The organism is Acinetobacter sp. WCHA39, from assembly GCF_002165385.1.
In the GTDB taxonomy this organism is placed as follows: Bacteria; Pseudomonadota; Gammaproteobacteria; order Pseudomonadales; family Moraxellaceae; genus Acinetobacter.
In genome coordinates this window covers 1-57,671 of sequence record NZ_NHRP01000015.1, presented here as the reverse complement: position 1 = coordinate 57,671, position 57,671 = coordinate 1, and the positions used below count along the sequence as shown (strand labels likewise).

The window sequence follows — 57,671 nt, the reverse complement described above, 5'->3', positions numbered from 1 at the left end:
GGCGAGCGCTGTAAGATTTCTTGAGCGATCACGTTTGCTTTGGCTAATGGATCTTGATCTAAATGTGTCACTAGACCAATTTCTTTAGCGTATTCTGCGTCAAAGATACGCGCAGTCAGCGTTAGTTCTTTGGCTAGATCAACGCCGATCAGCCCTTTTAATGAGCGGGTTAAACCCATGTCAGGTACTAGGCCCCAACGGCTTTCCATAATCGACATTTTAGTAGTGGGAGTCGCAATACGAATATCCGCTGCGAGTGCAAGCTGCATTCCCGCACCAAAGCAAAAACCTTCGATCGCTGCAATAACAGGAATAGGCAAATTTTGCCAAATTAAAAAAGCTTTTTGAAATAAGCTTTGTCCTGGTTTGATCAGTTCCCATGCTGCAAATGCTGTATTTTTTGGATTATTTAGATCTGATAAGTCGATACCAGCACTAAATACCTGTGCTTCACCCGTGAGGATGACACAACGAATTGAACGATCTTTCTCAATTTTTTTAGCTGTTGCAACCAATTCTTTTAATAATGCAAAACTCATTGCATTGCGTTTATCTGGTCGATTTAAGGAAACAGTTGCAATCCCATTGTTCTTTTCAACGCGTAAAAGTGCCATTTACCATACTCTTATTGTGTTTGATTGGGGCAGCATAGCATGAGTCTTCAACCTGAAACATGACACCGCAGTCACATTAAATGTCATGAGCGTGTAAAATGAGATTTGCGGCTTGTCGCACCTGTTCAATGGCTGTATTTAATTCATTAAAGCGATAATTTGTTTCCCGAATAAAGCCGTCGTCTGCTTTACGTCGTTCTTTACGCAGGGTTGAAATGAATTGTTCAAACTCGCCCGAAACCTGTTGCAAATTCGGTGTTCCTACGTATCGAGTAGCACCATATAGACGGTGCAATACATGTTCCAGTTGAGGGAAGTCTTCCATTTCAATCAATTGTTGCATTTCAGCAAGTTCAGTATCGAAACTGTCTACCAACATATTCAATAGATCTTGTGCTAGATCTTCTTTGTTCGCTGCTAATTGAACACTTTGTTGCCAATTCAAAATTTGAGGATCAATCGTTTCAATCGAACGTTTTTGTTCCGTATTTGCTGGTTGGGAAGAGAAATTGTTTTTCGTCCAGTGCGTTAAGATTTGAATGATTTGTTCCATTTGAATCGGTTTGGTTACGTAATCATTCATACCCACTTTGAGTAATTTTTGCTTTTCGTCTGCTAGAGCATGTGCCGTGAGTGCAATAATCGGAAGTTGCATGCCTGTATCTAAAGTTGACTCTAAGGAACGAATTGCTCGTGTTGTATCAATTCCAGACATCACTGGCATTTGGATGTCCATAAAGACTAAGTCAAATGGCGGTAATTTTTGTTGTATACGTGCTTGAATGATATCAATCGCTTTCTGCCCACTGAGCGCTTTTGTAGTGGTGACGTTCAATTCACCAAGTAATGCTTCCAATACAATCAAGTTAGGTAAATGATCGTCTACAGCAAGTATATGTAATCCTTGACCATTAAAGTTTTCTGGTTCTGGCTCAAAGATAGGTTGATTTCCCAATAACTGAACTAGTTCACGACGACTCAACGGTTGGTAGAGCGGCCGCGCACGATATTCATTCAGCATGTTTGGCTCAAGGCTCATTTGATAACCGTAAACGGCTAAATTTCCTTGGTAACGCTGACGAATTTCTTTGAGTAGTGCTTCTGTATCACCACTATGGTCAACGATGAGCCATGTATTTTCTTGCTGATTTAAATGATTCAGACGACTAAATAAATCCAAAATTGATTGTGTTTCGATATGTGAGACACGGTAGTTTTCTAAATATGAACGAAGCACACTCGCTGTGGCAGGATGGGCAAGGTAAGAGACTACTTTTAAATGATCGAAATGTGGATGCTCAACAAATTCATCTTGTTCATCTACTTTAAATGAAGCCGTAAACCAAAAAGTTGAACCTTTTTCTGTCGGGGCACGTTCTTGGTTGTCTTCAAAGCCAATTTGACCATGCATCAAATGAACAAGTTGTTTGGAAATCGCTAAGCCTAATCCTGTACCTCCAAATTGACGAGTAACGGAAGCATCACCTTGAGAAAATGATTCAAATAATTTTTTACGGTCGGTACCACTGAGACCAATACCACTATCTTGAACGCTGAAATGTAATAGGCATTGTCCAATATCATTATCTTCCATACGTACACGAACAATGATTTCACCATCTGGAGTGAACTTAATGGCATTGGAAATGAGGTTGGTCAGAATTTGTTTAAAACGTAAGGCATCGCCAACCACATGCTGTGGAATATTCTCAGCGTAGTAAAATGCCATATTGATATGTTTTTGCGCTGCAAGCGGAGAAAGCATATCCATCACATCAAAAATAGCTTCTTCCAAATCAAATGGTGCAGTTTCGAGTTCTAATTTACCTGCGTCAATTTTAGAGAAATCAAGTACATCATTAATCAGTGCCAATAGGTGAGCAGATGATTTACGAATAGTCTGTAGGTATAGGTTTTGTTCATTGCTGAGGTTCTGCTGACGAAGCAATAAATGAATAAAGCCATCAATACTGTTGAGAGGTGTTCTTAGCTCATGGCTGATATTGGCTAAAAAGACTGATTTAGATTGATTTGATGAAATCGCTTGGTCACGTGCTTGACGATAGGTAATGTTCTGAACTTCGAGTGTGTCTAAGGTACGACGTAAGTCTTCTTCGGTTTGTTCTGTATGTTCTTTCAGTTCCAGAAAACTAAAATGCAGACGTTTCACCATATTGGAAATGTCTCGCTGGAGCAGGCGTAACTCGCCTGTACTGTTCACCACAATATGCTGATCCAGCGTATCGGCATTCAGGCGCTGCATCTGCATACGAATTTCATAGAGTGGCGCCAGCCAGCGCCGTGAAAAAACATTCAGGCAAAATAGTAAAATCATCAGGGTAATTAGCCCTGTCGCTACCAGTGAAAGCAGGATTTTATAACGGGTTAGTTCCAGTGGCTGATTGTCCAGTTCAATCATTAACCAGACTGAATCGGGCTTGCTGCTATCCAGTTTGGCACCATAAATACTGTTGTGGTTGTGTGGAATCGGACCAAAAAAATTACTGTTATTTGGAAAAGTTGGCCAAAAACGATTATTTTGATAACCAATACTGAGATGGGTTTGCCCTTGATTATCAATAATGACAGCGCGTTGTAAGTTTTTCTCATCAAACATTTTTTGCATAATGTTTTGAGCGCGATCATATTGATCGGGGTGTTGTTGTACCAGTTGCAGTAATTTTTCTGCGGTTTGATGATAACGAGCTAAGATCGCTGAAGCATCGGAGTGCTGTTGTTGTTTGGCTGCACTGGTGGTTTCAGATAAAACCCATAAAATTCCAACACCTGTCAGTACGGCGATCGGCACTAAAATAAGTGCAATCAATTGTCCATAAGCATGATTGAGCCGTAAGCGTTTTGACAGGATTTTATTGAAATTTGACATAGTGCGGTCAGATTTATCATTCTGTGCAACATCTTAGCATGCTTTGTGGCAAACAGAGGTACGGGCTAGCCAATAAAAAGCATAGTGAAAAGGTGCAGTATTTCTTATTTTTTCATACAATAGTCGCCACCTTAATATCGGTGTCGATCATGACGAATACGCAAACTGATTTTTTAGCAGATGAATTTTTACTAGATTATTATGTCGGTAAAAGCCCTTTAGTGCGTTTGCAACGTTTAGCAAGTCATACTCAAGCTAACGTATTAGCGAAATTAGAAGGTAATAATCCTGCTGGTTCAGTCAAGGATCGTCCTGCTTATAACATGATTGTTCAAGCAGAGAAACGTGGACAAATTCAACCTGGTGATACTTTAATTGAAGCCACTAGCGGTAACACTGGCATTGCTTTAGCCATGGTTGCAGCCATGCGTGGTTATAAAATGAAGTTGATCATGCCGAATAACATGAGCCAAGAACGTAAAGATGCAATGTTGGCTTATGGTGCTGAGTTAATCGAAGTGACTAAACAGCAAGGTATGGAAGGTGCACGCGATTTAGCTTTACAAATGCAGGCTGATGGCAAGGGGTTTGTGCTGAACCAGTTTGGTAATCCAGACAATGTAGAGGCGCATTACCTCACAACTGGACCTGAGATCTGGAAGCAAACGGGCGGAAAAATTACCCACTTTGTCAGCTCGATGGGGACGACAGGAACCATTATGGGGGTCTCTAAGTATTTAAAAGAACAGAACCCTGATATTCAAATTGTGGGCTTACAACCCTCTGATGGTTCGAGCATTGCAGGGATTCGTCGTTGGCCAGAAGAATATCTTCCAACTATTTTTGATCGTCGTCGTGTGGATCGAATTATTGATATTCCACAAATCGAAGCAGAAAAAACCATGCGTAAGTTAGCACGTACTGAAGGTATTAGTGCAGGTACTTCTTCTGGTGGTGCAGTTTGGGCATCAATTAAAATTGCTGAAGAACATCCAGATGCTGTGATTGTCTGCATTATCTGTGACCGAGGTGATCGTTATTTATCAACAGGGCTGTTTTCAGTTCAAGATTAAAATCTCCCCCTAATCCCTCTCTGTTAAAAAGAGGGAGAACACCTTCCTTTATAAAAGGTGGGTTGGGAGGGATTTCAAGAGATTTCAAGATGAATTTACGTTTTCCAATTTTAGTTTTTGATATTGAGACACTCACCGATTTAAAGGCGGGTGCTCATCTTTATCATCTTGATTTACCTGAAGCCGATGTTGAACAGGCATTAACGAAGATTCGCCGTCAAGAATCTGGTATGGATTTTCAACGCCTACCTTTGCATGAAATTGTGTGTATTTCAGGTTTGTGGATTGATGAAAAAGGGATTCGACTTTTTTCATTTAGTCAGGAGCAAAATACAGAAGCTGAAATTTTGACTAAATTTTTATCTATTTTTGATAAGAAGCAACCGACACTAATCAGTTGGAATGGCTCGCAATTTGATCTGCCTGTGATTTTATTCCGCGCCATGTATCATGGTTTGTCTGCGTCAAGTTTATTTGATCAGGGTGAAATTGATAACCAAAAGCGTTTCAATAACTATCAAAACCGTTATCACCATCGTCATGTCGATTTGATGGATGTGATGGCAATGTTTAATGGTCGAAATTTTCAAAAACTTGATGATGTTGCTTGCCTTTTAGGATTCCCTGGGAAACGTGGTGAGACTGGTTATCATGTGCCAGAGTATGTGAGTACTGAACAATGGTTAAAACTGACCAGTTATTGTGAAGGTGATGTTTTAAATACATGGTTGATCTATTTACGTTGGTTGTTGCTCAAAGGGCAGCTTAATCAACATGATCATCAGCATTGGCTTCAAACCACGATCGATTATTTACAAACTCAAACGCAACAAACAGAATTCTTACAGGTATGGCAACAAACATCGCAATATACTGTATTTACCGCAAATACGTTTGCGCCAAAAAATTAGGTTGATCTTTTGAAACATAAAGCGAAACAGCGCCCAGCTCAATATCCAACATATACCTTTCAAATCGAAGCTTTTTCTCATGAGGGGCGAGGGATTGCGCATTATGGAACGCATCCTGATCATCCAAAAGAAAAGCATGGCAAGAAGGTTTTCATTCGTTATGCGCTCGTGGGTGAAACAGTACAAGCCAAGATTAGCAATCAAACTTCTCGTTTAGAAGAAGCGGATATGGTTAAGCTAGAAAGTGATGCGGCTGTGGGACGAGTCGATCCGATTTGTCCGCATTTTGGGGTGTGTGGTGGCTGTAGCTTGCAACATATTCATCCAGATGAACAGATTTTATTAAAACAGAATGTATTAAAGTCACATTTACAACATTTTGCTGGTTTACAACCAGAGCAATGGTTAGATCCAATCCGCTCTGAAAAAATAGATTATCGTCGTCGTGCTCGAATCGGCGTTCGCTATATTGCGAAACAAAATCGTTTGGTGATGGGCTTTCGTGAGCATCACAGTAATCATTTAACACCGATTCAGCAGTGTCATGTTCTTGATCAGCGTTTGTCCGAAAGTTTAGTAGAGTTGAGAAAACTACTCGAAAGTCTAACAGGCAAAGCCCACATTGGTCATATAGAATTAGCAATGGGTGATACCGAGACAGCCTTATTGATTCGCCACTTGGATGAATTAAATGTGTCGGATGTCAACCAATTACGTCAATTTGCGTTACTAAAGGATTGGCAGTTGTATTTACAACCTAAAGGTGCAGATAGTTTACATCGTGTTGATGATGCTCAAGCACCGATGCGTTTGCACTATAGTCTGGATGAGTTTGCGGTTAAATTTGCATTTTCACCTTTAGACTTTACTCAGGTGAATAGTGGTGTAAATGCAAAGATGATTCACTTGGCATGTGAATTGCTAGATTTACAGAAAGGGGAGAGAGTGCTCGACCTATTTTGTGGACTAGGTAATTTTTCCTTACCTTTAGCACGTTGTGTTGGTGAGACAGGTCAGGTCGTTGGTGTTGAAGCAAGTGATGAGATGGTACAACGGGCAACTGAAAATGCGAAAGCAAATCAATTGTCTCAGGCACTGTTCTTTTCACAAGATTTAACAAAAGACTTTTCGCATCATTCTTGGGCAAAACAGGGATTTGATGCATTATTAATTGATCCTCCTCGATCAGGTGCATTTGAGGTTATGCAATATGTACCTAATTTTGGAGCAAAAAGAATCGTTTATGTTTCATGTAATCCATCAACGCTGGCAAGGGATGCGGGTGTACTGGCACAATATGGTTATCAACTTAAAAAAGCAGCAGTCATGGACATGTTTACCCATACTGAGCATGTTGAATCAATTGCCTTATTTGAAAAAATTGAGCAATTTGAAAAGACCCAAGAGATAAACGATTAGAGAATGAGTTACATATCCAGAGGAGAATGGTATGGTCACAGTACGTGAGCAGTTACCTGGGCGACTCCATGAGTTGTCAGAGGAAACGACTGTAGAACATGCCGCTGAAGCGCAAAGTGGTCTGGTCTCTTGGCTAGATCGAGTGCGTGATATTTTGGATGGGGCGGAGCTAAAGCAACTTCAAAAAGTTGCAGAGCTGACCTTGGCAAAAGAATTAGAAACCACGGTTCATCATCGTAACAATACCTTTAGTACAGGTATTGGCATGGCTGATATTTTGGCGCATTTACATGTTGATGAAGACACATTGTCAGCGGCAGTGTTGTATCGAAGTGTGCGCGAAGGTTTAATTACTTTAGAGGATATTCAACAACAATTCGGCGAACAGGTGCTTGGTCTTGTACAAGGCACGCTTGCGATGGGTAAGCTCTCTGAATTGATTGAAAAAAATAAACGTTTAGAAGATCATTTTAATAACAATCAGCGTGAGCATTTAAACGGCATTTATAAAATGCTGATTTCAGTGACAGAAGATGTACGCGTTGTTTTGATCAAATTGGCTGAACGTACTTATGCTTTACGTGAATTAGCCACTGCAAGTAAAGAACGCCAAGAACGCGTTGCACGTGAGATTTTAACGATCTATTCACCACTTGCACATCGATTAGGTATTGCACAACTAAAATGGGAATTAGAAGATCTCGCTTTCCGTTATTTGGCGCCTGAGCGTTATAAAGAAATTGCATCGTTGCTGAATGAAAAACGTTTAGAGCGAGAGCAATATATTCAGTTTGTGATTGATAAGCTAAAGACTGAACTGGGTATGCATCATATTCAGGCGGAAATCACTGGACGAGTGAAGCACATTTATTCGATTTATCGAAAAATGAAAAGTAAAAATCTGAGTTTTGATCAGCTTTATGATATTCGTGCAGTGCGTGTATTGGTCAAAAGTGTACCAGACTGTTATCACGCTTTAGGTATTGTGCATCAGCTGTGGCGTCATATCCCGAACCAATTTGATGACTATGTCACCAATCCAAAAGCCAATGGTTATCGCTCATTACACACGGCAGTGATTGCTGAAAATAAATCTTTAGAAGTACAAATTCGTACCTTCGAAATGCACAACGAAGCCGAACTGGGCGTTTGTTCGCATTTTAATTATAAAGAAGGTGCAAAAAATACTGATCATTCATTTAATCATCGTCTACATTCTTTACGTGCGGTATTGGAACATTATCAAGAGCGTACCGAAACCACACCCCATGGCGAGGATGAAGAGTCAAATGGTATAGATCAAATTCAAGATTTTGAAAATTTTGAAAAAATCTATGTGTTTAGTCGTGATGGTGATATTAAGGAATTGCCACGAGGTTCGACGGTTTTAGATTTTGCTTACCATGTACATACTGAGGTAGGTAATAAGTGTTATGCAGCACGTGTCAATCAACGTTATGTGCCATTAACTTATACGCTGAAAACGGGTGAACAGGTTGAGATTTTAACCAAAAAAGATCGTGAACCGAACCGTGATTGGTTGGTGAACTCTTTAGGTTATATCAAAACTGCTCGTGCGCGTGACAAGTTGCGCCATTGGTTTAGACAGCAAGATCGGAGTAAGAATGTTGAGGTGGGGCGTGAGTTACTCAATAAAGAGTTAGCACGCTTAGCAATTCACCCGAAAAGTATCGATCTTAAAGACTATTCATCTCACTTTAATCTGAAATCAGGCGATGACATTTTAGTTGCTTTAGTCAGTGGCGATATCAGTTTGCATGCTTTGATGAATCAAGTGAATCGTCAGATGCACTTGGATCAAGATGAGCCTGAACTGGTCTTAAAGCCTGCCTTAAATCCACGTGCCAGCCATACGCTCTCAGCACACGGGATTTTGATCGATGGTTTGGACAATGTGGAATTGCATATTGCACAGTGTTGTCAACCTGTACATGGTGAGTCGATTGGGGGTTATATCACTTTAAATCGTGGTGTCAGTATCCATAAGGTTGCTTGTCCAGATTATTTGCGTATGACGACTCAAGAGCCTGAACGTGCTGTTGAAGCGGATTGGGAAATGCAGCCAACCCGTGGTCAGAGTGTGCAAATCGTGGTTGAGGCTTATGATCGCCGTGGTCTACTTAAAGACCTCACGCAAGTGATTTTCTCAGACCAAATCAATATTCGTCAGGTCAATACGATTTCTGAGGCAGATGGGATTGCCAATATGAAGTTACTGATTGAAGTGAAAGGTTTGGCACAACTGTCTCGTTTATTGGCTCGTTTAGAGCAGCAACCAGGCATTATTAGTGCAAGACGTTTGGTTCAGGGTAGTTGATTGACATTATATTTATAAAAAAGAACACTTTAAATGAATTTAAAGTGTTCTTTTTTTGCATCAACAAAAAATCATAAATTGAATATACACAGATTATTCGATCACCAACGAATCGGTTTTTCACTCGAACCTGGTGTGAGTTCAGCATCCGAGAGTGGTTCTGAACTCTCTACTTGTGTCGAGTTTTGTCGAGAGTAACTGATCGGCATTAAAGACAAGCCATTTAAGACATCATTACTTATTTGTTGTGCGAGTAAGTCTGATGAGGTTGTAGATTGTGAATTATGAATAAGCTCTCCTAGAGATTGGCGTTGCTGTTGATTTACAGTTCCTGCAGCAGCAACTTTTCCTGTATTCACTTCAATCACTCGCCAATTTAGACGGATTGCTTGTTGCCCAGCTGGAACAGCGCCATAAAATGAACGTCCTTGAGTCGTTTTTGCTTCATTGATACGTCCAACTAAAATATAGTCAGCACCCACTTTTTGCCCAAGTCTTGCCATTTCTGCTGGTGCACCATCCCAACGAAGAAAGGCATTTTCACTTGCCATTTCCTCAATATAGTCACGACTCACCAAACTTAACTGACGTGAGTTTGCCAGTTGAGTGCCGACCAAATCAGCAACTTCTGTCACAAAGTCATCAGCATCACTGCCATCTGTGATTTGAGTTTTTGAATAGTTATATTGAAATGGCATAACCGCAATACGGCGTAAGTGTTGATCCGCTACACTTGATTGAAACTTGCTGACATAAGCACGCACTTTGGCGCGGTAGTTCTTGCCCGAACCCGAAACACTTAACACCTGAAAACGATTAATCGCATTAGTGCCCTGTGTTTCAACACTGAACACAGGTGAGGTTTTTCCTTGGTAGCTCCAATGGTTGTTGCTGACCACCATGTTCACTTCTTCCGCTAAGTCAGTGCGTGAGCTGACACTGGTGCCATTTACAGACTGGGCTGCAATCAGCAAGGCTTCTGCAATAGCCTGTTGTTGGGTTGGGCCGCTACCTGTGGCTTCTTTCATGACTTCTTGTAGGGCGGCGTTAGCTGAGTGAATTGTTGTTAAGCAGAACAGGGCTGCACAAAGTAAGGATTTCATCATTTTCTATCATTCTATATGACCCGATGTTCAGCAGGTGCTGAGCATCGGGTTTATTGTTGTTGTGAATGGTTTATAGACCAAAAGTAGCACGTTTAGCCGATTTACGAATTTCTTTTTCGCCTGTCCATTCAACAATACCTGTTTTCAGGTTTTGTAATTTGAAAGTGAACTTGTAGTACACATCACTCTTACCGCCTGAATTTTTGACGATGCTGGATAAATTACCATTCAGCATGTATTCAGCGGCAATTTGAGATCCTGTTTTCACTGCTGTACGTTTGTCTACCATGCCACTTTGCTGTTGATAAGCTAACTGGTCTGCCATTGCGCCCACAGAAGTCATGTCAACGAAACGGAATTTTCCAGAATTAATCAGTTTGTTCTGGATGGTGTCAGTGATGGATTCAGTATCAATATGCTCTTGGGTCTTGTTTTTGATACGGTCAACAAACAGTACTGGACGGCGAGCCTGAGTCATTTCAATCACGGGTGGAAACGCCAGCATGTCATCAACCATCTTGGCTGCGATTTGTTGAAGGTCGGTTGAACCAAAATCTTTGGTTAAGGTTTCAGTTGCCTGTGCATCGCCATAAGATACAGCCTGGGAGGCACAGCCACTGAACAATGCCATGCTGCCAATTGTGGTTGCTAAAGCCAAAGTACGGAATTTCATGTTTTACCCCTTATAAATAAGCTGTTGATTAGTCTTTCTTCATGTAAATAAGTACATCAACACCACTTGGATTGGGTGCGACAGACTGAACGGTTTTTACTTCACGCCCTTGTAATGTGATTGGTTTCCAAGTTGCACCTTCTGGATTGATTTCTGTTCCATTGGTATCAAACCAAACAACTTTGTATTCAAAAGATTGTTCGTAGAACCAACCATTTTTTAAGGCGAGTGATGCTTTTTTAATATCTCCAAGACTGACCATATTGATTCGATTGACACCAATACGGGTTGCGAGAATAGGATTACCTGTCATGGTTCTGACATTGCTTGCACCAGTATTTGGGTCTGTTTGTGTACGCATCGCATTTGGTGCTGTACATGCAGTTAAGCCAAGGCTAAAGCTACACAGAATTATGGGTAAAAGGCGTTGTTTCATTATGTTTTACTCAAGTTATTATTTAGCGATACTGAAGCTATCAGCGACAATTTGTTGGTTGGTTTCGATACCATGAATGAAGGTCGTCTGATTAGCTTTCACTTCAATATTGATCGATTGATTTGCATAGTTGTTTTTAAGTTGGATGGTATGACTACCAACAGGGAGTAAAAGGCGAGTGACTTGTGCATTGCTTGGGAGGGTATTCCATGCACGAACATCTGCTTTTTCTGTGGCAGTGTTATAGATATTGCCTGCAAGTTGTCCAAATACGCCTAAACGATTGCCCAGTTCTTTTTGTACAGCGTATTTCGCTGTAGAACGTGCAATTTGAGTTGTGAGATTAGCGGCAATCTTTTCTTTTAGTGTTTTTACAGCCAACGCACCAATATCAGTAAGTAATGCTGTATTTGCAACGGTTTTCCCATTCACTGCGATATCAACCTGACTTGGTGCAACATAGGTTGAAGGGTCATAGCTTGCAAATGAGATATTCACTAATCCATTTAGTGTTGGAATTGCTAAGGTCGAAGAAATTTTTTGAGGAACTAATCCTTGCTCCAGAAAAATAACAACTGGATATTGACCATTTGCTTTCTTTGCGGCGTTATCGAGTCGTTTTACATCATTTTTAATAAAATCATTTGGCTGTAGTTCATATGCTTTTTTATAATCAACTAAAGCATCATTTTTTTCACCCAAGGCTTCCCATAATGTTGCCGCCATATAAAATGCATACGCATTTTGATAGGTATTTTTTACTTTACCCGCAATTGTATTTAGTCCAGCTAAAGCTTCATCGTATTCAGCTGGAGCAGAATTAACATTTTGACCTTTAGCTGCTGCTTTTTCTGCTTCTTTGCTATGAGCTAATTCAATTTCGCGTTGAATACGTTGCGCTACACGCATTTCAACAGCCGCGCCCTCAGTATTATTTAAAGCTAGATAGTTTATCGATTGGTAAACATGTGCTAATACCTGTTCATATTCAGGAATCTTATAAGGTGCTACACTATCATTACTCACGAGGGAAAGTGCCTTAAAACCTAATTTAGAGGCGCTAATTGTTGCTTTATTATTTTGAGCATCTAATAGTTCAAATGCTTTTTCAAAAGTTTGCTTACTGGCTTCATATTGTTTGTTTGCTTGTTCTAAACGCGCCTTTTCTAATAGATACAATGCTGCATCATTACTTTTAGCTTTTTTTTCAAATAATTCTTGCGTTGGTGCCGATATCGGTTGAGTCAATGATGAACGAAAATTCTGAGCCGTATCCGTATAGTTATCAAATAAACCAGCATGTGCTTGAGTTGTTAAACCAGAAATCGATAAACTTATGCAACTGATGAATAAGAGTGAAAGCTTTGGTTTTAATAATAAAGATGACATATAAACCCCTGTAAAAATACAAAATGTATCAAAAATTATGCAAATATACAAAAAGTTATAAATAATTAACAGGGATTTAAGGAGATATTTAATAAATATTTTTATTTTATAAAGTAAAAGATTTTTTTATTAGTATAAGTTTTTGAAACATAATATTTATTTTGATTCATTCAAATATTATTTGAATGAATCTTTTAATTTATCTTTTTGATAAAAAAATATTGGTCAATCGATTTAAAAACTGTGGACTAATGCTTGAGAGTTGATACATCAGCTTAGTTTTGATACCTACAGGGGTATGGGTTGGAATGAGGGCATGATCTTTTTGTTGAACCAAATGTAAGACTTGTTTTGCTACATCGGCAGGAGTTAAATCCACGCCAATATGTTGAATACTGCCCGCATCCATATTCTTCACCATATTGGTTTGTACAAATAAAGGCATTACATCGAGTACACGGATATTATATTTTTGCCATTCTACATCCAGTGCCTCGGTTAAACCACGAACCGCAAACTTACTGGCGGAGTAGGAGGCTAAATCAGCCTGACCATATATTGCCGAGGCTGAGGAGAGATTAATCACTCGGGCAAAACTGGATTTCTGTAGATGGTTTAATGCAGCATGACAGCCATTTAAAACCCCTTTGACATTAATGTCGATGGTATTGTGATGGGATTGAATTGATGTCTCTTCAAATGCGCCAGAGTATAAGATTCCAGCGTTGTTAATTAAAATATTCAGTTCGCCTGCCCAATTTTTAAAATCTTGTAGTGCTATTTTCCACTGACGAAAGTTACTGACATCTAAATAACCCGCTTTAGCATTTTCACCAAGTTCGTTGGCTAAACGAAGCGCTTGCTCATCATTAATATCATAAATACCGACTTTGTAACCATGACGATGAAAGATGCGTGCAATCTCAGCACCAATTCCTTGTGCTGCCCCGCTAATAAATACGCTATGTTGCATTGCTTTTCCTTGCTTTATCATATTTCTTTAATCGGCGTATATTACGCATAAGCAGGTTCAAGCTGCAACAATTTGGTGTATTTGGAGGAATTCATGGAAAAGTTATTAGAAATCATGCACGAATTAAGACAAAAGTGTCCATGGGATCAACAACAAACACCAAATAGTTTGACGCGTTATGCGATCGAAGAAGCTTATGAGGTGGAAGCTGCGATTCGAGAGGGCGATCTAAATGAAATTCGTAATGAGTTAGGCGATTTGTTATTGCAGGTCGTGTTCCAATCTCAGATGTATAGTGAACAAGGCGCATTTAACTTTCATGATGTGGTAGATGCAATTAGTGAAAAATTAATTCGTCGTCATCCACATGTATTTCAAGCTGAAAAATATCAAAATTTAGATCCAGAACAAGTTAGTGAACTATGGAAACAAATTAAGCAACAAGAAAAACAAGGTAAGGCTCAATCTCGACTAGATGACGTGAAACATGCGCCAGCATTGGTACAGGCACATGAGATTCAAAAAAAAGCAGCGCAGCTAGGTTTTGATTTTGAAACAGTTGAAGATGCTTATGGAAAGTTAAATGAGGAATTAGAGGAATTACAACAGGCAATAAAAACTCAAAAAACTGATGAAATACAAGAAGAATTTGGAGATTGCCTATTTTCTTTAATTAACATAGGACGTAAAATTGGCGTGTCGAGTGAGACTGCATTATTGGCAACGATTCATAAATTTAGAAGCCGATTTGCATATATTGAACAACAAGCACAAAGACAAAATAAAGACTTGCAAGAAATGAGTTTGGCAGAAATGGATGAACTCTGGGAGCAAGCAAAACGACACTTAAAACTTCAGGGGAAATCCAATGAATTTGCCGCAACCACGCAGCAAATATAACTTTATTCTGTTTATTTTTATATTTTTAAGCTGCTTTGTTTGTGCGAGTGCACAGCCATTTGATCAATCCTATGAAAAATGGAAAGCTCAACAACAAGCACGTGATCAGCAATTAGCGAAGCAGCCTAACAATAATTATTATTTATCAAGACCTACGCCACAGAAAAGCTCCCAGCAAGTTTCATCCTCTACCAATATTCAGGGCGATAAGATTAGTTTGAACCAAGCAAATTTACAGCAGTTACAGACTTTAAATGGCGTTGGTGAAAAAAAGGCTCAGGCAATTGTTGAATATCGCCAAAAGAATGGTGGTTTTAAAACGGTAGATGAGTTGGTCAATGTCAAAGGAATTGGTCCAAAATTACTTGAAAAAAATAAAGCACGCTTAGCATTATAGGATAAAAATAAAGATGATATTGCAATTAAAACATACTGATCTGTTGAAACTTCAACAGAATAAATTGCCCTTTGAGTGTGTTAGAGCTATGATTAGCGACAAATTGTTATTTACGTCCTGACGTAGGAGACAGTGTCTTTTGCAAACTTTGCGTGCGTCAAAATGTGGTTTGTCCACAGCCCAACTCCCTTCTTCAATATTAGATGTAATCGATAGCCTAACGAAAGCGGGCTATGAGGCATATATTGTGGGCGGCGGTGTTCGCGATATGATGTTAGGTCTTAATCCTAAGGATTTTGATGCTGTCACCAATGCAACACCAGCACAAGTGAAAGAAGTTTTTGGTCGACGTTGCCGAATTATTGGTCGACGTTTCGAATTAGCACATGTTTATTCTGGTCGCGAACTGATTGAAGTCGCAACTTTCCGCGCTCCTCCCAAAAAAGCAGTCACCAGTGCTTCTGGTATGATCCTGCGAGATAATAATTGGGGAACCATTGAGCAGGATTTTGCACGTCGAGATTTCTCAATTAATACTTTGTATTATCAACCGCGCCAAGCGATCGTGCTAGATTTTTGTCATGCAGTTGATGATATTAAAACGCGTACTTTGCGTTTTCTAGGTGAGCCTGCACAGCGATTTGAAGAAGATCCCGTTCGGATGTTACGTGCTTTACGTTTTGCTGCGAAACTTAACTTCCAAATTGATCAATCGATTATTGATGTTTTTGATGTTGAGATGACGCAGTTGTTGCGTGACGTTTCACCTCATCGATTATACGATGAGTCTCAAAAATTATTTACGATGGGACATCTTGCACGCGTTTTGCCGATGCTGATTGAGTTTGGTGTTTGGAAGCAATTATTTGCTGAAATTCCTCCAAATCTAACAGCTTTCATTGAACGTGCAGCTAAAAATACTGATCAACGAATTCAAATTGGTAAGACCATTAATCCCGCATTTTTTTATGCAGTATTGTTGTGGAAGCCTTTCTTAGAGCGTTGTGATTTTTATTTAAATAAAGGTGTTGTTCCTGCTGAAGCGCGTGCCCAAGCTGGTTTAGATGTATTGAAACGTCAAGCCACACGTACCATTATTCCTCGTTTTGCTGAAACTTTTATTCGTGAAGTATGGGAAATGCAAACCCGTTTGCTCAATCCAAAACCACAGCAAATTGAAGCTTTAGCTGGACATGCACGTTTCCGTGCAGGCTTTGACTTCTTGTTGTTACGTGAGAAATCAGGTGATAGCAGTACTGAAGGCATGGGTATTTGGTGGGAAGCTTACCAAGAAATGTCAATCGATCAAAAAGAAGTCGCAATTCGTCAATACAACCGTCAACGTAGTAAAACACGCCGTAAGACAGTTGAAGTTGATGAGCCAAAGACCACTGAGATTGAGCCTTTGGTCAATGCCCCTGAGCCTAGAAGCCGCCGTGCCAAGAAAGAACGTGTTAGAGCAGATGAATCATCTAGCCGTTTCATTGAAAAAGCGACTGCCGTTTCAGGACAAATCAATGCAGATCATCCGATCCTTAAGCGTAAGCGTGTACAACGTGATCTCAGCCAAGTGGTTTTTGGACCGACGCAATGACTATTCGTACCTATATCGGTTTAGGCAGTAACTTAGGCGATTCACAACAGATTCTTAGCGAAGCTGTTGTGAAGTTGGCTAGTTTAGGTTCGGTAAAAGTTTCAAGGCTTTATCAAAGTCCGCCGATGGGTCCTCAGGACCAGCCAAATTATCTAAATGCCGTTGTTCAATTGGACACGACACTTGAAGCACTTGCCTTATTAGACCAATTACAACAATTTGAGCAAGAAGCAGGTCGTATTCGTTTAAGGCGATGGGGAGAGCGCACGCTTGATTTGGATCTATTGATTTATGGTCAAGAGCAGATTCAAAATGAACGTTTGACCGTACCACATATTGGTATTTTAGAGCGTGATTTTGTGATCCTTCCCTTATTAGATTTAGATGCTCATTTACAGTTAAATGGGCACTCATTAAAAGATTTAGAACTAGTGCAGCAAGCAAACTTAACTGTAATCGCAGATCAATCTTGGGCAACTGCTTAAGATTGTTTCGTTCTGGAAATGCCTGCAGAGGATATCATCATGATTAGTCTAAGTGACTTAAGAAAATTTAAAGCTGATGGACGTAAGTTCTCATGTCTTACTTGTTACGATGCAAGTATGGCTAAAGCGATGGAATTGGCTGAAATTGATACAATTTTAATTGGTGATTCTCTAGGAATGGCGATTCAAGGAAGAGATTCCACACTTCCTGTAACAGTTGAAGATATGGCTTATCATACAGCAGCTGTACGTCGTGGTAATTCGCACGCCTTAATTATGACTGATCTACCATTTATGAGTTATGCAACGCTTGAAGATGGTCTAAAAAATGCCAAAGCCGTGATGCAAGTTGGCGCACAAATGGTCAAGATTGAAGGCGGTGCTTGGCTAAGTGAATTAGTCCAAGTTTTGACACGTAATGGTATTCCTGTCTGCGTGCATTTGGGTTTAACGCCACAATCAGTACACGTATTCGGCGGCTATAAACTTCAAGCACGAACCCGTGAAGCAGCAGATCAATTAATTGCGGATTGCCAAGCTGTGGTTGATGCAGGTGCTGCGGTATTATTATTAGAGTGTGTTCCAGCTCAGTTAGGCAAGGAAATTGCTGAACTATTTCCTAATACGCCAGTGATTGGTATTGGTGCAGGCAATGAAACCGATGGACAAGTCTTGGTGGTACAAGACATGCTTGGTTTAACTTTTGGTCGCGTTGCGCGTTTTGTGCGTAATTTTATGAAAGAACAAGCGGGGGAAACAGCAATTATAGATGCGTTTAAATCGTATCATGCTGCTGTTCAAAATCAATCATTTCCAGCGAAAGAACACACTTTTCAAGTTGAGCTCTAACTCATGAAAACAGAAACAACAATACAAGGCTTAACCGCATCATTAGCACCGGCAAGAACAACAAAAAAATTAATTGGTTTTGTGCCAACTATGGGGAATTTGCATGAAGGTCATTTGACTTTGGTGCGCGCTGCAAAAAAAATCTGTGATGTCGTGGTGGTGAGTATTTTTGTTAACCCAATCCAGTTTGGTGCGGGTGAAGATTTTGATAGCTATCCACGTACCTTAGAACAAGATAGTCGTTTGTTGGCAGATGTAGGGTGTGACATTATTTTTGCCCCTTCTGTCGATCAAATGTATGGCAAGCAGCCTCGTTTAACCAATATTAGTGTTAGTCAAATTACCGATGACCTGTGTGGCAAATCACGTCCAGGTCATTTTGATGGCGTGGCGGTTGTTGTCACTAAACTATTCAATATTGTACAACCTGATTATGCTTTTTTTGGACAAAAAGATTACCAACAATTGGCTGTAATTCGTCAGTTGGTGCAGGATTTAAATATTCCATTAGAAGTCATCGGTGTACCAATTGTACGAGCAGCGGATGGTTTGGCTTTAAGTTCACGCAATGGTTATTTGTCTGAAGAGCAACGAAGTATTGCGCCAAAAATTTATCAGTTGTTAAAACAAGCTGAGGTTGGCTTGGGAGAGGGGCAATCACTTTCGCAAGTGTTAGCAAATATCTCAACGGAATTGACACAAGCTGGATTTGTTGTGGATTATGTAGAGGCTCGTCAACCTAATTTGCAACCAATTGAAGAGTTTGATCGTGATTTAGTTTTATTTATTGCGGCTAAATTGGGTTCAACACGTTTGATTGATAATTTACACATTAATTTCAAAACATAAAATAAATTAAAGGGCGATATGCGATGAAGCGTATTCTTATCGTTACAGGACAGTCAGGTTCAGGAAAATCATCTGCATTACAGGTGCTTGAAGATTTGGGCTATTATTGTATAGATAATTTACCTTTGGCATTATTGCCTGAAATTGTAGCTAAACTGGATCATGAGAATAATCTTGAGCAGTTAGCGCTGGGCGTTGATATCCGTAGCACCCGTGCCGATATGCAGGAGTTTGACCATGTTTTTGAGCAATTAAAAAAGCATGGTACGGTTGATATCATTTACCTGACCACTCAGGATCAGGATCTGGTTTCCCGTTTTAGTGCCTCACGCAGGCCGCACCCTTTAGCAAATCGTTTTAATAGTCTGTTGCAGTGCATACAGGAAGAAAAACAGTTGCTGATACCGATACAATTCCGCTCTACAGTGCATATTGATACGACGGGTAAAAGTGTCCATGATCTCAAACATATCTTGCTGTCTCGATTGGGGCAGTCTGATAAGTTGATTGTGATTCTACAATCCTTTGGCTATAAACATGGCATTCCGCTTGATGCCGATTATGTATTTGATGTGCGTCATTTACCTAATCCGCATTGGGATTTAGAGTTGCGTCGTCTTTCTGGGTTGGATGATCCCGTCTGCCGTTTTTTAGAAAGCAATCAGCAAACCAATGAAATGTTTACCGATATTTATAACTTCTTGGAAAAATGGTTGCCAGCTTTTGCGGAAGGGCATCGACATTACATGACCATTTCAGTGGGGTGTACAGGTGGGCAACATCGTTCAGTTTATATCGTGGATAGACTCAAACAGGCTCTTAAGGCAAAATGGACTGTCCAAATCTTACATAGAGAAATGAAGCACTGGTCATGATAGACACAACAATTGATGTAATTAATAAACTCGGCTTACATGCGCGTGCATCTGGTAAACTGATTGAAGTCACAACCAAATTTAGCTCTTCGATACAAATCGGCAAGGGTGATAAATTGGTTGATGCAAAAAATATTATGTCATTGTTGATGTTGGGTGCTGGTAAAGGCACAACATTAAGATTGGTGATTGATGGTGCTGATGAAGAAAAAGCACGGGAAGAAATTCAAACGCTGTTCGCAGCAAAATTTTATGAGGCAGAGTAATCGTGGCACGTGGTACCCAACAACGTTATACAGATGAAGATTTTGAGTCATTAGAAGGACGTGCGAGTAGAACCGAGCAAAAAAAAGCTGTGCAACGTATGGCTGCTTTAGGTGAGCAATTGGCTCAACTCAATCCAAAACAAATTCAAAAGCTTCCTGTCGATGAGCGTTTGATTGATGCATTACTTGAAGTGCAGAAGATCAGTTCATTTGAAGCACGCCGTCGTCAGTTTCAACGTGTTGGTAAGTTATTGCGTAATGAAAATGAAACCACGATTTTATCTTATTTGACACCGCAACAAGGTGCTAAAAAACAAATGCAATTGATGCGTTGGGTCGATCGAATGATTGATCAAGGTGATCCAATCATTAATGAGTTTAGTAAAGTGTTTAATGCTTCTGAACGCCATACTTTGCGTCAGCATGTTTTACGCATTCATCGAGATATCAAACAGCAGGTGAGTGAAGAAGAACTTGCCGCATCCAAGCTCAAATTTGTGAACTATGTACAGCAAGTCGCCTTGTTATCTGATCAAGGTTAAAGCCAAAAAGAAGTTTCAGTTGAAACTTCTTTTTTGTTTTTAGGGGTTAATTCTCAAACGAAACACTTGCTCGTTCTTTTGCCCATTCTCTTAAAATAAATTTCTGTAATTTCCCTGTCGATGTTTTTGGAATCTCAGTAATTACCACATCTTTAGGAACTTTAAAGCGAGCCAGTTCTTTTTGGCAATGTGCAATAATTTCTTCTGCGGAAGCAGATGCACCTTGCTTCAACTCAATAAATGCACAAGGCACTTCTTGCCAACGTTCATCAGGTTTTGCGACCACTGCGGCGGTGAGTACAGCAGGGTGGCGGTAAAGTACATCTTCGACTTCGAGCGATGAAATATTTTCGCCACCTGAAATGATAATATCTTTAGAGCGATCAGTAATTTTGGCATAACCATCAGGATGGCAAACGGCTAGATCTCCTGTATGAAACCAACCACCTTTAAAAGCTTCTTCAGTCGCTTGTGGATTTTTGAGATAACCTTTCATCACGATATTACCACGGAACATAATTTCGCCCATGGTTTGCCCATCATTCGGTACGGGTTGCATCGTTTCAGGATCAAGTACTCGCATACTGTCTTGGAGTGGATAAGGAACACCTTGACGAGAATGAAGTTGAGCCTGTTCTTGAATAGATAAGTCACTCCATCCAGCTTGCGAAGCACATAATGCCGATGGGCCATAGGTTTCTGTCAAACCATAGACATGATTAACATTAATTCCAATATGGCGCATACCTTCAATAATCGCAACGGGCGGGGCAGCTCCAGCAACCATGACTTCAACATGGTGGTTGAAAGCTGTTTTTTGTTCTGCTGGAGTATTGATGAGCATGGATAAGACAATTGGCGCACCGCAGAAATAATCGACTTTGTGTTCAGCGATATATTTAAAAATTAAAACTGGATCAACTCGACGTAAGCAAATATTGGTACCGCCACTGGCTGCAATTGACCATGCAAAACACCAACCATTACAGTGAAATAGTGGTAGTGTCCATAGATAAACCGCACGAGGTTTCATACCACACGCCAAAATATTACTGGCTGCATTGAGATAAGCACCACGATGGTGATAAACCACACCTTTTGGATTGCCTGTGGTGCCTGAAGTATAATTCAGACTAATCGCATCCCATTCATCTTGTGGAAGTAGCCATTCAAATTCAGGATTGCCTTCAGCTAACCACGATTCATATTCATATTGCCCAAGTGCAATTTGCTGACCTTCGTATTCCTGATCAAATACATCAATCACAATAATATCTTGAGTGATCAGCTTTAAGGCTTCTTCAGCAAGTGATCTGAATTCTGGATCGACCAAAAGAACTTTGGACTCGGCATGAGCCAGCATAAAAGCAATGGTTTTGGCATCGAGACGAGTATTCAGTGTATTGAGTACTGCACCTGCCATTGGTACAGCGAAATGTGCTTCAATCATTGCAGGTACATTCGGCAAGAGTACCGAAACGGTATCATTCTTTTGAATTCCTAACTGAGTGAGCTGATGTGCAAACTGGCGACAACGTTGATAGCTTTGTTGCCATGTGATTTGACGTTCCCCATGAATAATTGCGGCTTGGTGTGGATAAATATAAGCAGCACGTTCTAAATAACGTAAAGGTGATAAGGCAACGAAATTTGCAGGGGTTCTCGGTAATTCATCATATGCACTAACCATGTGTTTGCTCCATTTGTGTTTTTTTCATTTATATCTATATCAACATAGTGTGTCATTCAGTCTAAATCATTTAGGCTTTAGTCGGAGATGAAGCCTAATCAATCTAGGTTTTTATGATTCAAAGGTTTCATCCTCAACTAAACCTGTGTAAAATCTTGAATACTTTTTTATCCGCCGTTTTTTATCTTTTGAGGTTCGCCTCAATACATAATCTCGCGGTGATATGCTCCTTCGTATAGGGCATCACTCCTTAAGGATTTTATTATGCCAATTATTACTTTGCCAAATGGCGATCAAAAACAGTTTGATCAAGCCGTATCTGTGATGGACGTTGCATTAAGCATTGGTCCGGGTCTTGCGAAAAATACCGTAGCAGGTCGTGTCAATGATCGTTTAGTCGATGCTTCAGACTTGATTACCGAAGATGCAACTGTGCAAATTATCACGCCTAAAGATGAAGAAGGCGTAGAAATTATTCGTCACTCTTGCGCACATCTCGTTGGTCACGCTGTTAAGCAGCTGTTTCCAGAAGCAAAAATGGTAATTGGTCCAGTCATTGAAGAAGGTTTCTACTATGACATTTGGATGCCACGTCCTTTTACTTTAGATGATATGGCAGCGATTGAAGAGCGTATGAAAAAGCTCATCGATCAAGATTATGATGTCATCAAAAAAATGACACCACGTGATGAGGTGATTGCAGAATTCACAGCACGTGGCGAAGAATACAAATTGCGCTTGATCGCAGACATGCCGAATGAAACACAAATGGGCTTGTACTACCATCAAGATTATTTGGATATGTGCCGTGGTCCGCACGTACCAAACACTAAATTCTTAAAATCATTCAAGCTCACAAAAATCTCTGGTGCTTACTGGCGTGGTGATGCGAAGAATGAACAGCTTCAACGTATTTATGGTACGGCTTGGGCTGATAAAAAACAGTTAGCTGCATATATCAAACGTATTGAAGAAGCGGAAAAGCGTGACCATCGTAAAATCGGTAAAGCTTTAGATTTATTCCATATGCAAGAAGAAGCACCAGGTATGGTGTTCTGGCATCCAAATGGTTGGACAATCTATCAAGTGCTTGAGCAATACATGCGTAAAGTTCAGCAAGACAATGGCTACCTAGAGATTAAAACGCCGCAAATCGTCGATTTTACGCTTTGGGAAAAATCTGGTCATGCAGCCAACTACGCAGATAATATGTTTACAACTCATTCAGAGAGTCGTAACTATGCTGTTAAGCCAATGAACTGTCCTTGTCACGTACAAGTGTTTAACCAAGGTTTGAAATCTTACCGTGATTTACCAATTCGCTTAGCGGAGTTTGGTTCATGTCACCGTAATGAACCATCAGGTTCTTTACACGGGATTATGCGTGTTCGTGGATTTACCCAAGATGATGCACATATTTTCTGTACCAAAGAACAAATTGGTCAAGAAGTTGCTGACTTTATTAAGCTGACTTTAGATGTTTATAAAGACTTCGGCTTTGAAGAAGTACAAATGAAATTGTCTACACGTCCTGAAAAACGTGTCGGTGATGATGCACTTTGGGATTTAGCGGAAAAATCTTTGGCGGATGCTTTAGATAACGCAGGCTTAGCTTGGGATTTGCAACCTGGTGAAGGTGCATTCTATGGTCCGAAAATTGAATTTTCATTGAAAGATTGCTTAGGCCGTGTATGGCAGTGCGGTACGATTCAATGTGACTTCAACTTACCAATTCGCTTAGATGCGTCTTATGTCACTGAAGACAATGATCGTGATCAACCAGTCATGCTTCATCGTGCAATTCTTGGTAGTTTTGAGCGTTTTATTGGTATACTAATTGAACACTATGCGGGCTTTATGCCGCCGTGGTTAACACCAATTCAAGCGTGTGTTATGAATATTACTGATTCACAAGCAGAAGCATGTGAACAAGTGGTTGCAAAACTCAAAGAAAATGGTCTTCGTGCTATTTCTGACTTGAGAAATGAAAAAATCGGATTTAAGATTCGTGAGCGTACCCTAGAGCGTATTCCTTACCTTCTAGTTCTTGGTGATCGAGAAGTTGAAGAAGGTACTGTTAATGTGCGTACTCGCTCAGGAAAAAATTTAGGTACTATGTCAGTAGATGCATTTATTGACCTAGTGAAATCTGCCGTTGCCGAACGCGGCCGGTATATTGTGGAGTAATAAAGATTAAACAGCCTGACCGTAACCAGCAACAAGGTGCTAAAAGTAACCGTCCTGCAATTAACGAAGAGATCCGTGCGAAAGAAGTACGCCTCGTCGCTGCAGATGGAGAACAAAAAGGTGTTGTTTCATTAACTGAAGCATTACGTGCTGCTGAAGAAGCTAATCTTGACCTTGTTGAGATTGTTGCTAATGCAGAACCGCCTGTTTGTAAAATCATGGACTACAACAAGCACTTATTTGACTTAAAGCAAAAGCAAAAAGATGCGAAGAAAAAACAGCATCAAGTGCAAGTGAAAGAAATCAAGTTACGTCCTGCAACGGACGTAGGTGATTACCAAGTAAAATTGCGTGCAATTTTACGTTTCCTTGAAGAAGGAAATAAGGTGAAAATTACCTTGCGTTTCCGTGGTCGTGAGATGGCACATCAACAGCTTGGTTTGGCTCAATTACAAAAAATTGAAGCTGACGTTGCTGAGTTTGGCGTAGTTGAACAAGCGCCGAAGATGGAAGGTCGTCAGATGGGTATGTTACTTGGTCCGAAAAAGAAAAAGTAATCATCCAATCATCAAAAAAGCCCTGCTCGAATAGCAGGGCTTTTTTGATTTAAAGCATAATTACTCAGTACTTACAGTTTTTTCTGTAGAATCAGGCTGATCAAGTAAAAGTTTTTTCTTACCAATTGGGATTTCGCGTGGAAGTTTCTCTTCTGGTATGATTCGTTCCAACTCAATGACCAATAAACCATTCTCATAATCAGCTTGTTGAACTTCAATATGTTCATCTAAGCGTAAAGACAATTTAAAGGCACGACGCGCGATTCCTTTATGCAGATATTCAGTTGTTTCTTTCTGAACAACCTCAGGTTTACCTGAAATGGTAAGAAGCTGATTTTCTAGACTCAGTCCTAATTCCTCTAGGCTAAAACCTGCGGTAGCCACCACAATGCGATAACGGTTTTCACCAGATTTCTCTATGTTATATGGAGGGTAATTGGGTGTATCACTTTGCATGGCGTAGTCAATAAAATCATTTAAACGGTCAAATCCAATGCTACGACGAAATAAAGGATGAAGATTTAGATTACTCATGATTAGAACCTCCTGAGGTCAGCAAAGTTTTAAAAATAAGAATATAAAACTTAAACCTGCCATGTATAAACATCGACAGAATGTTAAAAATCGTCATTTCTAACACAATAATTAATATATGTTTGGGTTTAAAAAATTCAAGTTAAAGATCTATTTTTTTAAATAAATTTTATATATAATTGATAATTATAAAAAATTATTTTTAATTTGCAGAACTTGTTGTTTCTTTTTAAATCTATTAAGGTGTGTAAAGAGCCACCATCTACGGTGTATGGAGAATAATTTTAAAATGATTGATCTTTATTATTGGGGAACACCCAATGGACATAAAATAACCATTGCACTTGAGGAAATGGGCTTGGATTATCAAATTTTTCCAATTAATATTTTGGAAAATGATCAGTTCCAACCAGACTTCTTAAGAATCTCTCCTAATAATAAAATTCCAGCGATTGTTGATCAAAATGGACCGCGAGGTGAACCGATTTCTGTATTTGAATCAGGTGCGATCCTACAATATTTAGGTCGAAAAACAGGTCTATTTTATCCGACTGATGAGCAAGAACGGGTTGAGGTGGAACAATGGTTAATGTGGCAAATGGGTGGGTTTGGTCCAATGCTAGGGCAAAATCATCATTTTAATAAATTTGCACCTGAACGTATTCCTTATGCAATTGATCGTTATATCAACGAGACTAAGCGGCTTTACACTGTTTTAAATAAGCAATTGATTGGTCAAAAGTTTGTGGCGGGTGAGTATTCAATTGCCGATATGGCAATCTTGCCTTGGGCATTGCGTTATGAATGGCAAGGCATTCAGCTTGAAGATTATCCATATGTGCAAGACTATATTGAACGCTTAACAGCGCGTTCTGCGATACAAAAAGCTTTATCGATCCAAGTCTAATATTTTACCGTGTTTAAGTTTGCCTCATGAGTTATTGGTTGTTGTTTATATCTGCTTTTGGGGCTGCGACGTTATTACCTTTACAGTCGGAAGCAGTATTAATAACCTTATTGATACAAGGGCTTTCCAACCCTTTTTATCTGATCTTGGTTGCAACCATTGGAAATGTCTTGGGTTCATGTGTGAACTGGTGGTTAGGACTGAAAATTGAACATTTTAAAGATAAAAAATGGTTTCCTATTTCAGAACAGCGCTTAGCACAAGCACAACAGATTTATCATAAATATGGTTTTTATTCGCTGCTACTGAGTTGGACACCTGTGATTGGTGATCCGATCACCTTGATTGCAGGATTGATGAAAGAAAATTTTTGGCGATTTTTATTGATTGTCACCATCGCCAAAGGTGGGCGTTATTTAACGTTGTATGTGTTATATGTTGGAGTTTTTTGAAAAAAGGGGAAAGTTTGACTTTCCCTAAAACCTTTAATGATCAGTACCTTTAGTAATATCGACGTTAAATAAATCGCTGGTTTTCAACCAACAGTAAGTTACAACTGCAAGCGTCATACAACCACCAAATATGGTCGCGGTGATTGTTCCGAGATACTTGGCTGCTAGACCTGATTCAAAAGCCCCGAGTTCATTACTCGATGAAACGAACATTCCATTTACCGCAGCCACTCGACCTCGCATATTTTCAGGTGGGAAAATTTGTAGCACAGTTTGACGAACTACGACAGAAACACTGTCACAAGCACCAGTCATGGCTAAGGCAAATAGTGATAGCCATATATTGTTTGAAAAGGCGAACAGAATGGTAAAAATACCAAAGCCAGCGACAGCCAATAACATATTCCGCCAAGCGTGGTGCATTGGTGGGAATTTGGTCAGGACAATCATAGTAATTAGTGCGCCGATCGAAGGGGCGGCGCGTAGATAACCTAAACCTTCAGGGCCGACCTTTAAGATTTCTTCGGCAAAAATGGGCAATAATGCAATCACACCGCCAAAGAGTACCGATACCAAGTCTAGTGAGATTGCCCATAAAACAATTTTGGTTTTCCAAATAAAGCGGAAACCATCGGTCAGGCTTTGTAAGACATTCTCAGTTTCCATTTTGGGGAATGTTCGTTTCTGTAAGCAATTAATCAAAATAAAGCAGATTGCCAATAATGTTGATACTGCAAAAAGGCTCGTTTCGCGTCCCAGAAATGCCAACATAAAACCACCCAACATTGGCCCAATAATGACACCACTTTGCCAGCCGATCGTGGTCCATGTAGCACCATTGGCATACAGCTCGCGTGGAATTAAAAAGGGTTTGAGTGAAGTGGCTGATGGATTATAAAAACCCCGAATAGTACCCAAGGCAAATATGACAGCATAAATGCCCCAAGAAAGTGTGCTAATACCAATTTTTTCTAAGCCATGGAAATGGAATAAGCCCCAAAGAACCAAAGGTAAAGGAATGGAAAAGAATAAACAGACTTTCATAATGCTTTGTTTATTCAGTTTATCTGCAAAATAACCACCCCATAAAGAAAGCGTGATAAATGGGATTGCTTCAGCCAAACCAATAAAACCCAAGGTTAGGGGATCACGAGTGATTTGATAGAGTGAATAAGCAACAATAATTTCCTGAATTAAAATTGCCAGTGTTAAGCAAAATTGATTCAAGGTCACAATAGAGAAATCTCGATACCTTAACGCGGCGAATGCATCATTCTGAATATTCATAAGAATAAAGATTTAATAATTTGATTCTATTATAGGCGCTGATTTTGTGGATATTTCTCATAATTTGAGAATTAATTATGGAAAATAACGTTTGAGAAAAATAAAGTAGTTGCTATTAAAAAATGAGCATTTTACTTTTGTTTTAAAGGCAGATGCTATATGATACTGCCTTCCTTACCTGCAGGTCGATTTGCAATAGTGCAAACGAGCCGAACAGGTGCCCAAAAGAGGTTACTATGGCTAAGTTAAAAACTCGCCGTGGTGCAGCTAAACGCTTTAAAGCGACTGCAAACGGTTTCAAGCGCAAACAAGCATTCAAGCGCCACATTTTGACCAAAAAATCTGCTAAGCGTATCCGTCAATTGCGCGGTTGTGTAATGGTTCACGTAAGTGACGTTGCATCAGTTCGTGCTATGTGCCCATACATCTAAGGAGATTATAAATGGCTCGTGTAAAACGTGGTGTACAGGCTCATCGCCGTCACAAAAAAATTCTTGCTCGCGCTAAAGGTTACTATGGTGCTCGTTCACGCGTTTACCGCGTAGCGTTCCAAGCAGTAATCAAAGCTGGCCAATATGCTTACCGTGACCGCCGTCAAAAGAAACGTCAATTCCGTGCTTTATGGATTGCGCGTATCAATGCTGGTGCTCGTCTTAACGGTTTGTCTTACAGCCGTATGATCGATGGCTTGAAAAAAGCTCAAGTGATCATCGACCGTCGCGTATTAGCTGACATCGCTATGCATGATGCAGTTGCATTTGCTGCTTTAGCTGAAAAAGCTAAAGGCGCATTAGCTGTATAAGCTTAGAGATTCAAAGAAGGCCGCTTTTTAGCGGTCTTTTTTGTTTTTAGTGAATTGGATTTTCAATAATAGATAATAATCAGAGATAGATGATGTAAGACGAAAATTTTTTAAATGATTTAATTCAACAAGTCCAGCAAGGTCGCCCATTTAAATATTTATATTTCTGGGGACATACTCCAAAGCAAAACAATCATGTGGATAAAAGTTGTTTTAGCCAGTGGTTTTCATCACCATTTAAACAGGAGGGTGTTGAATATCTCACAGCAGAACATTATATGATGGCGCAAAAAGCAAAACTCTTTAACGATGATGAGATATTTCAACAGATTTTGAAGGTCACACACCCGAATGAAGCAAAACAGCTCGGTCGGAAAGTACAGCACTATGACGAGCAGTTGTGGCAGGAAAAGCGTTTTGAGATCGTAGTACAGGCAAATTGGGCTAAATTTTCACAGCATCCTGAGCTAAGAGATTTTCTACTTACTACGCATGATCGTATTTTGGTTGAAGCATCGCCCGTTGATCAGATTTGGGGGATTGGAATGGCACAAGATCACGAGCATATTCAAGACCCGAACCAATGGCAGGGGTTGAACTTACTTGGATTTGCTCTGATGCAGGTTCGGTCTCAATTTCTGGCTCATTAATATTGAGCCTTTGAGAAGAAGCTATACTCTGTACTTATTGTATAGCCCTTATAGTCTGCTCAAACATGCTGATGTTATGACGATACGATTTGATTCAATATCTAATCTGGTTCTATCAACATCTATGAATGTGACTGAGCGCTTGGTGGAAGTTATAGTCCAAAATAATAAGCAACCAGACAAATAATCACGGTTAATATAATCAATTTAATCACACCTGAAGCACCAACTTTGTGATGTTGCTGGGTATTGTTAAGTCGTTGTGGAATTTCCATGGTTCGGTCAATGATTTCAGGTTCTTCTGCCGTAAGTTGAGCCGTTTGGTAGTGATTTGCGGTTTTTACAATCAGCTTGGCAAATAAGTCATCCGTTTTTTGTGAAAAATTACGGAGATTAATCTGTTCTTCAGGGCTAAATAACTCACCTGTAGTCGTATAAGGATGTTTTCTTTGTTGTTCTAAATAATCAGTTAATGCTTGTGTGCGATGTAATAATCGATGTGCACAATCTGCTGGATAATCTGTTGGAATCAATGCTAATTGTTTGCTAGAAAGATGTGTAAGATCAGCTTCATAACCATAAAAAGGCAAATCTTGTTGTTCTGGCTCTGGAAAATGTTCAGCATATTTACTATCGAACAGTTCTTTCTCCAAGAAAATGGCAACCTGATTCCAATTTACCTTCTGTAAGTCAGCATCAATTTTTTTAGCGAATTTATCATTCAACTCATAACGCCAAAATACTTCTTGGCGGAGGGTTGTTTGTTGAGATGCCGGTGCATCAAAGGCTTGATCACTGTTATCCCATTCAGCCAGTTCATGGCCACAGATCCATGCGGTTTTTTTATTGCCTTGATGGCTCACAATAAAATGCGCAAAGGGAAGCAACTCTACGTTAGCATTTGGATTTTGCTCATCATTCAGTACGCTAGATAAATGTAGGCTGAGTTTTTTAACACCTTGTTTTTTTAAGCCTTCAAGCCAAATCTGGAAATGTTGTGCCAACAGGTGTTGAGAGAGTAAGTCTCTAAAAATCAGTCGATTTTGATTGAAAATCGGATGTTCAACCCAACGGCTAAAATTGAGATTTCCTTCTAAATATTCATTGCCATAAGTCACTAGTGTAAGCTGTTGTTTCCAGATTTGATCAAGCGCCATCGTTATTCTTTCTCATTGACGATATCGGTATCTTATACATTTTATTCAATTGTTGAGTAATTTTTCAGAAATTTTAGTTGATCTGCTTAGCTATCTTGTTGTTATATTTTTGCATCTATATTTTCAAAAGTACGCTATTTAAACCGCTGTTTATTTTCATCAAACTGGTAAAAAGCTGATAAACTATAGCGTTTTATTATATTTCTATATTTTGTTGCTTTGAGAGTTACTATGTCACTGGAAGCCCTGACCACTGAAGCGCTTGCTGCCATTGCAGCGGCTCAAGACCTTGCTGCACTCGATCAAGTTCGTGTGCAATTTACAGGGAAGAAAAGCCAGCTCGCAGAACAGTCGAAAGCACTTGGAAAAATGGATCCTGAAGAGCGAAAAGTACAAGGTGCTGCGATTCACGCTGTGCGTGAAGCAATCAATACAGCTTTGACTGAGCGTCAACAGACATTACAACAAGCTGAACTTGCAAAAAAATTAGCAAGTGAAACCATTGATATTACTTTACCGGGCCGCGGTCAGCGCATGGGAAGTATTCATCCTGTTACTCAAGTACAAGAGCGTATTTGCCAATTCTTTACTAAAGCAGGTTTCCAAATAGCACATGGTCCAGAAGTTGAAGATGATTATCACAACTTTGAAGCCTTAAATATTCCGGGACATCACCCAGCCCGTGCGATGCATGACACTTTCTACTTTGATGCAACCCATTTGCTTCGTACCCATACTTCGGGCGTGCAAATTCGAACCATGGAAACTAGTCAGCCGCCAATTCGTATCGTGTGTCCGGGCCGTGTTTATCGTTGTGACTCAGATCAAACCCATTCGCCAATGTTCCATCAGATCGAAGGTTTGTACGTTGCTGAAAATACCAGCTTTGCTGAGTTAAAAGGTTTATTGATTAACCTACTCAATGAGTTCTTTGAAAAAGATTTAAAAGTACGTTTCCGTCCATCTTACTTTCCATTTACAGAGCCAAGTGCAGAAGTGGATATTATGGATGAACGTGGTCGTTGGTTAGAAGTTTTAGGCTGTGGCATGGTGCATCCAAATGTATTGCGTGCCGCAGGAATTGATCCTGATAAATACAAAGGCTTTGCCTTTGGTCTGGGGGTAGAACGTTTTGCAATGTTGCGTTATGGCATCAATGATTTGCGTATGTTCTACCAAAATGACGTGCGTTTCTTACGCCAATTTGCCTAAACAATTTTTCAGGATTAAAGAAGGTTTATACAAATGAAAATTAGTGAAAATTGGTTACGCAGCTGGGTAAATCCAGCGATTGATAGCGATACATTGTCTGATCAATTGACCATGTTGGGTTTGGAAGTCGATGAGTTAGCGCCCGTTGCAAAACCGTTTACTGGTGTGGTTGTCGGTGAAGTCCTTACGGTTGAACAACATCCAGATGCAGATCGTTTACGTGTGACCACGATTAATATTGGTTCGGCTGAAGTCTTACAGATTGTCTGTGGTGCGCCAAATGTTCGTGTAGGCATGAAGGCTCCTGTTGCAACGATCGGTGCAGTATTGCCAGGTGATTTCAAAATTAAAAAAGGCAAGCTCCGTGGTGTTGAATCACAAGGTATGCTCTGTGGTGCTTCTGAAATTGATTTAGAAGACAAAATTGACGGTTTGTTAGAGTTGCCTGCTGATGCACCAGTGGGGATGAATATTCGTGAATATTTAAAGCTTGATGACAATGTCATTGATATCAGTATCACACCAAATCGTGGTGACTGCTTTAGTATTCGTGGAATTGCCCGTGAAATCGCAGTGATCAATCAGTTAAAGGTGAATGAGCCTGAGATCCAGTCTGTACCTGCAACAATCACAGATGAGAAAGCAGTAACGATTAGCACGGAAGGTACACCACGTTATTTGGGTCGTATTATCAAAAATGTCAATGTCAAAGCGCCGACACCGGAATGGATGGAACAGGCATTGGCACGCTCAGGCATTCGTACGCATAGTATTTTGGTGGATATTACTAACTATGTATTACTCGAGCTTGGTCAACCGATGCATGCCTTTGATTTGGCAAAAATCGAAGGTTCGATTCAAGTGCGCCAAGCGCAGCCACAAGAAAAACTGACTTTGCTCAATGATCAAGAAGTTGAACTGCAAGATGACATCATGGTTATTGCAGATGATCAGAAAGTATTGGCAATGGCAGGCATTATGGGCGGGCTGGATTCATCGGTAACTGATGAGACTCAAGATATCTTCCTCGAAAGTGCGTTCTTTGCGCCTTTAGCTATTGCAGGGCGTGCTCGTCGTTTCGGTTTGCATACTGACTCATCACAGCGCTACGAACGTGGCGTTGACTTTGAATTGCCGATGATTGCTATGCACCGTGCTTCTGAGCTGATTCAAGCCTTTGCTGGTGGAGAATTTGGTCCAATTACGATTGCTGAGCAAGAGGCTTTATTGCCAAAACGTGAAGCGATTGCATTACAACAAACGCAAGTAGACCAGTTGTTGGGCTATCAAGTTGCTGGTGATTTTATTGCGGATGCGTTAACACGGTTGGGCTGTGTGGTGGAAAGCAAAGCTGAATGTGAGTGGAGTGTAGTTCCACCATCACATCGCTATGATATGGTAATTTATCAAGACTTGATTGAAGAAGTTGCACGTATTCACGGCTATGACAATATTCAAATCAGTTTGCCAAAAATTGATGTGACATTGGAGAAATACCAAGATCGTTTTGAAATCGCTCAATTACGTCAAACTATTGCAGCTTTGGGTTACCAAGAGGCGATTAGTTTTAGCTTTGCCGATGCAAAACTTGAGAAGCAATTGAATCCAAACGTACAGCCATTAATGCTTGCCAACCCAATTTCAAGTGACTTGGCTGCAATGCGTAGTACTTTGTTATCCAGCCTGATTCCTTGTGTCCAGTACAATTTAAACCGTCAGCAGCAGCGTGTCCGTTTCTTTGAACTGGGCTTACGTTTTGATTATCAAAATGCACAAAGTATTCATGACCTGAAACAGATTCCGACTCTGGCCTTGATTGCGGTTGGTTCACGTGTACCAGAATCTTGGCATGCAAAACCACAGGTAATGGATTTCTTTGATTTCAAGGGTGAGGTGGAAGAAATTCTGGCTGCGGGGCGTGTAAAGGCTGAATTTGTCCGTACTGAGCGTGCATGGCTGCATCCAGGTCAATCTGCGGAAATTGTGGTGGATGGACAGGCGATTGGTTACTTGGGGCGTTTACACCCGTCACTGGAAAATGAACTCGATTTGGGCACAACATGGGTGGCAGAACTGGATCAGCAGGCTGTTTTGCAATCTTATGTATCTAATTTTACAGAATTATCACGTTTTCCATCGGTAAGACGTGATATTGCGCTTTTAATCTCTGATAATATTGAGGTTAGAGATATTCAGCGCTTAATTGAGCAGACTGGTGGTGAGTTACTCGACTCAACATGGTTGTTCGATGTGTATACGGGTCAAGGGGTTGAACAAGGCAAGCGCTCTTTAGCTTTTGCAGTGTTGTGGCAACATCCAGCACGTACGCTTGAAGATGCTGAAATTAAATCTGGTATGGATAACATTATTCAAGTGTTGGAAGACACTTACCAAGCGACATTGAGGGCCTCATGACAGCATTAACAAAAGCAGAGATGGCGGACCATTTAAGTGAGCTTACTAGCTTAAATCGCCGTGAAGCAAAACAGATGGTTGAGTTGTTTTTTGATGAGATCAGCCAAGCATTAATTGCGGGTGAACAAGTCAAACTTTCTGGTTTCGGTAATTTTGAATTACGTGATAAACGTGAGCGTCCAGGACGCAATCCAAAAACGGGTGAAGAAATCCCGATTTCTGCCCGCCGAGTGGTTACGTTTAGAGCAGGTCAAAAATTTAGACAGCGCGTTGGAAATGAGCAGATCGATTGATCTGCTTTTTTTATAGTTATATTTTTTATTTGATTAAAAATTTAGGCGTAAAAAAAGAGAACCTATAAAGGTTCTCTTTTTGATAATCTAAAAATATTAGATTATTGAGCAGCAGAAGCTGGAGCAGCTTCAGAAGCAGCAGCAGCAACGTCAGAAGCAGCAGCAGCAACGTCAGAAGCAGCAGCAGCAACGTCAGAAGCAGCAGCTTCAACAGCAGTAGTAGCTTCAGAAGCAGCAGCTACAGCTTCAGACGCAGCAGCGTTAGCATCAGCAGCAGGAGCTTCTTCTTTCTTAGAGCAACCAACGAAAGCTAAAGTAGTAGCAATAGCAGCAGCAACAGCGAATTTTTTGAATAACATGGCATCACTCTCATAAAATTGTGAGATTAAAAAAAACCTAGAGTTAGTCTGTTTGTGCTTTTATTATTCCTAAACGCTTTAGGTAACAACGCAGGGAGCAGCCTAACTGGTCTGCTGCTATCCTATCAAAGCAGATCATGAATTACTACTGTTCTGTCCAACAAAACGACAAAAAAGGGCAGAATTTGTCTATTTTTTGATAGAAAAAAACTATGGAAATTAAAATTAAAATCGGTATTTTATTGTTTTTTTTATTGAAATTAATTTTAAATTTATTAAAAACAAAGGTTTATTGTTTTATTGGAATTTTAAAATAATCTGTAAATATTATGTAAGTTTGTCAACCAAATAAAAAAGGCTACCATAAAGGTAGCCTTTTTTAATGCAATTATCTTATGTCGATGCTTTACGTTTCATTTGATCAAAGAAGTCATCATTAGTTTTGGTTTCCTTCATACGATCTAATAAGAATTCCATTGCAGCAAGTTCATCCATAGGGTGAAGCAATTTGCGTAAAATCCAAACTTTACGTAGATTTTCTTCGCTCATTAGGCGCTCTTCACGACGAGTTCCAGATTTTTTGATATTCATTGCAGGGAATACTCGTTTCTCTGCGATACGGCGATCAAGCGTAATTTCTTGGTTACCTGTACCTTTAAATTCTTCGTAAATTACATCATCCATTTTACTGCCTGTTTCGATCAAAGCAGTTGAAATGATGGTTAGAGAACCACCTTCTTCGATGTTACGCGCAGCACCGAAGAAACGTTTAGGGCGTTCTAATGCATGAGCATCCACACCACCGGTTAATACCTTACCTGATGATGGAATCACAGTGTTGTAGGCGCGGGCAAGACGAGTAATTGAGTCAAGTAAAATCACAACGTCTTTTTTATGCTCAACTAAACGTTTTGCTTTCTCAATCACCATTTCTGCAACCTGAACATGTCGAGCAGGTGCTTCATCAAATGTTGATGCCACAACTTCACCGCGAACAGTACGTTCCATTTCTGTAACTTCTTCAGGACGTTCGTCAATCAAAAGTACGATTAAGAACACTTCAGGATTATTACGCACAATGGATTGAGCAATGTTTTGTAATAGCATTGTTTTACCCGCTTTAGGCGGTGCAACAATAATAGAACGTTGACCTTTACCAATCGGAGCAACCAAATCGACCACACGAGCTGTGAGGTCTTCAGTGGTTCCATTGCCCAATTCCATGACTAACTGTTCAGTTGGGAACAATGGTGTCAGGTTTTCAAATAAAATTTTATTACGTGAGTTTTCTGGGGTGTCATAGTTGATTTGATTAACTTTTAACAAGGCAAAATAACGTTCGCCTTCTTTTGGTGGACGAATAGTACCTGTAATGGTATCGCCTGTGCGTAAGTTAAAACGGCGAATTTGTGATGGGCTGACATAGATATCATCTGGTCCTGCTAAATATGAACCAGCAGCAGAGCGTAAAAAGCCAAAACCATCTGAAAGAATTTCGAGAACACCATCACCAAAAATTTCTTCGCCATTCATGGCATGGCGTTTTAAAATGGCGAAAATAATATCTTGTTTACGGTTACGTGCCATGCCTTCAAGGCCCATAAACTCCGCAATTTTAATGAGTTCGCCAATGGGTTTTTTCTTGAGTTCAGTTAAGTTCATAAGTGGTCAGACAGAATGGAATAAGTGGAGGAGTGTTTGGAAAGAATAAAAAAATCGACCGCATACATACATGCTGATGTAATTGTATAGTTACACAACCACAATTCAGTAGTCTGGTTCATTGTTTCAGAGAGAAATGTGAAAACAATTATTATTGCCGAGCGGCGATCTTATGTTTGTGTCTTGTAAGAAACGCGATGAAGTAGATTCCATTCAAAGCTTCTTGATCCAAGAATATAAGCGAAACTAAGAAATTTGTCAATTTTTACTGAGAAATACGTCGCTTAATTTAGACGTATTTCTCTTATTTATGCGGTCAAAATTTGATTAGATATTTTGATCAATAAATGCTGCAAGTTTAGAACGAGGTGCTGCACCGACTTGTTGCGCCACAACTTCGCCATTTTTAAACATTAATAATGCTGGAATGTTACGAATGTTGTACTTCACAGCAGTGTCTTCACATGCAGTCACGTCAACTTTAACGATTTTGACTTTTCCTGCATATTCATTTGAAAGGTCTTCTAGCACTGGTGCAATAGCTTTACATGGTGCACACCAGCCAGCCCAGAAGTCAACAAGTACAGGAGTTTCAGCATCTAAAACATCTGCTTGGAAGTTTTCATCAGTTGTATTAACAATAGTCGCAGACATAAGGTTACTCCAAATTTAATAAATAAAGTGCAAATTCGTTCATCATCAGCATGAATATTACATTGCTACTTTACTCAATGTAAGGGTTTGTTCTGATTATTCAAGTTTCAAAATGAAAAGTCTAATGGATGCTCACGATGTTGATTATCGGCTTCTACAATCATTTATAGCTTAAAAGCGAAAATACGCACCTATTATTGCTTAAAATGACTTTAAAATTATTGGCGTGTGAATTACTCTAATGCGTGAATTGAGCATAGGTTTATATGAATAATGTCTGATTTTCTGATTGATGAAGAGTTACTTGCTGCAATTGATATGGGGTCGAATAGTTTCCACTTGGCGATTGCTCGTGTTGATCACGGTGAAGTGAAAAAAGTTGCTTCAATGTCAGAAAAAGTACAATTAGCAGCTGGGCTGGATGAAAATAAAAATTTAACTGAAGCTGCGCAACAGCGTGGACTTGCGTGTTTGGCTCGTTTTGTAGGTCGTTTAAGCTCTGTTCAAGCAAATCGTCTAAGAATTGTGGCGACAAATGCTTTAAGACAAGCAAAAAATGGTCATGAATTTATTCAAAAAGCAGCTGAAATTTTACCAAAACCCATTGAGATTATTGCTGGACGTGAAGAAGCACGTCTGATTTATTTAGGCGTTTCACACACGATGGCTAATGGTGGTCGACGTTTAGTGATTGATATTGGTGGTGGTTCAACAGAGTTCATCATTGGCGAAGAGTTTGAACCGCTACACACTGAATCGTTGCAAATGGGTTGTGTCGCTTACAGTAAAGCTTATTTTGCTGATGGTGAGATTTCAAGCAAGGCTTTTGATAAAGCTGTTGTCGCAGCGCGTAAAGAACTCTCTGCGATAGCCAACACCTATAAAGCAGAAGGTTGGGATACTGTTGTTGGCTCAAGTGGAACAATCAAAGCTTGTCGTCAAATTACTGTAAATCTTGGTTTGAGCGATGAACAAGAAAATTTAACTCGTGAAGGTTTATATAAGTTAAAAGATCGTTTGCTCAAATTTAAACATATTTCTGAAATTGATTTTGAAGGTCTACGTGAAGATCGACGAGCAGTTTTGCCAGCAGGTCTTGCGATTTTATATGCCATTTTTGAAGTTTTAGAGCTTGATAAATTGGCATATTCTGATGGTGCTTTACGTGAAGGCGTGATGTATGACTTACTTGGTCGCTTCAAACATGAAGATATTCGTGACCGAAGTGTGCAAGCCTTAATGGGACGTTATAATGCAGACCCAAAGCAAGCGGAACGTGTCGTAAATACAGCACAACAGCTATTTGATGGTGTGGCGAATGCTTTAAATTTAACGACTGAAGACAGTGACTTACTGCGTCGTGCAGCTTATTTGCATGAAATCGGTTTAGCAATTAGCCATGGTGGCTACCATCGTCATGGTGCATATTTATTACAGCACTCCGATATTCCCGGTTTTTCACAAATTGATCAAAATCATCTATCTCATTTAGTTTCACATCATCGTCGTAAGTTACGGGCTGATGCAAAAAATGACGTTCTAAAAGTTGGTGGTAGTCATTTATTGTATCTCTGCTTGTTGCTTCGTCTCGCTGTTTTGCTGAACCATAGTCGTAGTGATCAGATGCTTCCTGCCATTGAACTGAGCGTTGGAAATGATCAACAATGGCAACTCAGCGTTTCTGGTGATGCTAAACAATGGCCTTTATTGGTTGCAGACTTGCATGATGAGCAAGTGCAATTTAAACATTGGGACATTGAGTTAAATATTCAGTCAGACAATTTTGTTGATTAACAATATATCCTTGTTAGGGATTATCTACGACTTATGAAAAATAAAGCAACTCAGTCCAAGTCTTGGGCTACGGTTCAAATTGCACGACATCCTGAACGTCCGCAATTTCTAGATTATGTCAGTGAAATCTTTACTGAATTTGATGCTCTTCATGGTGACCGTTTATATGGTGACGATGGTGCTATGATTGGCGGTTTAGCTCGTTTCGATGGACAGCCAGTGATGGTGGTTGGTCAACATCGTGGTCGCAGTACGCGTGAAAAATTACAACATAACTTCGGTATGTGTAATCCAGAAGGTTATCGTAAATCACAGCGTTTACTTGATATGGCTGAACGTTTTAATCTTCCAGTATTTACTTTTGTTGATACCATGGGAGCTTATCCTGGTGTTGGTGCTGAAGAGCGTGGTCAAGCAGAAGCAATTGCAACAAGTCTAGCGCAGCTTTCTAGTTTAAAAGTACCTGTGATTGCGACTGTACTTGGTGAAGGCGGTTCTGGCGGGGCACTTGGTATTGGTGTCGCTGACCGCGTGATTATGCTATCGCATAGTATTTACTCAGTCATTTCACCTGAAGGCTGTGCTTCGATTTTATGGAAAACAGCGGACAAAGCTGCACAAGCCAGTGAAGCGCTCGCATTAACTGCCGACAAGCTGAAAGCTTTAGGTATTGTTGAGTATGTGGTGGATGAGGGTGAGGGTGCTCACTTACAACCTGAAAAAGTCATGCATGATTTGAAAGATGTGTTAAAACAAGCCTTAAATGAATTGCAACCGATGGATGCACAAGAACGATGCGATGCACGTTATCAACGTTTAATGAAGTTTGGCAGCAGCAATTTAGGCATCGCGTCTTAGCACAAACTCAGCATTTTTCTGAACAAACTCAATTCTTAATTGGGTGCAGCGGCGGCATGGATTCCATGCTGTTGCTGTATCTGATGTCTGAACTTTTCCCCACCCGAACCCGCGCGATATATATTGATCATCAACTTCAATCGATGAGTGAAGAATGGGGCAATTTAGTACAAAAGCACGCTGATGCGCTAAAGATTCCTTGTGCTTTGCAAAAAGTCTCAGTCGGGTCAGGTAATCTAGAGCAACAAGCACGAGATGCGCGCTATCAAGCTTATTGTAGACATTTAACTGAGAATGACATTTTAGTACTTGGCCATCATCAGCAAGATCAAGCGGAAACGCTGTTATTACGATTATTTTCTGGTGCAGGTGTCAATGGTTTGGCCGCGATGCAGCAAATTGATGTTCGGCAAGATATGACCATTTGGCGACCATTTTTAGATCTGAGTCGTGAGCAAATTGAGCAATGGTCACAGCAACTGGGTTTTGATTATGTGACTGATCTCACCAATCACGATACGCACTATGATCGGGCATGGTGTCGAGAAGAGTTATGGCCTGTATTAGAAAATCGCTTCCCTAAAATGCAGTCAGCTGTGTCAAGAACGAGTTATCTGATGCAAGATGCTGCAGAAATTTTAGATGATGTGCTGCAAAGTGATTGGAAATTATGTGCAACTGAGAATGAGCTGGATTTAACTTGTCTGTTGGAGCTATCTGATGCACGAAAACGTCAATTGCTGTCTGCTTGGATAAAAGGTAAGGATCAATATCGCCCAAGCTACGATATGGTACAACGCTTACAACAAGAGGTTATTCTGGCAAAACCAGATGCTCAGGCAATTTTACATATCAATCAACACTATTTTGTTCGCTATCAGAAAAAATTATATCGTTTAACTCACAACCAATTATATGCAGAAAAACAATCTACCATTCTACCTGTATTGTTAGAGCGATATGAGATGGGTGAAACGATCAAAGTTGCGGCTGGAGTATTTAAAATCGAATCTCAAGCGATTGGATTTTCATCCCAGCTTTTAGGGCGAGAGTTAAAGCTGCTGAAACGCCTAGGAGGGGAAAAAATTCATCTCTATGGTCGAGTTGGACATTGGCCACTGAAAAAAGCCATTCAAGATGCACAGATTTTGCCTTGGTTACGTCATACAATTCAAATATTGGTCGTAGATAATGTTATGCTTGGGGTTTTTAGCCCAAAGGGTTTTTGGTTGGCGCAATCTGATTATTTAGAGCAGGGCGGTTGGCAACCAAGTTTAATTTCTGACTGCAATGACTTTTTTCAGCAGTCTTTTTCATATGATGAGTAGGACATGGCGACAACATTGAATCAAAATATTTGTTTTATTGGTGGTGGTAACATGGCGCAAGCCTTGATTGGTGGGCTACTTTCTCGTGGTTTACCGACGACCCGCATTACCGTTTCTGATCCAGTTGAACAAATTCGTCACATCTTAGAAGAAAAAAATATTCAAACCACAACAGACAATGCGGACGCAATTAAAAATGCGGACGTTGTGGTATTAGCGGTCAAACCACAAGTTTTGGCAACGGTATTACAACCATTAAAAGGTTTATTGTCAGATAAACTCGTGATCTCAATTATTGCGGGTGCTGAAATTCAAACGATTTCAGATTTAATTGGCGGTAGTCAGCGTATTGTTCGTGTCATGCCGAACACGCCAGCATTGGTACAAACGGGTGCACATGGTATTTATGCATCTGAAGCAGTAAATGCTCAAGATCGTGAATTAACCAGTCAAATTTTGGCTGCGACAGGTTTAACCATTTGGGTAGACAATGAAGCGCAAATTGATGCAGTAACAGCAGTTTCTGGTTCTGGTCCAGCCTATTTCTTTTACTTGATGGAAAGTATGATTCGTGCAGGTAAAAACTTGGGCTTAGATGAGAAAGTCGCGACGGCATTGACCCTGCAAACAGCATTGGGTGCGGCACAAATGGCGATTACTAGCTCAAATTCTCCAACAGAATTACGTAAAAATGTGACTTCTCCAAATGGTACAACGCAAGCAGCTTTAGAAGTGTTTGATCGTGCGCAGATTTCACAAAATATTCAAGCAGCGCTTGCAGCAGCTCAGAAGCGTAGCCAAGAGCTTGCACAAGAGTTGAGTGACAAGACTAAATCGGTTTAAGTAGGATAAGACAATTATGGGTGCAAGTTCTGCGCTAATTTTTGGTGTTTTGATCAATGTTGCAATTTTATTGATCTTTTTCCGTTTTTTAATGCAATTAGCGGCAGTCAGTCCATACAATCCTGTGGTTCTTTCAACCGTGAAAGCGACCAAGATTGTGGATGTTTTTAGCCGTATTTTTCCTACTCTAGGCAAAGGGCGTGTCAATTTAGCCGCAGTTGCTTTGTTGGTGGTATTGTACTTACTGAAAATTTTTGGGTTGATGTATTTGTCAGGACAAATGCCACATAGTGCGGTGTATCTTGTGATCACGACATTTGTGACAATGATCCAAGATTTAATTCGTTTCTGTCGTTATTTGATTTTTGCAACCATCATTTTGAGTTGGGTGGTAATGTTTACGCAGTCACGATCACCTTATATTGAAGTGATTCAAGAGCTTGCAGAACCTTTACTTGCACCATTTCGTCGTCTGTTACCGAATATGGGGATGATTGACCTATCTCCAATTTTGGCTTTCTTAGCTTTATATATTGCTGAAATCTTAATGAATGAAGCGGCTAAAGTTCTTTTAACAGGACTTTAATCTGCTTCAAAATAAAAAAGGGACTGTAGTTGATACGGTCCCTTTTTTATTTACATTATTTTAGTGAGCAGCATCCCAGTTAAGACCTTGTCCAACTTCAACCACAAATGGCACTGAAATTTCTAATACAGACTGCATCACCTCAGCAATTTGTTTTGAAAGTTCATCTGCAATAGCGACATCTGCTTCAAATACCAATTCATCGTGAACTTGTAATAACAGCTTAGCCTGATCTTTTGGTAGGACTTTATCAACTGCAATCATGGCAAGTTTAATGATATCAGCAGCACTTCCTTGCAATGGTGCATTGATTGCTGCACGTTCGGCTGCCTGCTTAATCATTTTATTGGTTGCCATAATGTCTGGTGTATACAGACGACGACCTAAAATGGTTTCAACAAAGCCTTGTTCACGTGCAATCTGACGGGTACGTTCCATATAGTCGAGTACGCCCGGATAGCGTTGGAAATAACGTGCAATATAGCTACGAGATTCTTCGCGTGTAAAGCCCAGTTGACGAGTAAGCCCAAACTCAGACATGCCATAGAGTAGACCAAAGTTAACGGCTTTAGCTTGTCGACGTTGATCATGAGTGACATCTTCAATCGCAATTCCCAAGACTTCTGATGCTGTACGACGGTGTACATCTTGACCTTGTTGGAAAGCATGCACTAACGCATCATCTTGCGAAAAATGTGCCATTAAGCGTAGCTCAATTTGCGAATAATCGGCTGCGAGTAATACACGACCTTCAGGTGCAATAAAGGCTTTACGAATCTGACGACCAATTGGTGTACGAATTGGAATATTTTGCAAATTTGGATCAGTGGAAGATAAACGCCCAGTTGCTGTGAGTGCTTGGTGATAACTGGTATGTACACGATGCGTTGCATCATGTGATTGCTCGATCAAGCGATCAGTATAGGTATTTTTGAGTTTTGCTAATCCACGATGTTCTAAAATAACTTCAGCTAAGGGGTGTTCGATTTTCTCTAAAATACTTTCACTGGTGCTGTATTGACCCGTGGCAGTTTTCTTACCACCTTTCAGTCCAAGCTTATCAAATAGGACTTCACCCACTTGTTTAGGTGATGCGATATTAAAGGCTTCACCTGCTAATTCAGTTGCTTGGTTTTCTAAAGTTTGAATCGTTTCAGAGAACTCAACACTGAGTTGATCCAAAAATTGATGATCCAGTTTAATTCCATCTTCTTCCATACCTGTAAGCACACGTGCTACAGGCATTTCAATGTTATGTAGAATATGAACAAGTTCAGGATGGCTTTGAAGTTTTGCTTTTAATACTTCATAAAGACGATAAGTGACATGTGCATCTTCAGCGGCATAATGTGCCGCTATTTCTAATTCAATCTGATTAAAGGTTTTTTGCTTTACGCCTTTACCTGCGATTTGTTCAAAAGTGGTGGTCAAATGGCTGAGATAAACACGAGCTACATCATCCATCCCATGACGGGTTGCCGCTGCATTGAGTACATACGAGGCAAGCATAGTATCGAAATACCAGCCTTGAATCGTGATACCGTGATTAGCAAAAATATGCGCATCATATTTTAAGTGATGACCAATTTTTTTGATTTGCTCATTTTCTAAAATTGGCTTGATTTGAGCTAATAATGTTTCACGGTTGAGTTGAACAGGTGCACCTTCATAGTCATGTGCAACAGGTATATAGTAAGCATCATGAGCATCGAATGCGATTGAGAAGCCGACTAACTCAGCAACACGATAATCTAGATGAGTAGTTTCAGTATCAATTGCAAAATGATCAGCATGCTGCATACGTTGAAATAAAGCATCCCAAGCATCTTGGGTTAATACCGTGTGATAGGTTGCAGTTCCGAGTTGATCATCTTGACTAGAAAGGTTGGCATGATCCTCAGTGATCACTTGCTCAACTTTCTGTTCGGCTTTGACAATACTTTGAGATGTTTGTTGGTAAGCCGAATTATTTGGATTGTTGGGATGGTCTAAAGATTGTAATTGGTTACGGAATTCTAGTTCTGTATAGAGGTCACGTAATTGATCTACATTTGGATTGCTTAGTTTTAAATCATGCCAATCTAAAGCTAAATCTAGATCACAGACAATACTGGCCAGTTGATGGTCAATCTTAATATTCTCTAAATTGTCTTTAATATTTTGGCTGATTTTGCCTTTCAGTTGATCAACATTGGCAATAATATTATTTAATGAACCATATTCAGTCAGTAGTTTTGCGGCAGTTTTTGCGCCGACACCTGGCACTCCCATAATACCGTCAGAAGCATCTCCCATCAGGGTGAGATAATCAATAATTTGATGTGGATGTACCCCAAATTTTTCTAGTACCCCAGCTTCATCTAACACACGTTCTTTAAAACTATCTTCGAGTTTAACGTGTTCATTAACCAATTGTGCCATGTCTTTGTCACCTGTTGAGATCAAGACATGGTGACCTTCAGCCAATGCACGTTTAGTGAGTGTGCCAATAATATCATCGGCTTCCGCACCTGGCAGGCTGTACAGTGGAATACCCTGTGCCTTGATTAAGGCATGCAAATACGGAATCTGTTGTGACAGTTCCTCTGGCATGCTTGGGCGATCACCTTTATAAATAGGTGATAATTTATGGCGAAAAGTTGGTTCTGGTGTATCAAAAATCACAGCCATATGAGTAGGCTGAGTACGACGCATTAACTTTTGAATTGCTGAAATTGCGCCACGGATTGCGTTGGTGTGTAAACCTGTAGAGGTTGTTAATGGCGGTAAAGCGTGAAAAGCACGAAATAAAAAATAAGACCCGTCAACCAAGACAAAAGGTGGCATTATGCAAATCCTTATTATGAACTAAATGCCATTTTACGTGAAAAAGTAGTGGCTGTCCTTGTTGTCTTGTAGAGCAGTGGCAAACTGTGTCGCATTAAATAATTGCAGTATTTTGTATGTAAAAATGGCTGCTTATCAACTGATCAAGTAAGATAACTTAAATGAAGCTGTCATAATTGATCTAAGTCTATGTATAAAAAAAATAAACAGGGAATTATTATCGTTTTAGTTGCTTTGACGGTGCTGCTTGCTTGCGCAATTGCATTTCAATGGCATAGAGCGATTGTTGCTGCAACAATTGGATTAACTGTTGTTATTGTGCACGTTATTTCAGAAATTCATCAGCGCTTACGCCAGCTAGAGCAGGCCGCGCCAAGTTTTTTTGCACAATCAGCGAATATAAATGGGCAAAAAATTATTATTTATGCTGCTGCACTCGTGGCACTTTTTGCTTACGCCAATACGTGGATGTGGTTAGCTGGCGGTGCATTATTGGTATTCATGCTATGTTTAATCCAAACCATCAGTGCATTTCAAACGCGACTGACTCATTTGGAACAATATGCAAATGTAGAGACTGACATAGAGGCTTTAGCTCAGCAAAAGATCAACGCCCAAAATATTGAACGGTATCTTGATGAAGCCAAGAAGACAGAAACTCAGACACCAGTTTTTGAACAACATCCTGCGTGGATGAAAGCTGATGATCAGACGATACCAAATCAAAATAGTCAGTCACCTGTTGATTTTGAGCATCAAGCAAAAACTCAAACAGTATCATGGTGGCAACCTGCACTTGATTGGATGATGCATGGCAATCCGATTTTACGCGTTGCAGTTGCAATATTAATGGTTGGCGTGGTGTTACTGTTACGCTTTGCTAGCGAGCATTGGCAATTAAGCTTGGGGGTAAAACTGAGTTTTATTGCTATTGCTGGTGTTATCACGACTATTGCAGGTTATTTACTACAAAAGAAAAACCAATTATTTGCTGTAGCTTTACAAGGCGTGGGTTTAGCAGTCGTTTTTTTGACCTTGATTTTCTCGCATCACTTCGCCGTGATTGCTAGCTTAAGCACAGCGAGTATTTTATTTGTAATTCTATTATTAGAGACGGTCTATCTCAGTTTAAAACAGCAAGCCTTGTATTTAGCGATGTTAGCTTTGAGCATGGCATATCTTGCACCACTGGTGATTCCACAAAATCATCCTGATGTGATTTTCTTATTTGGCTATTATTTTTTAATTAATTTAGCTGTTGCTGCGGTTAATTTTATTCAGCCGTGGAAAATTTTGCATCAAATCGCATTTTTTGCCACGATGTTTATCGGTGGCGCAACGATTGGAATCTATGCAAAAACATATCAGTTTGACACCTTAGATATGATCTTATGGCTGCATATTGCTTTATTTATTTGGTTAAGCATTCGCTATAGCCAACTAATGTTACGGACACAAACTCAAGATACAAGCATCGATCAGACAATTCCTCAAAGTCGTCAACGTCTACAGCCTATCTTAGATGTTGGGCTTATTTTTAGTGTTCCTGTACTTGGTTTTTCCTTGCATGCATATTTAATGCATAACTCGACTCAAGCATTAACTTGGGGAGCTGTTGCATTAGCCATTGTGTATATCGCATTACATCTATGGATTAAACGTCGGCATCCAAAATTGTCTATCTTGGCAAAAAGTTTCTTTATTCTTGCAGTGGTTTTTACGGCATTAATTTTTCCATTGGCTAAAGGGGCACATTGGACTTCAACGGGTTGGGTGATTCAAGGTACAGCATTAATTGTCTGGGGAGTAACTGAACGTTATCGTTTAAGTCGTTATGTGGGTGTTGTATTGGTGCTGTTAAGTTCAGTAGCACTCATTTTCCAAGTTTGGTCATATGACCACTTTCCGATACTCAGTACAGTCATCTATGCAATCGCTCAGTTTATTTCAGCTTACTATTTATTAAATTATCAACAAGTTGAAAAATACTTTAGTGCTCGAATGCTCAGTGGAATTTTTTTAGGATTGGGGATGTATGCAGGAGCGATTGCAGGCGTTGAATTGATGCAGTGGCAACAACATGGACTGAGCCCATATTTAGCAATAGCAGTTTTATTATTGGCTTCGTTCAGTCTAGTCATTCGCTTTACATCAAGATTACAGTGGGACAATGTACAGCTGATCTTATTGGGGAGTTTATTATTTCTGCTTTATGGTGAAAGTTTTGCAGAAAATGTTTATGTTCTGTTGCATTGGTCGAGTAAGTTAAATCAAGTCAGCTTTGCGGTTGCTTCGGTTGTATTGGCTCTAATGTTAATCACTTTGAAGAGTAATACTTCAAAGGAAAGTCTTATTATAGGGTCAAGCTTATTGTGGTTAAGTTTGGCAAGCATTGGTTTGTCGATTTTCCCAATGATGCCAATCCTTGCACTTGCCATCGCTCCTATCATCTACGGTATTTGGTTATTTCAAACGAATAGGACACAGTTACTGCATCAGCTTCCCGTCTGGTGCCTGACCCTATTGTGGCTAGTGTTGGTCAGTCTGGATGCCTATTCTGCTGAGCAATATTATTTTTTACCGTTGCTGAACTTCACGGATATTCTATCCTTGCTGATGTTTATGGGGATGATCTGGATTATTTATCATCACGATTTTAGCGTTGAGCAATCCGTAGAATGGGGCTTTAAAGTTACCACCATTTTAATTGGTTTATTGGTGTTGAGCAGCGTGGTGGTGCGTGCCATGCATCATTATCTGGGTACGCCATTGTGGGGATTGGACATTTGGTCAAATGGTGATGTGCAACTCAGCCTGACTTTATTATGGGTGATTCTGGCATTTATCCTGATGACTTTTTCCAGTCGCCGTCATATTCGCCAAATCTGGTTTGTGGGTGCTGGGTTGTTGGGTATTGTGGTGGCTAAATTATTACTGCTGGACTTATCGCAAAGTGGTACATTGACACGCGTGATCTCATTTATTGGGTCGGGTGCGGTCATGCTGGTGATTGCCTATCTTGCACCGCTACCACCTGCGCTTGAGGAAAATCAGAAAGAGGGTTAATCAACTCTCTTTCTGCTCTTTTTTAAGTTCTTTCTGATGGGTATATTGATCAAGCTCATCATCATCAAGTGGGATAGGTCGGTCAATCAAGCCCATTTTAGGTACAGGAATCTCAATTTGATTTTCTAAGAAACCATTGCGTACACGTTCTTGCATTTCATCGCGAACTTTCAATGCATTTTCCTGTCTACACCATACCGCAAAGAGAAGTTCAATCGATGACTCCCTAAATGCTGTTACGGTAACGGTTGCTTTCGGATCATCCATGACCAAAGGGTATTTAGCAGCAACATCTAAAAGTACTTGTCGTACTTTGATAATGTCTTCATGGAAATTGATCGCCAATGTAATTGGAATACGCCGTATTGGGTATTTTGACAAATTCATGACGGGTGTTCGAATCAATTGTTCGTTTGGTAGGCGAATATACACATTATCTAGTGTCAGCAATTTAACTGAGAGGAGGTCAATTGAAATGACTTGTCCTTCAATCGTTTGTCCGCGAATTAAGGTAATCTGAATCGTATCACCAACTTCAAATGAACCTTCGCCGATCAAAAATAAACCACTGATCAAGTTGGTTGCCGATGTTTGTGATGCAAAACCCAAAGCAACGGTCAGAATTCCTGCTGCACCCAAGAACACGCTGAGTTTAAATCCAGCCTCTCTCAAGCTGGTCATAATAAATAACAGGAAAATAAAATAAAAAATCCCTCTACGCCATAGCAAGCGTTGATGGGCATTAAAACGATTTCCAATTGTACGAATAAAGGCATTCGATACCAGTCTTGCGATTACAAAACCAATAAACGCTAAAATAATCGCAACAACGATTTCGCTTAAACGTTCGAAGTTAATATTGGTGAAAATACTGGCGAGACTGCTAGCAACATCCTTTGGAATATTCGAATCAGGCATAGCAACCTCTTAAAAGAATGAATCAAACATATTGAATAATGTACTTCCAGGCGCACGAGGAGGATGTACATAAATCACTTCACCCGCTTGAGTTGGGGTTCTATTCTCAATCCGAATACGTGCTGGATGATCCATACCTTCATAATAGACTTTGATTTGTGAAGTCCATAAACGACCTGTACTTTCACTATAGAAAAGGGGAAGAGCAGGAACAGGAACATTCATACGATCAAAACGTAATTGATGTTGGCTAGTATTGTGAAATTCAATAGGAGTGACTGCGCGAAAAGCACGCGGTTTTAACAGATTTAAATCAGTACGACCATCTACAGAAGTGGCATAGCAAATTTCACCATTTTGAGGATCTTTACCGAACCATGTGTCTTTCGGTTGGATCACAGGAATATCAAATAGAGCTTCAGTGAGTCCATCCACTAAACCTGCAATCCATAGTGGGGTACTAATATATAAAGTTCCACGTTGTCCCGCAGGAATATAAATCGGATCAACGGGTTTAATCACTACAGAGCGATCTGCTAAACGCGGCATTAAATGGAATGTACTCTGTGTGTTATGAAACATGTAGCGTTCGATTTTTGCAGGTTGTGGCATTGCAAAAATCGTGTCATTTAGAACTTGCCATTGCTGTTCGTAATCATGTTGAGATTGAGGACGATGATATTCCAAACGCCATTCCTTAATGCCACGTGTTAGACGAAATAATAATGAACCAAATTGCCAAGCTTTGGCTTGTTGAATTTCAAATTGTTGTTCACCCCACCATTTCAATTCGTTGGCATGTGGGGCTTGATATTGATTATTTTGAGACAAGATGCAAAATTCCTGTGTGAGTATGCTAAACAGACTTCACGCTGTAACCTGCTTAGAGTACACTCAAGCATCTTTTTTATCATTATTTGTATAATGCAAATACTTAAACAAATACAAATTCCTTATAGTTTTGCCAAAAGACATGGCGTTTTATTACGTTATGAAGGTGATCAAATTTTTATTGTGCGACGGAAGGACACCGCGCGTATTGCTTTGCAGGAAGCACGTCGAATTTTGGGGAAATCGGCTCACGATCAATTATGTACTGATCAAGAGTTCCATGCCTTACTCAGTTCTAGCTATGCAGGGGATACAGGTGAGTCACAACAAGTGGCTGCGGGTCTAGAAGATCATCCAGATTTATTAAGTTTGGCAGACCAAGTGCCTGAAGCTGAAGACTTGATGGATCAAGAGGATGATGCACCAATTGTTCGCTTAATTAATGCGCTATTGTCTGAAGCGATTCGTGTCAGCGCATCTGATATTCATATTGAAGCCTTTGAGAAAAAACTTTCGGTACGTTTACGTGTCGATGGTCAACTGCGTGAAATTGTACAGCCACGCCGTGAACTTGCGCCATTATTGGTATCACGTATTAAAGTCATGGCGAAACTGGATATTGCAGAAAAGCGTATTCCTCAGGATGGTCGTATTTCACTGCGCTTGGCAGGTCGTGAGGTCGATGTGCGTGTATCGACTTTACCTTCTTCGCATGGTGAACGAGTGGTCATGCGTTTACTAGACAAGCAAGCTGGGCGTTTAAATATGACTCATCTTGGTTTAATGAAAAATGACTATGAACGTTTAACGCAATTGGTACATCGCCCACATGGCATTATTTTAGTTACAGGCCCAACAGGTTCGGGTAAAACGACAACCTTATATGCTGCATTGTCTGATCTTAATGATAATACACGTAATATTTTGACTGCCGAAGATCCGATTGAATATCAATTGGAAGGGATCGGTCAAACGCAGGTCAATACTAAAGTTGATATGACCTTTGCACGTGCATTAAAAGCGATGCTACGCCAAGATCCAGATGTGGTAATGGTCGGTGAGATTCGTGATCTTGAAACTGCTGAAATTGCGGTACAAGCATCTTTAACAGGGCACTTGGTGTTATCTACGCTGCATACCAATACAGCAATTGGTGCGGTAACACGTTTAAAAGATATGGGCATTGAACCATTCTTGTTGGCAAGTTCTTTGATAGGTGTTATTGCACAACGTCTTGTTCGAACCTTGTGTCCACATTGTGTGACTTGGCGAAAAGCAGATGATTTTGAGCGACAATTGTTCCAACATCTCAAAGTTGATGAATATATGCAGTTACCTGAACCGCATGGTTGTGAAAAATGTTCACATGTTGGCTTTAGCGGACGAACTGCAATTTATGAAATTGTGCCAGTAGATGATTCGATGCGCCGTTTGATTCATGGTAATGCAGCTGAGTTTGAATTAGAAAATCATGCGCGTCGCCATGCTGCTTCGATTCGTGATGATGGTTTATTGAAAGTGTTAGCTGGAAAAACCACATTAGAAGAAGTATTGCGTGTGACGAATGAAGCAGCGGAAGTGTAAATACGATATAAGTAAAAAAACAGCATGGATCACCATGCTGTTTTTCTTTGTAAAATCTGAAATCATTATTCAGTGGTTATGATATTAAAATTCACATCAATATTGCCACGAGTTGCATTTGAATATGGACAAACAATGTGTGCAGCAGCAACCAATTGTTCAGCTTCAGCTTGTTCCATACCCATCAGATAGACATTTAAAGTGACTTCGATACCAAAGCCATTTGGAATTGGACCAATTCCCACTTCACCTTCAACATAAGCATCTTTCGTAATTTTGAATTTATCTCGATTTGCAACAAATTTCATTGCACCTAAGAAACATGCTGAATAACCCGCCGCAAAAAGCTGTTCAGGATTGGTCACCTCACCACCAGCACCGCCCATTTCTTTTGGCACACCTAACTGAACATCTAAGACACCGTCTGATGAAGTTGCACGACCATCACGACCACCTGTAGCTTTTGCTTTTGCACGATAAACGACTTGTTCTAAAGACATGATTTTTATTCCTGAATAAATATTGTGTACAATTAAATCGTACACGATATATCTAGGAATGCAAGTTATCGATTTGTAAACTTAGCTTCTATTGCGTGAGATGGTGACGTAATGTCGCAAGCTGATCTTTAAGCTCTGTAAGTGATGTGGTTGAACAGGCCGCTGCTTCTGAAATTTTGGATGGAATATCAACTGCTTGTAATTTTAAAGTATGACCTTGTGGCGTAAGGGAAATAATAACCTGTCTTTCATCTTCGACTGAGCGTCTACGTGAAATTAGTTGTGAGGCTTCAAGCTTTTTTAATAATGGAGTGAGTGTGGAAGATTCTAAGAATAATCTTTCTCCGATCTCAGACACACTGAGTTGATCCCTTTCCCAAAGCACTAACATTACCAGATATTGAGGGTAAGTTAATCCGAGAGGAGAGAGCAATTGACGGTAGACTTGATTTAAGGCAAGGTTGGTTGAGTAAATCAGAAAACAAAGCTGATTATCTAATAGTAATTGCTTATGTTCATCACCCATGTGCTTCTCAAACAGTATATTCATGTGATCAGTATATCGTGATCTGCTTATGATTAGTTATGTAGATTTCATATCAATCATTACCAAAGCTCAGTGATTTTTTTCATCAAACGCACCCTATAACGTGCTGTTGGATTATTAGGGTTATTAAGCGCTTCTTGTTCATAATATTGTTGCCAAGCAACAATCATGTCTAAAGTTGCACCTTTTTGTTTGATAATAAGCACGTCTTCTCGCTGGATATTATCTAATCTTTGTCTCGCACCTTCAGAACCCGTTCCCCAACCAATCACCCATTGCCCAAAAGAATTTAATGATAAATTTTGCGGTGTAGATAAGACACTTTGTGGACTGGCATTGGTTTCAACGATTGCTGCATGAAGTTGTGCAATTGCCCCTATAAAAAATAAAAAAATGAAAATTACTTTAAACATAAATCAAACTTAATACGAATGAATTGAGGATATTACATCAAGTATAGAATACGACCATTTGATCTTGTTCTACCATGATAAATAAAGCCTATTAAATCATGATCCTACAAAACATACATTTATGAAAATTGACTATAACAGTCAAAGTGATGTCATATGAGGATAAATTGAACAAAAGTATGCTCAGATAAAACGATTATTTTTAATAATTGATAAGTTTGCGATGCTGCATCAATGGCATTGCTAGTCGAATATCGTTTTGTTCTGCTCGGTCAAATGAAGATGTAATTAAACCATGTCCTTCAACCGTAATCATTTCTAATAGTTGCCCTCGGCTATTTGTAATTCCTGCATGCCCCCAAGTTTGACGCTGTTCACCATGCCAGCCTTGCTGAGCTGCACCAAGCACATAACATTGGCTATCCATGGCACGTGCCTGTAGCAGCAGTTGCCAGTGCAGTTTGCCTGTGGTGTAGGTAAATGCGGCAGGAGCGGTTAGGATATTTGCTCCTTTGGTGCGTAACATCAACGAGAGTTCTGGAAAACGCAGGTCATAACACACCATCAGTCCGATATTGCCAAAAGGTGTTTTGGCAACTACAACTTCATCACCAGGTTCAAAGAATCTTGATTCCTGATAACCACCGACAGCATCACTGACCTGAACGTCAAATAAATGGATTTTGTCATAACGCGCTTCAGTTCTTTCAGGGCTAATGCATAAACTGACAGTACGCACACGACCATCATCAATGATTGAACCATCAGGACGAAACGGGCAAGGGAGGGTACCTGCGATAATCCAGATTTGATAACGATGAGCCAATTGTTCCAATCGTTTTTGGATGCTCTCGAATTGTGCTGCTGTCTCGCGTTGTTTCCCTGCTGCAAAACAAACAAAATTTTCTGGGAAAACAATAAGCTCAGCAGCTTGAGCCTTACTTTGTTGGATCAATGACTCAATGACGATGAAATTTGCTTCAATGTCATTTTGAGAGTTCATTTGTGCAACAGAAAGTAAGGTCATACAAGCATCACAATTTAGTTTTCAGCAATTATGCATTTTGTTTTTGTGAATCAAGAGATAAACACTCTTGTTCTTTTTGCAATTGCTTTACAAGTGGCTCAAACATATTTTGGTTGTTTTCATTTAAACGCATTAGTGTTTTATGCGCATCTAACACAGTGTTGAGCATTGCACTATGTGTAACGTGCTCTTCAGTTAATTCTAAAGTGCATACGTTTGGATCACCGCAATAATTTAAAATCACAAATACCTGACCTAGCCCCATACTGTTGGCTAAAGTTGTAATATCTGGATTTGTCGAGAGCATAACAGCTTGAATATGATGAACTTGTTTAAGCTTAAGACCTAGTTTTGCAAGTACACCCAAGACTGTGCTGTCAATAAATGTAGTTTCAGTTAAATCAACAATTGCACCGACAACATTCTGTTGCTGTTCAATTTTGTTGAGTAACTTGTCTAAACTTATACAAGAGTGAGCGCGCACTTCGCCAATAAGCTTGAAAATATGCGTTCCGTTCAAACTTGCATATTCAACATGACCTGTTGACATATAAATGCCATTTTCAGAGAAAGGATATAAAATTATCCCATAGTGATATTCTAGACACAAGTGGTTGGATGCTGTGATCTAATTAAAATATTGATTTTAGAGTTAATTCATTCGACATATGCTTAATATTGCAATATCGTCAGCAACATGATCTGGTGCTTTGAAAGCGTCATGCTGAAGATGTTCGACCAATTGATTAAATTGATCATTCAAACCGCCATCAAATGGTTCAAGTGCACCATCAGAACATAATATAAAACGAGCATTACGGCTCAGCGTACAACAATGTTCTTCAACTTCTAGTTCTTCAGTAAGACCTAATGGAAAGCTACTTGTTGTAAGGATTTGTGGTGGTTGGTTGGGCTCAAAAATAATTGGAGGAGGGTAGTGACCAGCGCTAGACCAACATACTTCATGAGTTGCTAAGTTTAATATTCCCGCCACCATAGTAATATGCTTTTCAATATTTTCTTGTACTAACATTGCATTTAGTTTTTGAATCAATTGACTAGGTGTTTTTGATCGGCCATGAAATGCCGCCATCCAAGATGTGAGTAAACTACTTGTTACCCCATGGCCTGAAACATCTGCTAAATAAAACAAGACTTCATCATCATTTAATCTCCAGTAATCATACCAATCTCCTGACAGGTAAGCTGAAGGCTGAAAAAATGATTCAAATTGATAGTTTGGTAATTCGATCGGGTTTGGTAATAATCTTTTTTGTAGTTCTGCGGCCGAAGGTAAATCTCTACTATCTTGATTACGTTTATATTGAGCATCGATTTTAAACAATGAGTGAACAGGATTTTTGGGTAATTCACTCCAAATCCATCCTGCCAACGCACCCATTTCCCATGCTTGAGCTAATGCAGTTCCTTCATGTTCAAAAGCAAGAACAATTGTAGGTAATTTCCATTGGTATTTTAAAAAATCTTGTACATCGGCAATAGCAATTATTGTTTGATCATACAAATCTAAATCATCGATATGAATGATTTGTAAACTCGGTAACTCATTTAGTGCTTGTTCTAAATAAGATATTGAGCGTGTGGGTTGAATAAAATACATAGATAAGCAGCCGACCTTTTGTATTTGTATGATCATTTTTTAATTCATCATAGATGAAATATGATGAAAAACATAGTATTGCTAAAACTTTAAATTAATACATAAGTCTATCATTTAAAGTTCCTAAGAAATTACTTGTCATCACCTGATTGATCGTTATTATCATCTTCGTCACTTACAAATGAAACATCTGCCGAATCTCCATGCTTTTCAGCGATTTGGAAGGCTTTACGTTGTAAGTAAAAATCACGGATCATTGAATATTTATCGCCTTTTAAGCTTTCTTCAATATCCAAAATTTGTGAGCGAGCATCAATTGCTTGTAATAAATTAGTAGACCAATAAATACCTTCTTGATCATCTAAGAAATATTTTTGTGGGCGACCAAAACTATCTGTTGCTAAACCAAAGCCGTCACGGAATGTGCTTGGACCAAAAAATGGCAGCATCACGTAAGGACCTGATGGTACACCGTAGTAACCTAAAGTGACGCCAAAACTTTCCTCTTCAGTGGTTAAGCCTAAACGACGGGCAGGATCAGCAAAACCTAGTGTTGTAAGCGTATTAATCGTGAAACGACCTAATGTCTTGGCAGCGCGAGTTGGTCGTCCTTGGATTAATTGGTTGACTGCATTCCAAGGTTCACCTAGATTTTTCCTAAATTGGCGATAAGGAGTACGGACTTCTTCTGGAACTTTTGCTACATACTGTATTGCAACAGGTTTTAATAAATTACGATCCAAAGCATCATTTAAAGCAAAGATCTGTCTATTTAATGGTTGTAAAGGATCTTTTACAGCATCAGGTTGGGCAGCGTTTGCATTGACCTTTAAATCATTTCTAGTGATATGTTTTAAATCTTTTATGGCCTGAATCGTCGATGTCGATTGTTGATTATTGGTATTTGCCACAGAGCTTGTTTGAATAGATGGCTCGTTTTGAACTTCTTGTGCTAATACAGGTGAATATGCCCCAGCAGTTAACAGCCCAAGCAAGATGTAATTTGAGTAATGCATATAAGTCCTTCGTCGCCATTAGAGCGAAATACAGTCATTAGAATGATTGCGCTGCATGACGCAAAACATAGATATAAGGTATACAGTTTAGTTGTTCTCTTCTTATTAAAACAAATTCGGTCGAAAAATATAAGAAAAATTGTGATTTTGGTTTAAAAACGTCCACTTAAATAAAAAGATTAGGAAAGGGGGTTGTGTTGGGAGAGGAATGGTGTAGAATGCACATCCATCGGCGGTGATGCAGATAAAAACTTGTTGATAAACAAGGGTTTGGCTAGATTGGTTAGGTTCTTGGGTTGATTGGTAAGTTTTAAAAATATCGAAATTACCTGTTGACTTTAATTTAGATTGGAGTAACATAGCCGACCTAGCTTGATGATGACGAATCATCGAGAAGATCATTAAGAGAATAGAAGAACAACTTGTGTGGATTTTTACTGGTTGATCGATCGAAATAATTTTCATTGATTGAATGGTAGAAATTTCTCGAAGTTTATTTGAGCGAATTTTTAGTCAGAA

52 protein-coding genes and 3 pseudogenes (1 of these 55 running past the window's edge) are annotated in these 57,671 nt (G+C 39.8%); 31 read left to right on the top strand and 24 right to left on the bottom strand.

Annotated features, from left to right (window positions below; translation table 11 throughout):
- Positions 1-614, bottom strand: the 5' portion of a protein-coding gene (locus CDG56_RS09325; RefSeq protein ID WP_005164310.1) for a crotonase/enoyl-CoA hydratase family protein. Its footprint begins 175 nt before the window's first position; 614 of the gene's 789 nt are visible here — the first part of the coding sequence; it begins with the start codon at positions 612-614; its stop codon lies beyond the left edge, outside the window.
- A gap of 76 nt (positions 615-690) precedes the next feature.
- Positions 691-3,501 (bottom strand): ATP-binding protein, encoded by a 2,811-nt coding sequence (locus tag CDG56_RS09320; protein ID WP_087547701.1) that lies wholly within the window; start codon positions 3,499-3,501, stop codon positions 691-693.
- 149 nt (positions 3,502-3,650) lie between these two features.
- Here CDG56_RS09320 and cysM point away from each other — a divergent pair, with 149 nt between their 5' ends.
- The 4 genes from cysM to CDG56_RS09300 all read left to right on the top strand — a co-directional run bounded on the left by cysM (position 3,651) and on the right by CDG56_RS09300 (position 9,242).
- Entirely contained in the window at positions 3,651-4,574 is a 924-nt protein-coding gene (cysM, locus tag CDG56_RS09315; RefSeq protein ID WP_087547700.1) for a cysteine synthase CysM, read from the top strand.
- Between the two features lie 89 nt (positions 4,575-4,663).
- A complete protein-coding gene (locus tag CDG56_RS09310) occupies positions 4,664-5,485 on the top strand; it encodes a 3'-5' exonuclease (protein ID WP_087547699.1) in 822 nt (273 codons plus the stop codon).
- Between the two features lie 9 nt (positions 5,486-5,494).
- On the top strand, positions 5,495-6,904 hold the full coding sequence (gene rlmD, locus CDG56_RS09305; protein ID WP_087547698.1) for a 23S rRNA (uracil(1939)-C(5))-methyltransferase RlmD: 1,410 nt from the start codon (positions 5,495-5,497) through the stop codon (positions 6,902-6,904).
- Positions 6,905-6,935: 31 nt separating this feature from the next.
- Entirely contained in the window at positions 6,936-9,242 is a 2,307-nt protein-coding gene (locus CDG56_RS09300; protein WP_087547697.1) for a RelA/SpoT family protein, read from the top strand.
- Positions 9,243-9,343: 101 nt separating this feature from the next.
- Here the strand turns inward: CDG56_RS09300 and CDG56_RS09295 are convergent, their stop codons facing one another.
- From CDG56_RS09295 to CDG56_RS09275, 5 genes are all read right to left on the bottom strand, one after another.
- A complete protein-coding gene (locus CDG56_RS09295) occupies positions 9,344-10,345 on the bottom strand; it encodes a CsgG/HfaB family protein (protein WP_171295137.1) in 1,002 nt (333 codons plus the stop codon).
- 73 nt (positions 10,346-10,418) lie between these two features.
- Complete coding sequence (lpoB, locus tag CDG56_RS09290) at positions 10,419-11,021, bottom strand: penicillin-binding protein activator LpoB (protein WP_005164332.1); 603 nt, start codon at positions 11,019-11,021, stop codon at positions 10,419-10,421.
- 28 nt (positions 11,022-11,049) lie between these two features.
- Complete coding sequence (locus CDG56_RS09285) at positions 11,050-11,457, bottom strand: DUF1425 domain-containing protein (protein WP_087547695.1); 408 nt, start codon at positions 11,455-11,457, stop codon at positions 11,050-11,052.
- An 18-nt stretch (positions 11,458-11,475) separates the two neighbouring features.
- Entirely contained in the window at positions 11,476-12,846 is a 1,371-nt protein-coding gene (locus tag CDG56_RS09280; protein ID WP_087547694.1) for a COG3014 family protein, read from the bottom strand.
- 199 nt (positions 12,847-13,045) lie between these two features.
- A complete protein-coding gene (locus CDG56_RS09275; RefSeq protein ID WP_087547693.1) occupies positions 13,046-13,819 on the bottom strand; it encodes an SDR family oxidoreductase in 774 nt (257 codons plus the stop codon).
- Positions 13,820-13,912: 93 nt separating this feature from the next.
- On the opposite strand from CDG56_RS09275, the gene mazG reads away from it, so the two are divergent.
- The 9 genes from mazG (at position 13,913) to yjgA (ending at position 20,576) form a co-directional block, all read left to right on the top strand.
- Complete coding sequence (mazG, locus tag CDG56_RS09270; RefSeq protein WP_087547692.1) at positions 13,913-14,719, top strand: nucleoside triphosphate pyrophosphohydrolase; 807 nt, start codon at positions 13,913-13,915, stop codon at positions 14,717-14,719.
- Complete coding sequence (locus CDG56_RS09265; protein WP_087547691.1) at positions 14,688-15,116, top strand: ComEA family DNA-binding protein; 429 nt, start codon at positions 14,688-14,690, stop codon at positions 15,114-15,116. The genes mazG and CDG56_RS09265 overlap by 32 nt, the downstream gene beginning before the upstream one ends.
- Positions 15,117-15,255: 139 nt before the next feature.
- Complete coding sequence (gene pcnB / locus CDG56_RS09260; RefSeq protein ID WP_087547690.1) at positions 15,256-16,710, top strand: polynucleotide adenylyltransferase PcnB; 1,455 nt, start codon at positions 15,256-15,258, stop codon at positions 16,708-16,710.
- Entirely contained in the window at positions 16,707-17,195 is a 489-nt protein-coding gene (folK, locus tag CDG56_RS09255) for a 2-amino-4-hydroxy-6-hydroxymethyldihydropteridine diphosphokinase (RefSeq protein ID WP_005164362.1), read from the top strand. The genes pcnB and folK overlap by 4 nt, the downstream gene beginning before the upstream one ends.
- A gap of 39 nt (positions 17,196-17,234) precedes the next feature.
- Complete coding sequence (gene panB / locus CDG56_RS09250) at positions 17,235-18,044, top strand: 3-methyl-2-oxobutanoate hydroxymethyltransferase (RefSeq protein ID WP_087547720.1); 810 nt, start codon at positions 17,235-17,237, stop codon at positions 18,042-18,044.
- Positions 18,045-18,047: 3 nt separating this feature from the next.
- Complete coding sequence (gene panC, locus CDG56_RS09245; RefSeq protein ID WP_087547689.1) at positions 18,048-18,893, top strand: pantoate--beta-alanine ligase; 846 nt, start codon at positions 18,048-18,050, stop codon at positions 18,891-18,893.
- Positions 18,894-18,916: 23 nt separating this feature from the next.
- Positions 18,917-19,768, top strand: a complete 852-nt coding sequence (rapZ, locus tag CDG56_RS09240; RefSeq protein WP_087547688.1) for an RNase adapter RapZ — start codon at positions 18,917-18,919, stop codon at positions 19,766-19,768.
- The gene (locus tag CDG56_RS09235) at positions 19,765-20,034 is read left to right on the top strand and encodes an HPr family phosphocarrier protein (RefSeq protein WP_005164368.1); all 270 of its coding nucleotides are present in this window, start codon (positions 19,765-19,767) and stop codon (positions 20,032-20,034) included. The genes rapZ and CDG56_RS09235 overlap by 4 nt, the downstream gene beginning before the upstream one ends.
- A gap of 2 nt (positions 20,035-20,036) precedes the next feature.
- Positions 20,037-20,576 carry a ribosome biogenesis factor YjgA gene (yjgA, locus tag CDG56_RS09230; RefSeq protein ID WP_005164369.1) on the top strand — a complete coding sequence of 180 codons (540 nt, stop codon included), beginning with the start codon at positions 20,037-20,039 and terminating at the stop codon, positions 20,574-20,576.
- A gap of 46 nt (positions 20,577-20,622) precedes the next feature.
- On the opposite strand, the gene CDG56_RS09225 is transcribed toward yjgA, so the two are convergent.
- Positions 20,623-22,266: an acyl-CoA synthetase gene (locus CDG56_RS09225; protein ID WP_087547687.1), complete on the bottom strand. Its 1,644-nt coding sequence runs from the start codon at positions 22,264-22,266 to the stop codon at positions 20,623-20,625.
- Between the two features lie 264 nt (positions 22,267-22,530).
- On the opposite strand from CDG56_RS09225, the gene thrS reads away from it, so the two are divergent.
- A complete protein-coding gene (thrS, locus tag CDG56_RS09220) occupies positions 22,531-24,453 on the top strand; it encodes a threonine--tRNA ligase (protein ID WP_087547686.1) in 1,923 nt (640 codons plus the stop codon).
- A 5-nt stretch (positions 24,454-24,458) separates the two neighbouring features.
- Positions 24,459-25,010 (top strand): translation initiation factor IF-3, encoded by a 552-nt coding sequence (infC, locus tag CDG56_RS09215; protein ID WP_081399795.1) that lies wholly within the window; start codon positions 24,459-24,461, stop codon positions 25,008-25,010.
- Between the two features lie 60 nt (positions 25,011-25,070).
- On the opposite strand, the gene CDG56_RS09210 is transcribed toward infC, so the two are convergent.
- Entirely contained in the window at positions 25,071-25,544 is a 474-nt protein-coding gene (locus CDG56_RS09210; protein ID WP_087547685.1) for an Hsp20 family protein, read from the bottom strand.
- A 289-nt stretch (positions 25,545-25,833) separates the two neighbouring features.
- Between CDG56_RS09210 and CDG56_RS09205 the strand changes: the two genes are divergently transcribed.
- Together CDG56_RS09205 and CDG56_RS09200 are read left to right on the top strand one after the other, a co-directional pair.
- Complete coding sequence (locus tag CDG56_RS09205; protein WP_087545619.1) at positions 25,834-26,451, top strand: glutathione S-transferase N-terminal domain-containing protein; 618 nt, start codon at positions 25,834-25,836, stop codon at positions 26,449-26,451.
- Positions 26,452-26,477: 26 nt separating this feature from the next.
- Positions 26,478-26,903: a YqaA family protein gene (locus CDG56_RS09200; protein ID WP_087547684.1), complete on the top strand. Its 426-nt coding sequence runs from the start codon at positions 26,478-26,480 to the stop codon at positions 26,901-26,903.
- 33 nt (positions 26,904-26,936) lie between these two features.
- Here the strand turns inward: CDG56_RS09200 and CDG56_RS09195 are convergent, their stop codons facing one another.
- Entirely contained in the window at positions 26,937-28,190 is a 1,254-nt protein-coding gene (locus tag CDG56_RS09195) for an MFS transporter (RefSeq protein WP_087547683.1), read from the bottom strand.
- A gap of 236 nt (positions 28,191-28,426) precedes the next feature.
- Here CDG56_RS09195 and rpmI point away from each other — a divergent pair, with 236 nt between their 5' ends.
- The 3 genes from rpmI (at position 28,427) to CDG56_RS09180 (ending at position 29,642) form a co-directional block, all read left to right on the top strand.
- Positions 28,427-28,621, top strand: a complete 195-nt coding sequence (gene rpmI, locus CDG56_RS09190) for a 50S ribosomal protein L35 (RefSeq protein WP_004637967.1) — start codon at positions 28,427-28,429, stop codon at positions 28,619-28,621.
- Between the two features lie 11 nt (positions 28,622-28,632).
- Positions 28,633-28,992 (top strand): 50S ribosomal protein L20, encoded by a 360-nt coding sequence (rplT, locus tag CDG56_RS09185; RefSeq protein ID WP_087547682.1) that lies wholly within the window; start codon positions 28,633-28,635, stop codon positions 28,990-28,992.
- A 122-nt stretch (positions 28,993-29,114) separates the two neighbouring features.
- Positions 29,115-29,642: an NADAR family protein gene (locus CDG56_RS09180; RefSeq protein ID WP_227519058.1), complete on the top strand. Its 528-nt coding sequence runs from the start codon at positions 29,115-29,117 to the stop codon at positions 29,640-29,642.
- 152 nt (positions 29,643-29,794) lie between these two features.
- On the opposite strand, the gene CDG56_RS09175 is transcribed toward CDG56_RS09180, so the two are convergent.
- Positions 29,795-30,799, bottom strand: a complete 1,005-nt coding sequence (locus tag CDG56_RS09175) for a hypothetical protein (RefSeq protein WP_087547681.1) — start codon at positions 30,797-30,799, stop codon at positions 29,795-29,797.
- Between the two features lie 231 nt (positions 30,800-31,030).
- Between CDG56_RS09175 and pheS the strand changes: the two genes are divergently transcribed.
- Genes pheS through CDG56_RS09160 form a run of 3 tightly spaced genes read left to right on the top strand, consistent with a single transcriptional unit; the run spans position 31,031 to position 34,719 of the window.
- Complete coding sequence (gene pheS / locus CDG56_RS09170; RefSeq protein WP_005164386.1) at positions 31,031-32,011, top strand: phenylalanine--tRNA ligase subunit alpha; 981 nt, start codon at positions 31,031-31,033, stop codon at positions 32,009-32,011.
- A gap of 33 nt (positions 32,012-32,044) precedes the next feature.
- Positions 32,045-34,426: a phenylalanine--tRNA ligase subunit beta gene (gene pheT / locus CDG56_RS09165; RefSeq protein WP_087547680.1), complete on the top strand. Its 2,382-nt coding sequence runs from the start codon at positions 32,045-32,047 to the stop codon at positions 34,424-34,426.
- Positions 34,423-34,719, top strand: a complete 297-nt coding sequence (locus tag CDG56_RS09160; protein ID WP_004664224.1) for an integration host factor subunit alpha — start codon at positions 34,423-34,425, stop codon at positions 34,717-34,719. The genes pheT and CDG56_RS09160 overlap by 4 nt, the downstream gene beginning before the upstream one ends.
- 158 nt (positions 34,720-34,877) lie before the next feature.
- Here CDG56_RS09160 and CDG56_RS09155 read toward each other — a convergent pair.
- The 3 genes and pseudogenes from CDG56_RS09155 to trxA all read right to left on the bottom strand — a co-directional run.
- A pseudogene (locus CDG56_RS09155) lies at positions 34,878-35,078 on the bottom strand (hypothetical protein); the annotation flags it as partial.
- Positions 35,079-35,471: 393 nt separating this feature from the next.
- Complete coding sequence (gene rho / locus CDG56_RS09150; RefSeq protein ID WP_004906752.1) at positions 35,472-36,740, bottom strand: transcription termination factor Rho; 1,269 nt, start codon at positions 36,738-36,740, stop codon at positions 35,472-35,474.
- A 327-nt stretch (positions 36,741-37,067) separates the two neighbouring features.
- Entirely contained in the window at positions 37,068-37,394 is a 327-nt protein-coding gene (gene trxA, locus CDG56_RS09145) for a thioredoxin (RefSeq protein ID WP_004675702.1), read from the bottom strand.
- Between the two features lie 273 nt (positions 37,395-37,667).
- Here trxA and ppx point away from each other — a divergent pair, with 273 nt between their 5' ends.
- Genes ppx through CDG56_RS09120 form a run of 5 tightly spaced genes read left to right on the top strand, consistent with a single transcriptional unit; the run spans position 37,668 to position 42,803 of the window.
- Positions 37,668-39,188 carry an exopolyphosphatase gene (gene ppx / locus CDG56_RS09140; protein ID WP_087536610.1) on the top strand — a complete coding sequence of 507 codons (1,521 nt, stop codon included), beginning with the start codon at positions 37,668-37,670 and terminating at the stop codon, positions 39,186-39,188.
- Between the two features lie 33 nt (positions 39,189-39,221).
- Positions 39,222-40,046 (top strand): acetyl-CoA carboxylase carboxyltransferase subunit alpha, encoded by an 825-nt coding sequence (locus tag CDG56_RS09135; protein WP_005164406.1) that lies wholly within the window; start codon positions 39,222-39,224, stop codon positions 40,044-40,046.
- A complete protein-coding gene (gene tilS, locus CDG56_RS09130) occupies positions 39,983-41,374 on the top strand; it encodes a tRNA lysidine(34) synthetase TilS (RefSeq protein WP_087547678.1) in 1,392 nt (463 codons plus the stop codon). The genes CDG56_RS09135 and tilS overlap by 64 nt, the downstream gene beginning before the upstream one ends.
- A gap of 3 nt (positions 41,375-41,377) precedes the next feature.
- A complete protein-coding gene (gene proC, locus CDG56_RS09125; protein WP_087547677.1) occupies positions 41,378-42,217 on the top strand; it encodes a pyrroline-5-carboxylate reductase in 840 nt (279 codons plus the stop codon).
- A gap of 16 nt (positions 42,218-42,233) precedes the next feature.
- Positions 42,234-42,803: a YggT family protein gene (locus tag CDG56_RS09120; RefSeq protein WP_005164419.1), complete on the top strand. Its 570-nt coding sequence runs from the start codon at positions 42,234-42,236 to the stop codon at positions 42,801-42,803.
- 60 nt (positions 42,804-42,863) lie between these two features.
- Here CDG56_RS09120 and polA read toward each other — a convergent pair whose 3' ends face one another.
- Positions 42,864-45,629 carry a DNA polymerase I gene (gene polA, locus CDG56_RS09115; RefSeq protein ID WP_087547676.1) on the bottom strand — a complete coding sequence of 922 codons (2,766 nt, stop codon included), beginning with the start codon at positions 45,627-45,629 and terminating at the stop codon, positions 42,864-42,866.
- A gap of 189 nt (positions 45,630-45,818) precedes the next feature.
- On the opposite strand from polA, the pseudogene CDG56_RS17580 reads away from it, so the two are divergent.
- Positions 45,819-46,197: pseudogene (locus CDG56_RS17580) on the top strand (DUF2339 domain-containing protein); the annotation flags it as partial.
- A 209-nt stretch (positions 46,198-46,406) separates the two neighbouring features.
- Positions 46,407-48,695: pseudogene (locus CDG56_RS09110) on the top strand (DUF2339 domain-containing protein); the annotation flags it as partial.
- Here the strand turns inward: CDG56_RS09110 and CDG56_RS09105 are convergent.
- Both CDG56_RS09105 and CDG56_RS09100 read right to left on the bottom strand, forming a co-directional pair.
- Entirely contained in the window at positions 48,696-49,613 is a 918-nt protein-coding gene (locus CDG56_RS09105; RefSeq protein WP_087547674.1) for a mechanosensitive ion channel family protein, read from the bottom strand.
- Between the two features lie 9 nt (positions 49,614-49,622).
- Positions 49,623-50,444, bottom strand: coding sequence for a hypothetical protein (locus CDG56_RS09100; RefSeq protein ID WP_087547673.1), 822 nt, complete (start codon positions 50,442-50,444; stop codon positions 49,623-49,625).
- A 93-nt stretch (positions 50,445-50,537) separates the two neighbouring features.
- Between CDG56_RS09100 and gspE the strand changes: the two genes are divergently transcribed.
- Entirely contained in the window at positions 50,538-52,028 is a 1,491-nt protein-coding gene (gene gspE / locus CDG56_RS09095; protein WP_087547672.1) for a type II secretion system ATPase GspE, read from the top strand.
- Between the two features lie 65 nt (positions 52,029-52,093).
- Here gspE and CDG56_RS09090 read toward each other — a convergent pair whose 3' ends face one another.
- The 7 genes from CDG56_RS09090 to CDG56_RS09060 all read right to left on the bottom strand — a co-directional run bounded on the left by CDG56_RS09090 (position 52,094) and on the right by CDG56_RS09060 (position 57,152).
- Positions 52,094-52,528, bottom strand: a complete 435-nt coding sequence (locus tag CDG56_RS09090; protein WP_087547671.1) for an organic hydroperoxide resistance protein — start codon at positions 52,526-52,528, stop codon at positions 52,094-52,096.
- 88 nt (positions 52,529-52,616) lie between these two features.
- Entirely contained in the window at positions 52,617-53,054 is a 438-nt protein-coding gene (locus tag CDG56_RS09085; RefSeq protein WP_087547670.1) for a MarR family winged helix-turn-helix transcriptional regulator, read from the bottom strand.
- An 80-nt stretch (positions 53,055-53,134) separates the two neighbouring features.
- Complete coding sequence (locus CDG56_RS09080; RefSeq protein WP_087547669.1) at positions 53,135-53,488, bottom strand: DUF4951 domain-containing protein; 354 nt, start codon at positions 53,486-53,488, stop codon at positions 53,135-53,137.
- A gap of 202 nt (positions 53,489-53,690) precedes the next feature.
- Positions 53,691-54,515 carry a carbon-nitrogen hydrolase family protein gene (locus tag CDG56_RS09075; RefSeq protein WP_087545639.1) on the bottom strand — a complete coding sequence of 275 codons (825 nt, stop codon included), beginning with the start codon at positions 54,513-54,515 and terminating at the stop codon, positions 53,691-53,693.
- Positions 54,516-54,543: 28 nt separating this feature from the next.
- Positions 54,544-55,065 carry an anti-anti-sigma factor GigB gene (gene gigB / locus CDG56_RS09070; protein WP_004664261.1) on the bottom strand — a complete coding sequence of 174 codons (522 nt, stop codon included), beginning with the start codon at positions 55,063-55,065 and terminating at the stop codon, positions 54,544-54,546.
- Positions 55,066-55,167: 102 nt separating this feature from the next.
- Positions 55,168-56,136 carry an RsbU family protein phosphatase GigA gene (gene gigA / locus CDG56_RS09065; protein WP_034602948.1) on the bottom strand — a complete coding sequence of 323 codons (969 nt, stop codon included), beginning with the start codon at positions 56,134-56,136 and terminating at the stop codon, positions 55,168-55,170.
- A gap of 131 nt (positions 56,137-56,267) precedes the next feature.
- On the bottom strand, positions 56,268-57,152 hold the full coding sequence (locus CDG56_RS09060; protein WP_087547668.1) for a VacJ family lipoprotein: 885 nt from the start codon (positions 57,150-57,152) through the stop codon (positions 56,268-56,270).
- Positions 57,153-57,671 lie beyond the last annotated feature (519 nt).

Coding starts and splice junctions, on each gene's coding strand:
- ppx (WP_087536610.1), top strand. CDS start 37,668: ATGTCTGATTTTCTGATTGATGAAGAGTTACTTGCTGCAATTGATATG.
- CDG56_RS09105 (WP_087547674.1), bottom strand. CDS start 49,613: ATGCCTGATTCGAATATTCCAAAGGATGTTGCTAGCAGTCTCGCCAGT.
- folK (WP_005164362.1), top strand. CDS start 16,707: ATGACTATTCGTACCTATATCGGTTTAGGCAGTAACTTAGGCGATTCA.
- gigA (WP_034602948.1), bottom strand. CDS start 56,136: ATGTATTTTATTCAACCCACACGCTCAATATCTTATTTAGAACAAGCA.
- CDG56_RS09200 (WP_087547684.1), top strand. CDS start 26,478: ATGAGTTATTGGTTGTTGTTTATATCTGCTTTTGGGGCTGCGACGTTA.
- CDG56_RS09195 (WP_087547683.1), bottom strand. CDS start 28,190: ATGAATATTCAGAATGATGCATTCGCCGCGTTAAGGTATCGAGATTTC.
- gspE (WP_087547672.1), top strand. CDS start 50,538: ATGCAAATACTTAAACAAATACAAATTCCTTATAGTTTTGCCAAAAGA.
- rpmI (WP_004637967.1), top strand. CDS start 28,427: ATGGCTAAGTTAAAAACTCGCCGTGGTGCAGCTAAACGCTTTAAAGCG.
- CDG56_RS09120 (WP_005164419.1), top strand. CDS start 42,234: ATGGGTGCAAGTTCTGCGCTAATTTTTGGTGTTTTGATCAATGTTGCA.
- pheS (WP_005164386.1), top strand. CDS start 31,031: ATGTCACTGGAAGCCCTGACCACTGAAGCGCTTGCTGCCATTGCAGCG.
- CDG56_RS09205 (WP_087545619.1), top strand. CDS start 25,834: ATGATTGATCTTTATTATTGGGGAACACCCAATGGACATAAAATAACC.
- polA (WP_087547676.1), bottom strand. CDS start 45,629: ATGCCACCTTTTGTCTTGGTTGACGGGTCTTATTTTTTATTTCGTGCT.
- CDG56_RS09280 (WP_087547694.1), bottom strand. CDS start 12,846: ATGTCATCTTTATTATTAAAACCAAAGCTTTCACTCTTATTCATCAGT.
- thrS (WP_087547686.1), top strand. CDS start 22,531: ATGCCAATTATTACTTTGCCAAATGGCGATCAAAAACAGTTTGATCAA.
- rho (WP_004906752.1), bottom strand. CDS start 36,740: ATGAACTTAACTGAACTCAAGAAAAAACCCATTGGCGAACTCATTAAA.
- CDG56_RS09300 (WP_087547697.1), top strand. CDS start 6,936: ATGGTCACAGTACGTGAGCAGTTACCTGGGCGACTCCATGAGTTGTCA.
- CDG56_RS09235 (WP_005164368.1), top strand. CDS start 19,765: ATGATAGACACAACAATTGATGTAATTAATAAACTCGGCTTACATGCG.
- CDG56_RS09060 (WP_087547668.1), bottom strand. CDS start 57,152: ATGCATTACTCAAATTACATCTTGCTTGGGCTGTTAACTGCTGGGGCA.
- CDG56_RS09085 (WP_087547670.1), bottom strand. CDS start 53,054: ATGGGTGATGAACATAAGCAATTACTATTAGATAATCAGCTTTGTTTT.
- rapZ (WP_087547688.1), top strand. CDS start 18,917: ATGAAGCGTATTCTTATCGTTACAGGACAGTCAGGTTCAGGAAAATCA.
- cysM (WP_087547700.1), top strand. CDS start 3,651: ATGACGAATACGCAAACTGATTTTTTAGCAGATGAATTTTTACTAGAT.
- CDG56_RS09225 (WP_087547687.1), bottom strand. CDS start 22,266: ATGGTTAGTGCATATGATGAATTACCGAGAACCCCTGCAAATTTCGTT.
- trxA (WP_004675702.1), bottom strand. CDS start 37,394: ATGTCTGCGACTATTGTTAATACAACTGATGAAAACTTCCAAGCAGAT.
- CDG56_RS09135 (WP_005164406.1), top strand. CDS start 39,222: ATGAAAAATAAAGCAACTCAGTCCAAGTCTTGGGCTACGGTTCAAATT.
- panB (WP_087547720.1), top strand. CDS start 17,235: ATGATTAGTCTAAGTGACTTAAGAAAATTTAAAGCTGATGGACGTAAG.
- CDG56_RS09160 (WP_004664224.1), top strand. CDS start 34,423: ATGACAGCATTAACAAAAGCAGAGATGGCGGACCATTTAAGTGAGCTT.
- CDG56_RS09285 (WP_087547695.1), bottom strand. CDS start 11,457: ATGAAACAACGCCTTTTACCCATAATTCTGTGTAGCTTTAGCCTTGGC.
- CDG56_RS09175 (WP_087547681.1), bottom strand. CDS start 30,799: ATGGCGCTTGATCAAATCTGGAAACAACAGCTTACACTAGTGACTTAT.
- pheT (WP_087547680.1), top strand. CDS start 32,045: ATGAAAATTAGTGAAAATTGGTTACGCAGCTGGGTAAATCCAGCGATT.
- mazG (WP_087547692.1), top strand. CDS start 13,913: ATGGAAAAGTTATTAGAAATCATGCACGAATTAAGACAAAAGTGTCCA.
- CDG56_RS09295 (WP_171295137.1), bottom strand. CDS start 10,345: ATGAAATCCTTACTTTGTGCAGCCCTGTTCTGCTTAACAACAATTCAC.
- rplT (WP_087547682.1), top strand. CDS start 28,633: ATGGCTCGTGTAAAACGTGGTGTACAGGCTCATCGCCGTCACAAAAAA.
- CDG56_RS09275 (WP_087547693.1), bottom strand. CDS start 13,819: ATGCAACATAGCGTATTTATTAGCGGGGCAGCACAAGGAATTGGTGCT.
- panC (WP_087547689.1), top strand. CDS start 18,048: ATGAAAACAGAAACAACAATACAAGGCTTAACCGCATCATTAGCACCG.
- CDG56_RS09265 (WP_087547691.1), top strand. CDS start 14,688: ATGAATTTGCCGCAACCACGCAGCAAATATAACTTTATTCTGTTTATT.
- tilS (WP_087547678.1), top strand. CDS start 39,983: ATGCGATGCACGTTATCAACGTTTAATGAAGTTTGGCAGCAGCAATTT.
- CDG56_RS09090 (WP_087547671.1), bottom strand. CDS start 52,528: ATGTCTTTAGAACAAGTCGTTTATCGTGCAAAAGCAAAAGCTACAGGT.
- CDG56_RS09075 (WP_087545639.1), bottom strand. CDS start 54,515: ATGACCTTACTTTCTGTTGCACAAATGAACTCTCAAAATGACATTGAA.
- proC (WP_087547677.1), top strand. CDS start 41,378: ATGGCGACAACATTGAATCAAAATATTTGTTTTATTGGTGGTGGTAAC.
- CDG56_RS09080 (WP_087547669.1), bottom strand. CDS start 53,488: ATGTTTAAAGTAATTTTCATTTTTTTATTTTTTATAGGGGCAATTGCA.
- lpoB (WP_005164332.1), bottom strand. CDS start 11,021: ATGAAATTCCGTACTTTGGCTTTAGCAACCACAATTGGCAGCATGGCA.
- gigB (WP_004664261.1), bottom strand. CDS start 55,065: ATGTCAACAGGTCATGTTGAATATGCAAGTTTGAACGGAACGCATATT.
- CDG56_RS09310 (WP_087547699.1), top strand. CDS start 4,664: ATGAATTTACGTTTTCCAATTTTAGTTTTTGATATTGAGACACTCACC.
- CDG56_RS09320 (WP_087547701.1), bottom strand. CDS start 3,501: ATGTCAAATTTCAATAAAATCCTGTCAAAACGCTTACGGCTCAATCAT.
- CDG56_RS09210 (WP_087547685.1), bottom strand. CDS start 25,544: ATGAGTAATCTAAATCTTCATCCTTTATTTCGTCGTAGCATTGGATTT.